We start from the raw sequence: 57,671 nt of genomic DNA, 5'->3' as shown, positions 1-57,671 counted from the left end.
ATATGCCATAAAAAAGGGGATGAATAATAACGATATTGTCAATTCCCTGCGAAGTGGCAATATTCCCGTTAAAGTTGCTTTTAACAACCAGGAGAATTTCGCGGATCTGGCCGGTAGAATATCACTTCAGATAGAGGCGGATAGTACGGCTTTATTGAGTGTATTCAGGGAGCAAGAATTTTTAAGGGCCAACGGGTTTAACGACAAAACGGCACTTTCCATGTATATTCCCAACAGTTACGAGTTTTTCTGGAATACTTCGGCCGAGGGCTTTAGGGAAAGGATGTTAAAGGAGTACAAAAGGTTTTGGAACGAAGAACGCATTGCCAAATCCAAATCTTTGGGGCTTAACTCCTCGGAGGTAACCACCTTGGCATCCATAGTACATAAAGAAACGGCAAAAGTAGATGAAAGGCCAAGAGTGGCGGGTGTATACCTAAACCGACTGGCTAAGGGAATGCTGCTGCAGGCAGATCCTACGGTAATTTATGCCATTAAACGACATACAGGTAATTTTGATACCATTATAAAAAGGGTGTTGTATAAAGACCTGGAATTGGATTCGCCCTATAACACCTATAAATATGCAGGTTTGCCACCAGGACCAATTGCTATGCCCGATATTTCGGCCATAGATGCTGTTTTGAATTCCGAAAAACATGATTATTATTACTTCGTGGCCAATGTGGAAAACTTTGGTTATCACAAGTTTGCAAAGACTTTGGCGCAGCATAACCGTAATAAAGAGCAGTATGTCCGATGGATCAATAGTCAAAAGATAAACCGTTGAACCGATTACCCTACTTTAAGTGTCATTTGCCCAATATTTCTTACATTTTGTACAAAGTTGAGTTAAAATAGGTCTGTTTTTAAAAAACGGGCATATCTTTGTCATGTGAAATTTAAGCAAACCCTTTTTTGGTTGTAAGTCTTAAGAAAACCAAAATATGAGAAAGTGGACAAGTTACTTGTTCCCCGTTATCATGATTTTTATTCTTATAAGTTATGGGTTTAAGCCAGTTAAAATGGTAATTCCCGAGGCTTTTAGAGTAAACGGACCTACAGAAGTTTTGTTTCCCAAACACAGAACTGTTTTGAAATCGACTATGGCTGCGCCACCCTTTTTAGGAACTTCCTACAACGGGTTTAAAGAGGCTTTGGCCTTTAAGGAATCTCAAGGAAATTATTTTATCACCAATGCATTAGGTTATCTAGGAAAGTACCAATTTGGTATTGGTACCCTGGAGTTACTAGGGGTTTATAACGCAACCTTATTTCTTAACGATCCAATTTTACAGGAAAGGGTATTTCATACCAATCTTTCTAGAAATAAATGGATTCTTAGAAGGGATATTAAACGCTTTGTTGGGGTGGTTATTAATGGTCAGGAGATAACGGAATCGGGTATACTGGCGGCTGCACATTTAGCCGGAGCAGGGAATGTAAAAAAGTATTTAAGGTCGTATGGTAAATTAAATGTAGATGATGACTTTGGGTCGTCCGTATCCTACTATATTAGCAAATTCTCCGGATACGATATTTCCCATGTAACCCCTAAGAGAAATCCAAGAATATAAAGATTTTGTAATTATGAAAATGGAAAGGCCCTAACATATTGTTAGGGTTTTTTTATGCGTGGATTATAAAAATAGTTGGCCTCTTATGGAGGTCAACAGAAATTTTATGCCAGTCCATCACTTTTTTGGTAGCAATAAACTCCGTAGGCAATGTAATGTCGCAAGCAACGCAAACCAAGGTTTGGGGAGAAAGTGTTTTTATAAGTTCGGCCAACAGTTTATCGTTTCTATAGGGGGTTTCTATAAAAATCTGTGACTGGTCATGATCTCGGGAAAGTTTTTCAAATCTCTTGATACTTTTTTTTCTTTCCCCGGCTTCTATGGGCAAATAGCCGTTAAAGGCAAAACTTTGACCGTTTAATCCACTGGCCATTAATGCCAAAAGAATGGAGGAAGGGCCAACCAAGGGTACTACCTGTATCCCTTTTTGGTGGGCAATGCCAACAATATCGGCACCGGGATCCGCAATTCCTGGGCAACCAGCTTCCGATAGAATACCTACGTTGTAACCTTCAAAACAAGGATCCAAAAAGGTGGGAAGAATCTCTGGTTCTGTAAATTTGTTAAGTACATTGATATGTAAACTTGGTTGCGACTTTTTGGAACTTATCTTTTTTATAAAGTGTCTAGCCGTTTTTTCATTTTCTACGATGTAGTGATCAATTTGTTCAATGGTCCTTTTGATAGATATTGGTAAAACTTCCAAGGGTTCATTATCGCCCAAGGTGGTTGGGATTAAATACAATTTTCCAATGTTGCCCTTTGTTTGGTCCATAGGGTTAGATTATTTATGAATTATATCCTGCACAATAAGGTTGCATGCCGAATCAATTAAATGAAAAATTTCTTCAAATCCATCTTCTCCACCATAATATGGGTCTGGAACTTCTTGGTTGGCCAAATCTGCTCTATAAAGTAATAAATTGACTTTTGCTATCTCGCTTTTATTTTCGGCCAAGGCAATTATGTTTTCGTAATTACTTCTGTCCATAGCATAAATTAGGTCGAATTCGTCAAAATCCCTGGCCGTGAACTGTCGGCAACGCTGCTGGCTAATGTCGATACCATATTTTTTCGCAATGGATATAGAGCGACTGTCCGGTTTTTTGCCAATATGATAACTGGCGGTACCCGCGGAGTCCACATGGATCATTTCCTGGTCCAATTTACTCTTTAGAATACCTTCGGCTAGGGGTGATCTACAAATATTTCCCAAACAGACCATAAGGATTTTGGTTCTCATGGTAATAGTGGTATTAGGAAAACTTCTTAGTTAAGTCGTCTATGTATTTTCGGAACTGCTTGTCGGTCTCGGCAAGGTTGTCTACGGTCTTACAGGCGTGTAGCACTGTAGCGTGGTCTCTTTTTCCGATTTGTGACCCAATACTTGCCAAGGAGGCTTTGGTGAATTTTTTGGCAAAGAACATTGCCAATTGTCTTGCTTGTACTATATGCCTTTTTCTTGTTTTGGATTGAAGGGTGGCCACATCCATTTCAAAATAGTCAGAAACTACTTTTTGGATATAATCAATGGACACTTCCCTTTTGGTATTTTTTACGAATTTCTCCACTACCAATTGAGCCAATTCTAAAGTGACTTCTTTTTTGTTAAAGGAAGATTGGGCTATCAAGGAAATTATGGCTCCTTCCAATTCCCTAATATTGGTTTTTATGTGTTTGGCTACATAATCTATTATATCTTCGGGCATTTCCACACCATCCCGATATAATTTGTTTTTTAAGATCGATATCCTTGTTTCGTAATCGGGTGTTTGAAGCTCCGCAGATAATCCCCATTTGAAACGGGACAACAAACGTTGTTCAATGTCCTGCATGTCTACCGGGGCTTTGTCCGATGTTAAAATGACCTGCTTGCCATTTTGGTGCAAATGATTGAAAATATGGAAGAAAACATCCTGTGTTCCGGATTTTCCTGATAAAAATTGTACGTCATCAATGATGAGCACATCTATCAGCTGGTAGAAATGAATAAAATCGTTTCTGGTGTTTTTCTTTACAGATTCAATATATTGTTGGGTAAATTTTTCCGCAGAGATATATAGTACTGTTCTTTCTGGGTATTTATCCTTGATTTCCACACCTATAGCATGGGCCAAATGTGTTTTCCCTAAACCTACACCTCCAAAAACCAATAAAGGATTAAAGGAAGTCCCGCCAGGCTTGTTGGCAACCGCCATACCAGCCGATCTTGCCAGTCTGTTGGAATCACCTTCCAAGAAATTGTCGAAATTGTAACTTGGATTTAATTGGGATTCAATTTTTATGTTTCTAATACCAGGAATTACAAATGGATTCTTTAATTCCGGATTTTTGGATTTAATGGCCACGTCCAATTCCTGTGGTTCCACATGGGATCTATTGGAGCTCGGTATTTTTTCTGTAAAAGGTTCCCGATTGCCATAGGTGTTTTCCATTTTTATGATATACACCAATTTAGCTGTTTCACCCAATTCTTTGGTAAGGGCTACTTTTAATAATTTAACATAGTGCTCTTCCAGCCATTCATAAAAAAATTTACTGGGAACTTGAATGCTCAAGGCATTATCGGCGAGCTTAATTGGTTTGATAGGTTCGAACCAAGTTTTGAATGCCTGCGGTTGGATATTGTCTTTTATAAAGTCCAAACAATGGTTCCATACGGACGTTGCAGTAACACTCATTTTTAAAATTTTCTTTTTTTGGTTAGTGTAAATTAAGGATGATATTCGGCCAGGTTCATTGGGACTATCAAGTGGGCAAATATGTGAACAAATATTCTAAAAAAAAAATCCAAAGTGGTTGAATTTTCTCTTTTTTTTTCTCATGTTGTACCACAAAATTTTATCACTTTTAAATATAAAGGTTTTACACGGAATAACATGGATTTTAATGAATTTTCTTTTAGGGTTAGGTATGGTGAAACGGATCAAATGGGTGTGGTTTATCACGGAAATTACCCGCAATATCTGGAGATGGGACGCGTGGAGTGGCTAAGGTCTATGGGTATTTCCTACAAAAAAATGGAGGAAAACGGAATAATGTTGCCGGTAATTTCTTTAAATATATTATATCGGAAATCGGCCGTATACGATGATCTTTTAACGGTAAGGACTTGTATTAAGAAACGGCCAATGGTAAGAATAGAATTTGACTATGAGATTCGGAATGAGGCCAATGAATTGTTGATAGAAGCCAATACCGTCCTGGCGTTTATCGATATGAAAACCAATAAGCCTATTAAGTGTCCAGATTATATTCTTGATAACCTAGACGTCTAGTTTTTTTATTTTCACGGGGTACATTGCTGCAAAAATATTTTCGGTATTAAGGGCATTGTTTTTCCTAACGGCAATTTCAATGGCGCAGTCCATTTCCATTTTTTGGGAGATGATTTCCATTTCGTGTTGCTTAATGGTTCGCATAACCTTATCCATTTCTGAATAATCAAAAAATAGCAGATAATGTTGCTGCAAAGTTTTTTCTATTATATCCGCGGATTCCAGAGCCATCTGGGCAGCTGTTCTATAGGCAGATATCAATCCACCCACCCCTAGTTTAGTGCCGCCAAAGATACGGGCCACTGCCACCAGTACATTGGTTACTCCAAAGGACTGTATTTGGCCGTAAATTGGCATTCCGGCAGAATTATTGGGCTCACCATCGTCATTGGCCCGGTAGTTCATATCCCCAAACCCCAACTGCCAGGCATAACAAACGTGGTTGGCGGTATGGTGTTGTTTTCTTAGTTCCTCAATAATGGGCTTTACTTCCTCCTCATGCTGTATGGGGAAGGCGTATCCAAAGAACTTGCTTTTCCGTTCTTTGAACAAAATTTCCTCCGAAGGTTTGTTTAAGGTTTTGTAGACGTCCGATTCCATATGGATTTATTAAAAAAAAGCTACTAGAAAGATGCTAATGATGGCAAGTGTAATCCCCATCCAGTTCTTGATGCTGATACGTTCCTTGAACAGAACAACTCCCAGAAGCGTAGAAAACATTACGATAGCAACATTATTTATGGTAAAAACAGATGCACTGTTAAGGCCCTCATGTTGAAGGGCGCGTAAAAGGTAAAATATAGAAAAATAATTTAGGATCCCTAGGGTAATTCCCCCCATTACAGTTGTTATATTGGGCGTCAACTGTTTTTTTAAGGATTTGATTGTAATAAAAATAATGCCCGTAAAGGCGGCGGAACCGAATACCACTGCCGAGAATAAGGGGAACTCTTCTTTAGGGACAAGGGTTTCCTCCAAATACTTAATGCTGGTATCTATTATCCCGGAACCAATAAAAACTAGGGCAGGCAGAATAATAATATTCCTCTTTAGCGGGATATCCTTTTCCTTTACCGAAGCAAAGTAAACAGCAGCCAAAGCCAACAGAATACCGACGGATTTTATGGCTCCTAGTTTTTCATTATATACCAGTAGACCAAATATGACGGGTATAACCAAAGACATTTTTGTAGCCACTGAAGCTACGGACACACCACTTTTTTGTGAGGTGGCCGCCATAAGGTTAAATACGAGTATAAACAATATGCCCAAAACCAAAGTTCCTAGGAACCATGGTTTCCCGGGAATTTCCAACAGCGCAATTTTTTTTTCGTAAAGAATTATTCCTACCGAACAGGCTACTAAATAGTTGACTATAATGGCGTAAAGGGTTTGAATCTTATAAGTGTCAAACAATTTAAAAACTACAAAAATTAAGCTGGAAAACAGTATACTCAATCCAAGATCCAACATGCTATAACCTATCCTTTAAATGAACCACATCTTCCTTGCCTACCAAAAGGTTCCAAGTTTTTATCCCCAGTTTATTGGCGGCATCCGTATTTTCCTTGGTGTCATCAATAAAAAGTGTATGCTCTGGATTTAAATTATTTTGTTCCAGAACAAACTGAAATACTTCATGGGTGGGTTTCCTTAAATGAATTTCGTGTGACAAATAAAACTGCTCAAAAGCGTTTTTGAACCTCCCATAATTTTCTGTCCCCATTACCTTGGTTACGTGGGGTATATGTAAGGCATTGGTGTTGCTTAAAAGGAAAAGCCTAAATCTATTCTCCCCAGCCAAGTTTTCCAAAAAGTTGAGGCGATATTCTGGAAAATCCAATAACATAGAATTCCAAATATCGATGATTGACTGTGGCTTTAGGTGTGGAAAATCAGGTTGTAGTCTTTCCACAAATTCCTGAGGGCTGATTTTACCAACTTCAAATTCCTCATTGATAATATGGTATTTAGGTAAAAATTCTTGAATGCCATTATCTTGAAGTGCTCTAAAAACTACCTGTTTGTCCAAGTTGATGAAGATGTCCCCAAAATCGAATATGATGTTTTTAATCATGTCTTAAGAGTGTTAGTGTGTCTGATTCTATTTGCGTTTCACTTTGAAGAATACCTTGTATCCTAGGAGATTCCAAGCCCTCCCCAAATCGACTCTTTCCCTTAAAGATTCTAGCCTCGTCCCATAATTCGGAGTCTATAAAACTTTGTAGTGTTTTTGCGCCTCCTTCAATGATAACACTAATTATTTCATGCTTATGTAGGATGGTACAAATTTGGGTTGCCAAATTATTTTCAAAATCGACAACCTCATATAAAATTTCCTGCTGTGGATTTTTAGGACGTTGGGCGGTTATAATGATGGTTTTTACGCTTCCATCCAAAACATGATGTTTATTGCCTATTTTCAACTCCCTGTCCAAAACAATTCTAATAGGATTCCTTCCCTTCCAATGACGAACGTTTAACTTGGGATTATCGACCAATACTGTGTTGGTGCCTACCAAAATGGCCTGTTCCTGACTGCGCCATTGGTGTACCAATTGTTGGGAGTAAGGATTGCTGATCCAGTAAGGTTCTGGATTGTTACTTCTCTTGTCTTGTTTGGGAGCTATGAAGCCATCGGCCGTTTCTGCCCATTTCAAAATAATATAGGGTCTTTTTTTGGTATGGGAGGTCAAAAACCGTTTATGGTGTTCCGTGCATTCTTTTTTCAGGACACCCACAGTGACATTGCAACCTACAGCTTTTAATTTTTCAATGCCCTTACCGGCCACTTTTTCATGTGGATCCAAAAGGCCTATAACAATATTCGGAATTTGATGCTTAACGATCAGGTCTGCACATGGAGGCGTTTTTCCATAATGGGAACATGGTTCCAAGGTAACATATAGGGTAGCTTTTTTTAAAAGCGCCATGTCCTTTACGGAATTTATGGCATTTACCTCGGCATGGGAGCCACCATAGGCACTGGTGTAGCCCTCTCCTATAATTTTACCTTCATGCACAATAACACTGCCCACCATGGGGTTGGGGAAGGTGGTTCCCAGTCCATTTTTGGCGAGCTGTATACATCTTGAAATATATTTTTCGTGTATCTTCACTTCGTAAAAATAGAACAATATAAGTAGATTATTGGTAATCACATGTCAGTCACTATTATAAGGGAAATTCAACCTAAAGACAATGAGAATGTTGCCGGGCTAATAAGAAAAGTTTTGGAGGACCTTGGTGTTCCTAAAGTGGGTACCGCCTATGCCGATAAAGCCTTGGATCAAATGTTTGAAAATTATGATGTACCAAAGGCCGACTATTTTGTGGCCGAGGAAAACGGTAGGATTATTGGATGTGCCGGAATTGCCCAGTTGGAGAATTGCGATGGCAACATCTGTGAATTGCAGAAGATGTATTTTCTGGAAGAGGCCAGGGGAAGGGGATTGGGAATTAAAATGATCAATAGATGCTTGGATAGAGCTAGCGAATATGGCTATGAACACTGTTATTTGGAAACCATGCCCTATATGGAAGACGCCCAGAAATTGTATCTAAAGTCCGGGTTTCACTATATCAGTGAGCCAATGGGTAATACCGGTCATTATTCATGTCCGGTTTGGATGCTTAAAAGTTTATAGACCCAATTACAGTCATTTAAAATCCTATTTAGGTACATGATGATTACGATGTTTGCCAAAAATTGAGAATGTTATTAAAAGAAATTAAAAATATTTACCATTTAGAGCTGGATCCCCTTTTCCCAAAAGAAGAGGTGGATAGTTTTTTTTATTTGGTAATAGATCATTATTTGGGTTTAGAGAGATTTGTTTTGGCCATGCAGCCTAATCTTGTAGTGTCCAAAGATGATGAGGATCCCTTGTTTTATGCTTTGAGCCAATTAAAACAAGAACAACCTATTCAGCATATTTTAGGGAAGGCCCATTTTTGTGAACTGGAGTTTTATGTAGATGAAAATGTTCTGATACCACGGCCAGAAACCGAGGAATTGGTTTATTGGATATTGGATGAGGTTCAAAAACGGGATTCTTCTGATGAAGTGAAAATATTGGATATTGGTACAGGAAGTGGATGTATTGCCGTTTCCTTGGCCAAAAACCTTCCGTATACAAAAGTATATGCCTTGGACGTTTCAAAAAAAGCAATTCAGATAGCAGAGCGGAACGCTGAGGAAAATGAAGTGGATATAAGCTTTATAGAAGCTGATATTTTACTTATGGAAAGTTTCAAAGGTAAATTTGATATTATAGTATCCAACCCTCCCTATGTCAGGGAATTGGAAAAATTGGAAATGAAAAATAATGTAGTGGGACACGAACCGGGATTGGCTCTTTTTGTTTCCGATCAAGATCCTTTGGTGTTCTATAAAAAAATTACACATTTCGCCTTGGGTCATCTAGAGAAAAATGGAGTCTTGTTTTTTGAGATTAATCAATATCTTGGAAAGGAAACGAAACAACTATTGGAAGAGGAGAATTTTTTGGAAATTGAACTCAGAAAAGATATGTTTGGAAATGATAGAATGTTAAAAGGGCAGCTTGATTCCAACTGAATAAGTTGAAATAGTAGACTTGGCCATGGTCCCTTAAGGCCCAGAGAATAAAAAAAAGACATAGATCACCAATATTTTCCTAAGTGGAAAGTTCGATAAAATGGAAAGCATAGTTGTATTTTGTGGAAGCAGTGTGGGCAATGACCCTGAAATAGCGAATTGCGCCTATGAGTTAGGGGGCATTTTTGCAAAAGAGGATATAACCTTGGTCTATGGTGCCGCGAAAATAGGTGTTATGGGTAGATTGGCCCAGGGAGCCCTGGACCATAAAGGCGAGGTTATAGGAGTTATCCCCGATTTTTTAAAATTAAAGGAAGTATTTCATACTGGACTTTCCAAACTTATTATTACCGAAAATATGCATCAACGGAAATTGAAGATGCATGAACTCTCCGACGGAATCATTACACTTCCAGGAGGGTATGGTACTTTAGAAGAGTTGTTCGAGATGACTACCTGGGCCCAACTTGGGCTGCATCAAAAACCAATTGGTCTTTTAAATATCAATGGGTTTTATGATGAATTGCTCGCCATGTTGCGTACCATGGTGAATAAAGGATTTTTAAAGCAGGAATATTACGATATATTGTTGGTAGATAATTCTATTGACGGACTTTTGGATAAAATGAAAAATTACCAACCCTTGCCATTGCCAATATGGATTAAAAAGGATCAACTATAAATGGAAATCAAACAAAAAATAGAAAACCTAAGAACAGAGCTTCGGGAGCATAATTATAATTATTATGTATTGGACAATGCAACTATTTCTGACTTTGAGTTTGACATGAAACTAAAGGAGTTACAGGCTCTTGAGGCAAAACATCCAGAATTTTATGATGCCAGTTCCCCAACCTTAAGGGTGGGAGGAACAATTACCAAAAGTTTTGAAACTGTGGTCCACGAGCATCGCATGTATTCCTTGGACAATTCATACTCGAAAGAAGACTTGGAAGATTGGGAGAAACGCATTCAAAGAATATTGGGCGATGCCCCGGTTGAATTTACCTGTGAACTCAAATATGATGGTGCCTCCATTAGTTTGACCTACGAAAATGGCCAGTTGGTAAAAGGGGTGACCCGTGGTGATGGATTTCAGGGAGATGATGTAACCAGTAATATAAAGACCATTAGATCGGTGCCCTTACAGTTAAAAGGGGGTTATCCCCCTAAGTTTGATATTCGCGGGGAGATTGTTTTGCCTTTTGAAGGCTTTGCCAAAATGAACCAAGAAAGGATAGAGAATGGAGAGGATCCCTATATGAATCCAAGAAACACGGCCTCTGGCAGTTTAAAATTGCAGGACAGTGCCCTGGTCGCCGAACGACCATTGGATTGTCTGTTGTACAGTATTGTTGGGGTAAATTTAAAATTGGAATCCCAATCACAAATGTTGGAGAAAGCTAGGGATTGGGGATTCAAGGTTCCAAAAGCGGCCAAATTATGTAAAACCACGGAGGAGGTGCTGGAGTTTATAGATCACTGGGACAAACATAGGCACGAATTGCCCTATGAGACGGACGGGGTGGTCATTAAAGTGAATAGTATTCAACACCAGGAGGAATTGGGGTACACTTCCAAGTCTCCACGCTGGGCCATGGCCTACAAATTCAAGGCGGAGCAGGTCTCTACCGTGTTAAATGAAATTACTTACCAAGTTGGGCGTACCGGGGCCATAACCCCCGTTGCCAATTTGGAGCCGGTACTTTTGGCGGGTACTACTGTAAAAAGGGCATCCTTGCACAATGCCGACCAAATAGAAAAGCTCGATATTAGGGAAGGTGATACCGTCTTTGTTGAAAAAGGAGGGGAAATAATCCCGAAAATAGTGGGGGTAGATTTTACCAAAAGACCGATAAGTTCCCAGCCTACCCAATATATAGATCATTGTCCGGAGTGCAATACCCCCTTGGAACGTACCGAGGGAGATGCCAAGCATTATTGCCCCAACGAGTACGGATGTCCTCCCCAGATTACCGGCCGTATACAACATTATATTTCGCGCAAGGCGATGGACATCGAGGGGCTCGGAGGGGAAACCGTTGAACTTCTCTTTAAGGAGGGGCTTATTGAGAATTACGCGGACCTTTATTTGCTTACCAAAGAGCAATTGATACCCTTGGAACGAATGGCTGAAAAGTCGGCCGAAAATCTGGTGAAAGGCGTTGCCGAATCGGTAAAAATACCGTTCGAAAGGGTGCTTTTTGCCTTAGGAATCAGGTTTGTTGGGGAAACTGTGGCCAAGAAACTGGCCAAGGCCTATAAAAATATAGATTCCCTTATGATGGCTACGGTAGAGGAATTAATGACGGTGGATGAAATTGGCCAACGAATTGCAGAAAGTGTGGTGTCATTTTTTAGTAATTGGATCAATATGGAAATTATTTCCAGACTAAAGGGTTACGGAGTGCAGTTTGAAGTGTCTGCCGATAAACTGGAGAATCAGACCGATCTTTTAAAGGGGCAAACTTTTGTTGTTTCAGGTGTTTTTGAAACTTTGAGTAGGGATGAACTTAAAAAATTGATCGAGGATAACGGAGGAAAGGTAGGCTCTAGTATTTCTTCAAAAACTTCTTATCTTGTGGCAGGGGATAAGATGGGGCCTAGCAAAAGGACTAAGGCCGAAGGTCTGGGAGTTCCTATTATTTCAGAGACAGATTTCATGAATATGCTATAATTGTCAAGTCCACGGGAATAGGAAATGAATAGAGTTGGAAGCAAAAAAATAAAGGTTTATGAGGGTAAAGGATATTTGTTCTAAATTGTAATTATGTATACCATACTACTACTTCTGCTATGCATTGTATTTATAATTGTGGCCTCGACCCGTTTTAAGCTTCACCCATTTTTGGCGTTGCTTGCCGCCAGTTTGTTATTCGGTATTTTTTCGGGACTCCCATTGGATGAGCTTATTAAAACCATTAATGATGGCTTTGGAAGCACCATTGGGGGCATTGGCATTATCATTATAGCAGGATTAATTATAGGGACTTTTCTGGAAAAATCGGGCGGGGCCTATACCTTGGCCAACCTTGTCCTAAAGATTATTGGTCCCAAGCGCGTTCATATGGCGATGGGTTTTATTGGTTATTTTGTATCCATACCGGTATTTGCCGATAGCGGTTTTATTATCGTCTCCCCATTGAATAGGGCACTTACAAAAAAGGCAAAATTGTCCTTGGCAGGAACTGCAGTGGCATTGTCACTAGGTTTAATGGCTTCCCACACCATGGTACCCCCAACTCCCGGACCCATTGCTGCTGCGGGAATCTTAGGTGCCGATTTGGGTCAGGTTATCCTCTTCGGACTAATGACCAGTATTCCGGCCCTGTTGGTCTGTATAATGTTTGCCAAAAAAATAGGTTCCAAAATTTTTATCGATCCAGCACCCAAAGTCACTGAGGAGCAGATTAATGCACAGTTGGAAAATGCTCCCTCCGTTTTTAAATCTTTTATTCCAATAGTGGTTCCTATCATCCTTATTGTTTTGAGGTCGTTCGCCGAGTACCCGACACTACCATTTGGGGACGGAAATTTTAAGTTCGTAATTGGGTTCGTTGGTAACCCTGTGGTGGCCTTGTTGATCGGGATGGTATTGTCTTTTACCTTGCCCAAGAAATTGGATAAGGAAATGTTGGGCACCTCTGGTTGGATAGGGGAGGCGCTGACTTCAGCAGCTATTATTATATTAATAACCGGGGCCGGTGGTGCTTTTGGAAAAGTTTTACAGACATCGGACATAAGTTCTTTATTGGAATCGAATGTTGCCACTGGAAACTTGGGAATATGGCTGCCCTTCCTTATTGCGGCCGGCATTAAGACTGCTCAAGGCTCCTCTACAGTGGCCATTATTACAACAGCCTCCATTATTGCCCCTTTGATGCCCGCCATGGGTTTTGATACTGAAACTTCAAAGGCTTTGGCAGTAATTGCAATTGGTGCTGGTGCTTCCGTGGTTTCCCATGCCAATGATAGCTTTTTTTGGGTAGTAACCCAATTAAGTGATATGAAGGTAAATCAGGGATATAGGACACATAGTTTGGGAACTGCCATTTTGGGGTTTTCTGCGATGATCGTTTTAACCATAATTAGTTTGTTAATATAATATAAAAAAGATGAAAGTTTTTAAGACCAACCAAGGTGCTTTAATTGAGAATGACAATAAATTATATCTGACCGATAAAGATTGGGATACGTTTATTGCCGATGATGATGTTTACGACAATACCCTAAGCCTAATTTCCCAACTTGAGCCTATTCAAAATAGTGAAGCACTATTGAATGGCAGTATATTGCCACCTGTGGGGCGCCAGGAAATTTGGGCATCCGGAGTAACTTACTATAAGAGTAGGGAGGCCCGTATTGAAGAATCCAAGGATGCTGGTGGGGGGGATTTTTATGACCGTGTCTACAATGCGGAAAGGCCAGAATTGTTTTTTAAAAGTACCGCTAGTCGTGCCGTGGGGCATAAGCAGAATGTTAGGATCAGAAAGGATTCCAAATGGAATGTCCCAGAACCGGAATTGACCTTAGTGGTAACCCCTAATGCCAAAATAATAGGCTATACTATAGGCAATGATATGAGTTCTAGGGATATAGAAGGCGAAAATCCATTGTATCTTCCGCAGGCCAAAAGTTATGATGGCGCAGCAGCGATCGGTCCTTGTATTTGGCTATCCAAAGAACCTATTTCTTTGGAAGCCAAAATAAAAATTGAAATTCTTCGTAAAGGTAATACGGTTTTCGAAGGGGAGACCGAAGTGGGGCAAATGAAGAGAAAGCTTACGGACCTTGTTCACTATCTTTATCGTGAAATGTCCTTTCCTTATGGGAGTCTTTTAATGACCGGGACAGGAGTGGTACCTCCCGATTCATTTACTTTGGATCACGGAGATGTGGTCAACATTACCATAGATGCAATAGGAACCTTGTCCAATACGGTGGCGTAGACCATCAAATTAAATTTTTTAAGATGTCCATTCCAAAAAGTTTTAAGGAGTTTGAACAATCCCTTTCCCTGCAAGCCCCGCCGCCTGACTGGAACGAAACCATACAGGCCATGTGGTTTGATGCCAAGGGGGATTGGGAGTCATCCCATAACATTGCGCAGGACATGCACGACACCAATGGCAGCTGGATCCATGCCTATCTGCACCGAAAAGAAGGAGATAAGTTCAATGCCGGATATTGGTACAGAATGGCCGGAAAAAATTTTCCTGTTATAAGTTTGGAAGAAGAACAACAGCAATTGGTGGAGTATTTTTTAGCCCAATAGCAGTAATGTTGCTTGTTTGCGTCAAAGCCTGATTGGAATAATACAAAAAAGCGGTCATGATAAATTTTCATGACCGCTTTTTTTTGTGCAATTAATGTTCATTGTTCCGAGGGGCATTTGCCAAAAAGGGAAAAAGACCCTGGCTTACGATCAATAATCGGAATATTCCGTTGGGTAAAAGAAACGGGTAACGTTTTTGGAAACGTTGTTTTGGTAATTGGGATCCGATTTTAGTTTGTTCCAGACTGGCGAGTCGGAAAAGGATTTCCAATGGGCATCCCTACTGGCTTGATTTTCAAATGTCGTCATGTACATAAGGTTTGGCATTGTGGCCCCGGACAATACCTCGCCATAGAATACGGCATTAAAGCCCAAATTGTCAAAAAGGGTCACTTCCCCTCCTTTGTTGAACATATCTACTTTGTTGATATACTTGGCCTCTGTTGCAGATTCATAACTTCTTAATTCGTATATACGGTCTTTTCGAGGCCCAGTTAAGGGAGACGCCTTCATCTTCGGCATATCCACAAAAGCCTTTAGAATAATTGATTCCTTCCGGCTATAAGGAGGGTTTTTAAAAGGGGCATCCAAAAAGCCCTTTGCTGCCGCCATATATACCTTATCCTTTTGTAGTTTGGAATTTAAGGTTTCCAGGTCGGCTATAGCCTTCATTGGGATCAGCACCTTAATACTTCGTGGATTTAAAGAGTCGATTGTCCTGGGCTTAAAGACACCAACATTCTTAATATTTAATCTTTTTAAGGCAGGCAATAAGGCTTCACTTAGGTATTTGTCCGTTTTTTGTTCTTGTTCTTCGCTATCCAAAAGGTAGGTTTTAAGTTGGTAATATTCACGTTGGCTGGCTTGGCCCCAAGTATTTAAAGTGAATAAAACTAGAAGAAACGGGAGATATACTTTTTTAAACATTATATAAGGATTAGAATAAATAGAAAATTTGTTTTATATGATCGGTAAGGTAATGTTTTTGAAAATAAAGTCATAGTTTTTTTAAAAAACAAACACTATTGGCAATTGCTTTGTATTGTCCGTAGTTGGGGATAGACAAATAACCGTTCTTTTTATAGAGTGCTATGGCTTCTGGCTGCCTGAGTCCCGTTTCCAGTATACAGGAACTGTAATTCTGTTCCAAGGCCCACTTTTCAAGCTCCTTTAAAATCTTTGATGCAATTCCTTTTCCGCGTTCATTTGGTGCAACATACATTCTTTTTACTTCCATAGTAGTGGCATTATATGTCTTAATGGCACCACAACCTATGGGTGTATTGTCCAAATAGGCCAATATAACATGGGGTAGATTTTCTATACCATTGAATTGGGCATAGAAGTCGTGGTCATCTCCATCCCTGATTTTTAAATCAGCATCCAGTAATTGAACCAGCTTGATAAAATCCGAATTCTCTGAATTGCTTCTTTTTATGGTCACCATATCAATTTGATTTAATGCAACTGTTGATCCCAGTGCCAGATTTCTTTTTAGGGTTCACTTTTTTTGATTTTTATAACGACCGATTTGGAAGTGGGAGTATTGCTCTGATCCGCGGTGCTGTTTAAGGGAACCAAAACATTGGCTTCCGGAAAGTAAGTGGCGCAACATTTTTCCGGGATATCGTAAGTTAAAGCAATGAAATTTGGGGCAAGCCTTTCTTTGTCATCGTGATAATTATAAAGGTCTACCAAATCCCTTTCCATAAGTTGATGATTTTCCATATCCCTGGCATTCATCAATATGACCCTTCGTTCATTAAAAATACCTCTATAACGATCATTAAGGCCGTAAATAGTGGTGTTAAATTGATCATGGCTTCTTATGGTCATCATTAATAGTTCATCCTGCTCTAAAACAACAGCGTCACTCTTGGAAATACTGAAATTGGCCTTTCCACTTGCGGTATTGTAAGAGTTGTCCCTTGCCCCGTTGGGTAAATAAAAGCCGGAAGGCTGTCGCACCTTTTGGTTAAAGTTTTCAAATCCGGGAACACATTCTTCAATACTGTCCCTAATGTGATCGTAATGTTGCAGATATTTTTTCCAATCTACTTTGGAGTTTTTCAATGTGGCCATAGCCATTTGGCAAACTATAGTTGGTTCGCTTAGCATTAGGGAGGATATGGGTTTTAGGCTTCCTTTGGAGCTATGCACAACGCCCATGGAATTTTCAACACTTACAAATTGCAATTCCCCATTAATAAAATCTTTATCCGTTCTTCCCAAACAAGGTAGGATCAGCGCCTCCTTGCCATGGATGAGATGACTTCGGTTAAGTTTGGTGGATACCTGAACGGTCAGGTCGCATTTTTGTAGCGCTTCGGCCGTAAACATCGTATCCGGTGTTGCGGATAGGAAATTACCGCCCATGGCAAAAAATACTCTCGCCTTGCCGGCATGCATGGCTTTAATGCTTTCTACCGTATCAAAGCCATGTTTTCGCGGTGGACTGAAACGAAATACCCTCTCCAGGCGTTCCAAAAATGCTTGGGAAGGCTTTTCGTAAATTCCCATGGTTCGGTCCCCCTGCACATTACTGTGACCACGGACAGGGCAGGTACCGGCCCCAGATTTTCCTATGCTTCCCTTTAATAATAATAGGTTAACGACCTCTTTTATGGTATTCACCGAATTTTTGTGCTGGGTAAGACCCATGGCCCAACAAGTAATAATTTTATTTTTGTCGCATAGTATCTTGGCTACGCCCTGTAGCGTTTGAAGCGGAATTCCACATTCTGCTATTAATTTATTTAGATCAAGTGATCTAATGTGGGACAAGTAGTCTATAAACCCTTTGGTTTTATCACGGATAAAATCTAAATCAAAAACAGCCCCAGGATGTTTGTCCTCCTCAAGCAGCATTAGTTTTACCAAGGCCTGAAGGAGGGCCATGTCGCCGTTTATTTTTACTTGAAGGTATAAGTCCGTTAATTTAGACCTTATTCCCAATGCCCCTTTTATTTCTTGGGGATTGTTGAAATTCAATAGTCCGGTTTCAATGATCGGATTTATTGAGATTATAGTAGCTCCATTTTCTTTTGCCTTTTTAAGGGCGCTCAGCATTCTTGGGTGATTGGTGCCCGGATTTTGGCCTAAGATCAGAATGACCTCTGTCTCATAAAAATCTTCCAGTTTTACGGATCCCTTGCCTATGCCCAAGGTATCCGTAAGGGCAACGCCACTGCTTTCATGGCACATATTGCTACAGTCGGGCATATTATTGGTGCCGTACTCCCTAACAAAAAGTTGGTAAAGAAAAGCGGCCTCGTTACTTGTTCTTCCCGAGGTGTAGAATATAGCGTCATCGGGACTTTTTAATCCGTTTAGATGTTCTGCTATTTTAGAGAAAGCTCCTTCCCACGATATTTCCTTATAATGGTCGGAGCCTTCGGGCAAGTACATGGGCTGTGCCAACCTACCTTTTTTTCCTATTTCATAATCTGAAAGCATGGAAAGTTTGGAAACACTGTTCTCTTGGAAAAAGGCAGTGTCCAGTTTTTTGGTCGTTGCTTCTTCGGCAATGGCTTTGGCGCCATTTTCGCAATATTCGGCTATTGAGCTTCGATCATCATCTGGATCTGGCCAAGCACAGCCAGGACAATCAATTCCACCTTTTTGGTTAAGGTTGGCAAGTGCTTTTAAACCTCTTCCCAAACCCATTTCACTTAATACGTGTTTTGCAGAGGAAATAACCGCAGGCATACCTGCAGCTACCTTTTTAGGTTCAGAGGTTTTAAGACCGGTCAATTTTTCCGGTCCCGTAGGACTAGGGTTTACTTTTTTAGGGTTGTTGGCCATTATTTTTGGGTTATTGCGGCAGGGTTGGGGTAATTATCCGATTGGTCCTCAATGCGGTCATCCAAACAAACAAAATCTTTTTCCAATAATAAGTTTAGCTCCTGACCGTCGTTTAAGACCATCTTGTTTTCATAGCCTACCCGTTCACTGTCTGGCCATTTTACACTTTCTTCCTTTGGTAAAAATAGGGTGATGGTGTCTCCATTAAACTCTGCTTGCAGCTTGGTAATGTTCTCCTTGGCAGCTACCGCATAGGTAAATTTTTTTCCATTAAATGCGGTCTGTTCCTTATGGTAACCGTCTTTCTTCAATATAGCAACTTCTGACCGTGTAAGTCTATAACGAACGGAGTTTCCTTGTATCCTAATTTTCATTGCAACTAAATTTAAACCTTATTCTATAAAGTTAGGTATTAGACTATCAGTCTCAAAGCTTAGGTTCCTAAATTTTAATCCGATTGGAGCCAGTGTAGATATTATATCGGGTTTTGTTAAGAAAGCCTATCAGGGTTATATCATGTTCCAAGGCCATTTCCACGGCCAAACTGGATGGGGCTCCCACGGCCATAATGAAGTGAATCCCTGCCATGGCCGCTTTTTGTACAAGTTCAAAACTTGCACGACCACTTAGAAACAATAGATGTTGGTCCAAGGGCAATAGATCTTCAGTAAGTACTTGGCCAATTATCTTGTCCAAAGCGTTGTGCCTTCCAACATCCTCGCGCATTGCAATTAGTTCTCCTTGAATATTAAATAGTGCCGCTGCGTGTATTCCTCCAGTATTGTTGAAAATATTCTGCTCCTGCTGAAGTATGCTAGGAAAAGATTTAATGAGATTTTTTTCGATCTGAAAAATCGGAGAGGAAAGAGGTATGCGACACACTGTTTTTATGGCTTCAATACTGGCTTTGCCACAAACACCACAACTACTACTAGTATAGACATGTCTTTCCAGTTTACTAAGATCTAGGTTTTCCGAATCGTTTAATTGTACATTCACACTATTTTCATCCAGGATAACCCTTTTAATTTGATGGGAAGCCATAATAATGCCCTCGGTAAACAGAAATCCAATGGCAAGGTCCCGGTCATGTCCCGGGGTTCTCATAGTAATGGAGATATCTTTGTTGTTGATGGGGGAACCCACTTTTAAAACGCCAATGCTAATTTGTAAAGGCTCCTCAACGGCTATATCATCCGTATGTTCCACAAAATCATCTCCCAGAATCTTAATTATTTTTTTTGAAACTATAGGTTTTCCTTTTTCCTGAATCATAATATGTGGTTATACCTTTATAGACACTCCCTCGGAAGTGTTTTGTTTGCCATCATCAAAATAATAGTCGATTCGGCCTAAATTAATACCGAAACAGCCTACCTGGTTTACTAATATTTCATGGTTTTTTCTATTGTTTACAATGGTGGGCCTATCCAAAAATGTATGTGTATGGCCGCCAATAATCAAATCGATGTGCTCTGTGCTGGCCGCTAATTTTAGGTCGTCGGGTTTTTGAAGGTTTTGATATTGGTATCCCAAATGGGATAGACAAATTACCAAATCACATTTTTGTTCCCCTTTTAAAGTGCGGCTTATGTCTTGGGCAATTTCTATGGGATCGAGGTAAACGGTTTCTTGGTACAATTTTTTGGTGACCAGTCCGGCAAGCTCTATCCCCAATCCAAAGACCCCAATCTTTATTTCGTCTACAGTATAAATTTTATAGGGCTGCACATGACCCTCCATGAGGGTATTTGTAAAGTCATAATTGGCAGATAAAAAATCGAAGGAAGCATAAGGCAGTTGGGCATAAAGGCCGTTTAGGCCGTTGTCAAAATCGTGATTGCCAATGGTAGCGGCATCGTATTTTAACATGCTCATTAATTTGAATTCCAATTCGCCCCCATAAAAATTAAAGTAGGGTGTTCCCTGAAAAATGTCGCCAGCATCAAACAATAGTGTATTAGGGTTTTCTTTTCTTATTTGATCTACCAAAGTTGCCCTTCTGGCCAAGCCGCCTAGGTTGGGATATATAGAATGGTTGCTTGGAAAGGGGTCAATATGGCTGTGCACATCGTTCGTGTGCAAAATAGTAATGTGCTTTTTCGCAGAATTTTGACAAGAATTCATAGATAGTCCTCCCATGCCAATAAAAGCGGTGGAAGCTGCTGTTCCAGAAATAAATTTTCTACGTTCCATAATTATTTGATTTGCATAAATCGGTCATCCGTAGCTGCAGTTAGGGTATCTATTTTCTTAAAATAATCTACTAAGGTATTTCTAATCAGATAATCGGAATCGGTCAAGGAAATATATTCTTTTAAAAAGTCCATTTTATCACCACCGGTTACCAAATAATCTGAAGTGGCAACATAATACGTCTTGTTTTCGTCAAATGGTATTCCTTGTATGTTTACCGCTTGCAAACTTTTATTTTTATCCACGATTATTTGTATCCCAGCAATAGGATGTGCAACGCTTGACTTTATTAGGAATGATACCATTGCTCTGATAGCTTTACCGTCCAGTTCGACAATGACCACCGAGTTTTCAAAGGGCATAACCTCATAGGCTGTGCGCTCGGTAATGTTGCCTTTAGAAATGACGGATCTAATACTGCCAAAGTTAAGAAGTACAAAGTCTATTTTCTTGCCGGTTCTGGCACTAAACACCGGGTTTACTTCCTGCATTACGATGTCGGCCATTAAATTGCCTGCAGGAGTGTTAAGGGTGCCATCTGTTTTAGATATGGCCATCGGGGCGTAGGCCAAAACACTATCCAATATCTGGTTGATCCTCCTGCGATAGGGAGCAATGACGTTTTCTATTGAATCTTTTGGATTGGAAGTGTAATTAATCTGAATCCTCTGTCCCTCAATGCCTCTCAATTTGGGAATGGATTCCTTGCACCCCATCAAGCATACAATTGTTGCAATTATAACAAAATGTTTGTTTTTTAAAATCATATACTTCTTACCTTCGTATAAATGTTGAGGTGATATTATTTACATTTACATTCTTGAAAATGTAAAAATACATGTTTTTAAAAGCGCTTAAGGAAAAAATTAAATTTAGGGCCGGTAAAAAGTTTTTACAGCAGGGGTTGAATGCTCCGTCAGAAGCTGTGAACAGGGATAAAGGCATAAGTTCTGTGGGTTGTATTGTGGATTTGGACGAGTTTGAAAATGCAAATGCTTTTTATGAGTTTGTGGATGAATTTTCGTTACGGCCCAATTCTGTGAAAATAATTGGATACAAGAAATTTTACGACAAAAATTCTCCATATTCCACACCAGTTTTTTCCGACAAGGATTTGGGATGGAAGGCGAACATAGAAAACAGTTATGCCCTTGAGTTTTTAAATAGGGAATATGATCTTTTGGTTAATTATTATACGGATGAAAAATTATTATTGCAATTAATGACTTTAAAGACCAAGGCCAGATTAAAGGTTGGTTTTGGAAATGTGGATAAAAATTTAAATGATTTGATATTGAATACTCCCATCAAGGATTTCCAAACGTTCAAAAAGGAGTTGAGGAAATACTTAAGGGTTTTAAATGAGATTAAATAATGGAACAGTTAGTTGGTACGGGTGTTGCCCTGGTGACTCCTTTTAAGGAGGATTTTTCTATAGATACGATAGCTTTGGCAAAAATCGTAAACTATTGTGTAAATGGTGGAATAGATTATTTGGTTGTTTTAGGGACCACAGGGGAGTCCGTGGTATTGTCCAAAAAAGAAAAACAACTGGTTATAGACACCATTGTAGATGCCAATGCAGGAAGGCTTCCATTGGTTTTGGGAATAGGCGGCAATAACACTGCAGCCGTGGTGGAAGAACTTCAAGAAACCAATTTAGAGGATTTTGTAGCTGTTTTATCGGTTTCCCCTTATTACAATAGGCCTACCCAGGAGGGTATATATCAACATTTTAAAGCCGTTTCCCTAGCTTCGTCCAAGCCCATCATTTTATACAATGTACCCGGTAGGACTGGTAGCAATATGCTGCCCGAAACGGTTTTGAGACTGGCCAATGACTTTAACAATATTGTGGGCATTAAGGAGGCTTGCGGTGATATGGTCCAAATAATGCGTACCATAAAGGACAAACCTGCAGATTTCATGGTAATTTCCGGAGATGATTTTACGGCGCTTTCTACGGTATTGGCCGGTGGCTCTGGGGTAATATCTGTTTTGGGCCAGGGACTGCCTTCAGAATTTTCCCAAATGATACGTTTCGGATTGGCCGGTAAGGTCAAGGAAGCCTTTGCCTTACATTATGCTCTTCAGGACGGTATGGATTTAATTTTTAAAGAAGGCAATCCTGCAGGGATCAAGGCCTTGTTTGAAGCTGTAGGCCTTGGAACCGCAGTTGTTAGGTTGCCATTGGTAGAAGCCACCGCAACCCTGAAAAAGACCATTAAAAGTTTTTTGAATACCTTGCTAAAGACGGCTGTATAGTAAAATACAACCATCTCATAAAGGATTTTATACCTACAAAGTTAAAACTTGCACAAAAATGTTGCGGTTGGTAAAGCGGCGGGCTATTTTAGCACTATAAAAATGTTTTTTATATCCGTTTAGAATCCTTAATTTTGCAAAATGTTTTTAAAAATGAAGCGTCTATTTTCCTTTTTATTATTGGTTGCCATCCTTAGCTCTTGTAGTGAGTACCAAAAGGTACTTAAAAATGAAGATGTTAAGGCCAAATATGATTTGGCAGAAAATTTTTATGATGCTGGCGATTTTAAAAGGGCAAACCGCTTATTGGAACAAATTGCCCCAAAGTATATAGGTAAGCCACAAGGTGAACGTGTTATGTTCTTTCTTGCTAATTCTTATTTCCAGACTAGGGACTACAATATGGCGGGCTACCAGTTTGAAAGGTTCTTAAAGTCTTACCCCAAGAGCGATAAAGTAGCTGAGGCGGGATTTTATGGTGCGAAAAGTTATTATGAACTCTCCCCTAAATATTCTTTAGATCAAACCGATACGGATAAGGCGCTAATTAAATTGCAAAATTTTATTAATACATATCCGGAATCCGAATTTTTGGTAGAAGCCAATATTATGGCTAGGGAGTTGACTACGAAGAAGGAGCGAAAATCCTATGAGATAGCAAAACAGTTCAATACCATTGGCGAATTTGATTATACCTTCCTGACCCCTGCGGTTGCTGCCTTTGATAACTTTATTTCGGATAACCCAGGTTCAGTTTATCGGGAAGATGCCCTTTATTACAAGTTTGACGCCTCTACCAATCTAGCACTGAACAGTTTTGATTATCTTAAAAAAGAAAGATTGGACAATGCCAAGGCAGCATATGTGGCTTTCAAAAAATACTTTCCGGAGTCCAAGTATCTAAAGGATGCGAATAAGACGATGGCAAAAGTTGAAAAAGAATTAGAAATTTATTCCAAATAAAAATACCATTTGATATGAATATGAACGATTTAAAAAACTCGAAAGCTCCTGTTTCTACGGTAACGATCAACAAGAATGATTTCGATGCCAAAACCGGAAATATCTATGAGGCCATTTCCATAGCGGCTAAAAGAGCTGTTCAGATAAATTCTGAAATTAAGAAAGAGCTTTTGGAGAAGTTGGAGGAGTTTGCAACTTATAGTGACAGTTTGGAAGAAGTTTTTGAAAACAAAGAGCAGATAGAGGTGTCTAAATTTTACGAAAAATTACCTAAGCCACATGCATTGGCGGTGAAGGAATGGTTGGACGATAAAATTTATCATAGGAATACAGAGAAAGACGCTTAAAGGATGTTGGGCGGTAAGAATATACTTTTGGGCATTACTGGGGGTATAGCTGCTTATAAAACCACCTTTTTAGTTCGTTTACTTATAAAAGCTGGCGCTAACGTTAAAGTTGTTTTAACGGAAAGCGCCAGCTCTTTTGTTACCCCCTTAACCTTAGCAACCCTGTCCAAGAATGCAGTGCTTACTTCATTTATAGATGAGGAAAACGGAACTGTATCCTGGAACAATCATGTGGAATTGGGGCTTTGGGCAGATATTGTTCTTATTGCTCCGGCTACGGCAAATACTATGTCAAAAATGGCAAATGGTACTTGCGATAATCTGTTGATGGCTACCTATCTATCGGCGAAATGCCCTGTTTACTTTGCGCCAGCCATGGATTTGGATATGTATAAACATCCGTCCACTACGGCTACTTTTAAAAAGTTATTATCTTTTGGGAATATTATGATTCCGGCCACATCGGGAGAGTTGGCCAGTGGATTGATAGGGGAGGGCCGTATGGCCGAACCCGAAGATATCGTGGACTTTCTTAATGATCACCTTGGCAAGGGGCTGCCGCTAAGCGGTAAAAAAGTATTGATAACGGCAGGGCCGACTTATGAGGCTATTGATCCGGTCCGATTTATAGGAAATCACTCAACAGGTCTAATGGGCTACGAATTGGCAAAAAATGCTGCCAAGCTTGGGGCTAAGGTGTATTTAGTTTCCGGGCCGTCCCATTTAAGCGTGCCACATACCCTTGTGGAAGTTGTTAGGGTGACATCGGCCGATGAAATGTTTAAAGAAACTGTTGCTTTATATCCGGATATGGATATTGTTATTTGTGCTGCGGCGGTAGCCGATTACAAACCAAAATTAGTGGCAGAACAGAAAATTAAGAAAACTTCAGAGGAATTTACCATTACCTTGGTTAAGAATAAGGACATCTTGTTTGCGTTGGGTGAAATGAAGAAGAATCAGTTTTTGGTCGGTTTTGCATTGGAAACCGAAAATGAGGTAGAAAACGCCATTGGAAAATTAAAACGAAAAAATTTGGACGCCATTGTCTTAAATTCCCTGAACGATACCGGTGCTGGTTTTGGAAAATCGACCAATAAAATATCGGTCATAGATAAGAATTTGGATATTAAAACGTTTGAGTTAAAAACCAAGGCGGAGGTGGCCTTGGATATTTTAAATGAAATCAAGAACAGCATCCATGCGTAATCTATTTGTAGCCATAATTTGTTTTATAACTTCCATAAGCTTGGGAGCACAGGAATTAAATTGTGTGGTTACCATAAACTCGGATCAGGTAGGGCAGACCAATCAGCAAATTTTTAAGACACTTGAACGTTCCTTAAACGATTTTGTAAATAAGAACAGATGGTCCAATAGGGTCTATAAGGAAAATGAAAGGGTGAACGCCCAAATGTTCATAACCATTACGGAGTATGAATCCAGTAGGTTTAAGGGCAATATTCAGATTCAATCCTCAAGACCGGTTTTTAATACCTCCTATGAAAGTCCTATTCTTAATTATAAGGACAATCAACTCAGTTTTGATTATATAGAGTTTCAACCATTGATTTTAAATGAAAACAACATAACTTCCAATTTGGTAGGGGTTGTATCTTTCTACACCTATATGATTCTGGGGTTGGATGCGGATACTTTTTCCTTGGAGGGAGGAAGCGACTTTTATAAGAAGGCACAACAGATTGTTACCTTGGCCCAAAGTGCCGGTTTTTCAGGGTGGGCGCAAACATCTGGGGAAAGAAGTAGGTTTGAGTTGGTGGACAACCTTCTATCCAACTCTTACAGGGAGTATAGGATAGCCATGTACAATTACCACAGAAAAGGATTGGATGTGTTGGCGGATAACAATAGTACCGGAAAACAAGTGGTCGCAGGTACCATGCGTTTGCTGGAGACCATGTCCGGAAGGCATCCCAACGCTTTTTTAATTCAAACTTTTTTCGATGCAAAGTCCGAAGAAATTCAAAATGTATTTTCTGATGGTCCAAAAGTTGATATTGTACAACTTAAGCAAACCTTGAACAAAATAGCCCCTCTTTATTCGTCCACTTGGAACGAAATAAAATTTTAACCCAAACATTCTCTAGTGGCTTTGCCCAGGGGATAATCGTTTCAGGAATTTAATTATTTTCGAAAAATGTCTTCTTCAAATCCTGTTCTAGAATGTAATTCGGTAATTCATTGGGATGCGACACTAAGAAATTTTTAACTACACATTTTTTTCCAAAGCAATATAAATTATCTTTACGGCAATCTTAGAGAATAAACATTGCTGACAAATCTTTCCATAAAGAATTACGCATTAATAGACCATTTAAACGTTACGTTTACCAATGGCTTTACGGTAATAACTGGTGAAACCGGTGCCGGTAAATCCATTTTATTGGGTGGACTATCCTTGGTATTGGGTAAAAGAGCCGATCTTTCCTCATTAAGGGAGAAGGAGGATAAATGTATTGTTGAGGCAGAATTTGAAATATCCAAATATGGTCTGGAATCATTTTTTTTAGAAAATGACCTTGATTATGAGGCAAAGACCATCATTAGAAGGGAGATTTTGCCCAGTGGAAAATCCAGAGCCTTTATCAATGACTCTCCGGTAACCTTGGATATTTTATCCCAACTGGGGGATCAATTGATAGATGTGCACTCTCAGCATCAAACGTTGCGACTTGCGGACAATGATTTTCAGCTGAAGGTTATAGATGCCCTGGCCGATAATGGAAAAGTGTTGAAGGAGTATTCTTCTAAGTTGTTCTTATATCAGTCTACACAAAGGGAATTACAAAAACTGGTGGATTTTCAGGATAGTGCTACCAAAGAACACGAGTACAACAGTTTTTTGTTGCAGGAATTAATTGCTGCTCCTTTGAAAGACGGAATATTGGAAGAATTGGAGGAGCAGTACGAGCAGCTTAACAATGTGGAAATTATTCTGGAACAATTGTCCCATGGGCAACAGTTGTTGAACGACGAGCAGGTCGGGCTGGTAAACCTGCTTACAGAACTGAAACAGGTATCCAATAAATTGGCCAGTTTTGGTCACCAATATTCGGATATAAATGAGCGTGTAAAATCGGTTTTTATAGAGTTGGATGATATCTCCAATGAGCTTAATATTCTAAATGAAAAAGTAGAGGCGGATCCACAAATGTTGGAACAGGTAAATACCAAATTACAATTGTTGTACGATCTTTTAAAGAAGCATAAGGTTCAGGGTATTCCAGAGTTGTTGGAAATTAGGGATGAGCTTGATGAAAAGGTTAGTGCCACAGAAAATGTTGGTGCGGATATAGACCGTAAAAAGAAGCAATTACTACTATTGGAAGCCGATTTGAATACCGAAGCGGCCAATATAAGTAAGAAAAGAAAGTCGGTCATTCCCAATTTGAAAAAACAACTGGAAGACACTCTGGTCGATCTGGGGATGGCCAGTGCTACCTTCAAAATTGAAATTACCCCATCCAAGGAATTTAAACTTTCAGGGAAGGATGAACTAACCTTTTTGTTTTCAGCCAATAAGGGATCTGCCTATGGTGATCTCAAAAAAGTGGCCTCAGGTGGAGAACTGTCCCGTATTATGTTGACCATAAAGGCTATTTTGGCCAGATACGAACAGCTGCCTACCATGATGTTCGATGAGATCGATACTGGTGTTTCCGGGGAGATTTCCAATAAGATGGGAGATATTATGCAAGCCATGAGCAATACTATGCAGATATTTTCTATTACCCACTTACCGCAGGTAGCAGCCAAAGGAGTGCACCACTTTAAGGTGTATAAGGAGGAGGAGCTTATGGGGACCAATACCAAAATGAAAAGACTTTCCTCGGAAGAAAGGGTGGTGGAATTGGCCGAAATGTTGGGTGGAAAAACCTTGTCCGAATCGGCTTTGGCACACGCCAGGCAGTTATTGGATTGACCTTTTTTTATCGGCAGGAAAAAGCCGTATTTCAATGATTGGATTGGATGGTACTTGGAGAAGGATTGATCGTCATATAAAAATAATTTTTTTATCCCCAGGGACAGAACAGCTGGATCTGTTGGCAATAGTTTCATTAACTTTTCTATATAAGGCTTTCTGCGGTCTACCCGTTAATTTTTAATATCTTTGACGATCTACAATTCACAAAGAAAATAGACTATGTCGTTTAATTTATTAAAAGGAAAGAAGGGGATTATATTTGGGGCACTAGATGCCAATTCAATAGCCTGGAAAACTGCGGAAACCATACATGCTGAAGGTGGCACTTTTGTCCTGACCAATGCACCCATAGCAATGCGCATGGGACAGATAGACGAACTTGCGAAGAAGACAGGTTCTAAGATTATTCCTGCCGATGCCACGAGCGAAGAGGACTTGGATAATTTGGTAACGCAATCAATGGAAATCCTTGGAGGGAAAATAGACTTTGTCCTACACGCCATCGGAATGTCGGTCAACGTTCGCAAAGGCAGGGCCTATACGGATGAAAAATACGATTTTACTACCAAGGGTTGGGATGTATCCGCACTTTCTTTTCACAAGGTAATGCAAAGTCTTTACAAGGCCGATGCCATGCAGGAATGGGGTAGCATCGTAGCTTTGACTTATATGGCTGCCCAGCGTACCTTTCCCGATTATAATGATATGGCCGACAATAAAGCGTATTTGGAATCGGTAGCCCGCAGTTTTGGATACTTTTTTGGCAAGGAAAAGAAGGTAAGGGTGAACACCATATCCCAATCCCCCACACCTACAACAGCAGGACAAGGGGTTAAAGGTTTTGATAGTTTTATCTCCTATGCCGATAAGATGTCACCTTTGGGAAATGCAACGGCTCAAGATTGTGCAGATTATACCGTTACCTTGTTCTCTGATTTGACAAAAAAGGTTACTATGCAAAATTTGTTTCACGACGGAGGCTTTTCCAATACTGGTGTTAGTCAGGAAGTAATTGACAGGTTTTCGGAATAGGACCTGGGCTAATTCGGCCAGATGACTTAGTATTGTCCTTGGAATATAGGCAAAACACCATGGCTATATATTTAGATTGGCCCGAGGCAATTGTGGCAAAGGAATAGGCAAGCCATACTTTTGTTCACCTCTTTAATTTTCATCAAACCCCAATGGATTTATTCTTTTCTTTTATAGTGCCGGTTTACAACAGACCCAACGAGATTAATGAATTGCTGGAAAGCCTTTCATTACAGGACTACGATAAATCTTTTGAGGTGGTTGTAGTGGAAGATGGTTCTTCGGAAAGTTCGGAGGAAATCGTGGAAAAGTATAAAGATAAATTGTCCATAACCTATATAAAGAAGAAGAATTCTGGTCCTGGTGATTCTCGAAATTATGGAATGAATCGCGCAAAGGGCAATTATTTTATTGTGCTGGATTCCGATTGCATTATTCCCAGTCAGTATTTATCGGTGGTGGATAATTTTTTGGCAAATGACTATGTGGACTGTTATGGGGGTCCCGATGCCGCGCACCCTACGTTCACCAATGTGCAGAAGGCCATTAATTACGCCATGACCTCCATGTTTACGACTGGGGGAATACGGGGCAATAAGATGTCTATAGGAAAATTTCAACCCAGGAGCTTTAATATGGGGATATCAAAAGCCGCTTTTGAAAGAACCCAGGGATATGGGAATATTCACCCTGGTGAAGATCCTGACCTTACCTTCAGGATATGGGAAGCAGGGTTTGAAACAAAATTGATCCAGGAAGCCTATGTATATCATAAACGCAGGATAGATTGGAATAAATTTTATATCCAGGTCAAAAAATTTGGAATGGTAAGGCCTATTTTAAATCATTGGCATCCCGGTACGGCCAAAATCACTTATTGGTTCCCCACTTTGTTCTGTTTCGGATTGATTGGGGCCATTCTCTTTGCGATTTTTGGGATTTTGTGGCCAATTATTATTTATGCCCTCTATTTTGGTTTACTTTTTGTACATTCTTTGGTGTGTAACAAAAATTTTATGGTGGCATTATTGTCATTATTTGCGGTGGTCATTCAATTTGTGGGATATGGTTTTGGATTCTTTAAAAATTCGGTTCAAATAGCGTTAAGCAATAAGAAACCGGAGGAGTTATTTCCGAAGCTTTTCTTTAAAACTCTGTAATAGGTTGATAGATAAAATAAAAAAAGGACTCAATAAAAGAAAGGTTAAACTGTTTCTAGTCTTTTTGCTATGCTCTAGTCTGGCTTGGTTTATTAGCAATTTGGGAGAACAATATACCGACAATACCACCTTTGATATTTATTACGGTAGCACACCTGACAGCTTGTTGCTGAACAGTGTTTCCAAAAGAAATATAAAAGTTAGGCTAAGGGCAAGTGGGTTTCAATTTTTGATGTTCGGTTTTAAGAACAAAACAGTAGTGGTGGACTTATCTGAACTTGAAAAAAAAGGGTCGAAGTATTTCGTTTCTCCAACAACCTATAGAAGTCAAATAGAAAGTCAACTTTCAAAGTTTATAACGGTTGAGGAAATGGATAGGGATACTTTGTTTTTTGATTTTCAAAGGCTTTTCAAAAAAAAGGTTCCGGTACTTCCTAAAGTGACCATCGATTTGGAACAAAATTACCTAATGGATAAAAGTTATACTTTGTTGCCCGATTCCATTACGGTACTGGGACCTAAAAAGGAAATAGACACCTTGACTGGTATTGCTACCCAAACTTTGGTCTTGCCACGTTCGACAAGTGATATTTCCAAAGAGTTAAAACTGAATCTTCCAACCAGTCTAAAAAATACTAAATACTCGGATTACAGTGTAACCCTATCGGCCAAAATATTTAAATTTTCAGAAAGGGTATTTGAGGTTCCGGTAGAGGTGATCAATGTACCTGAAGGGGTCGGGATAAGAACGTTTCCAGAAAAAGTTTCTGTTTTAAGCAGGGGGCGATTAAGTACCGTTAAGGAATTGGGGGTGTCGGATTTTGTGGTTACTGCCGACTATGCCAATCTAAAGGATAAGGACGAAAATGTTTTGGAGTTGAAATTGACCAAAAGGCCCGATAGTGTTGCCGTAGTGCAGTTAAGGGAGAATAAAGTGGAATTTATACTTAAACGGCAATGATGATCGTAGGTTTGACCGGAGGTATTGGTAGTGGGAAATCTACTGTAGGGGCAATGTTCCAAAAATTGGGAGTTCCTATTTATAATTCCGATCTTGAGGCAAAGAATTTAATGTCCCGATCAAAGAAGATTAGACAGGACATTGAGGCCTTATTGGGAAAGGGGAGTTATTTGGATGGGGAACTCAATAAAGAGTATATCTCCAGAATAGTTTTTAAGGATAAGAAATTACTGCAAGGCCTTAATAACATAGTCCATCCAGCCGTAAGAAACCATTTTAAAAGCTGGTGCAGACGGCAGAATGCACCTTATGTAATTCAAGAAGCTGCCATTATATTTGAAAATGGGACCAATGAATTCTATGATAAGATCATATTGGTGACCGCACCAAAGAACATCAGAATCCAAAGGGTTGTTGATAGGGACGGAATGGAATCGGAGGCAGTAATGGAACGCATAAATAATCAATGGCCAGATAGTGAAAAAGAGAAGCTTTCGGATTTCGTTATTGAAAATATTGACATAGAAGCCACCGAAAATGAAGTTTCCCAGATTCACCATAAACTACTTAAAATAAGGGCTTAAGCACGAAATTTTAACATTTTTGTTAAGGTTAGGTTAAACGTGCAATTCGCTAAATGTTAAATTTATAATTTTGTTAATAAATGAATAAGAGGTTATTTGGTCTTTTGGTAGTCTTAATGAGCCTTTCCTTAATAGGGATCATCTTTGTTCAGAGCTATTGGATCAATAAATCCGTAGCGGACAAGGAGGAACAATTTTCTAATACGATCAACCAAATATTGAGTAGGGTTGTAGAGAATATTGAAAAAAGGGAAGTACAGGATTATCTTAACGAGTTTTACAAGCTAAAGGATAGTATAGGAAAGCCAAAGGCTACCCATCTTAAGAATTTTTTCTTTTTTGATCGTGATATCAATTCCAATGAAATACGGTTTTATACCCATGGTATTTTGGAGGAAGATTACAATATGGCATCTACGTTCTTTGATATAGGCTTGGACACAACAACCTTTAGAAATATTACTAGCAGCAGGACAACGGAAATCTATAAAGAGGATTTTGGTCTGGACGGTAGACAATATTCCTTGACACCCGTCCAAAAGCTCGAGAAAATCGGTGGACTTTCTTCTGTTGATAAGGCAGCATTGGATGATGTTTTTAGGGAGCAGGCCAAATCCAGGTCTATCCATAAGCGCGTATCCAAACAGGAAATAGAATTGTTTCTTAGTAGGGAACTTAATAATAGGGGTATAGATATAGACTACGAATACGGGGTTTATAGCAAAGGCCTGCCTACTAAGGTTAAATCCAAAAAATTCAAGTTTTCCGAGACTACACTTTATAAGGCTCCTCTATTTAAGGATAGTGAAGGGAATACAAATTTTTCGCTCTTACTTACCTTTCCCAAAAAGAAAAGGTTCCTTATACAGTCCATTCTTGGAATGGCTATTTTGTCCTTAACCTTTACTTTGGTTATCGTTGTGGCCTATTCAAGTGCCATCTATCAGTTGATTAAGCAAAAACAGATTTCCGAGATTAAATCGGACTTTATCAATAATATGACGCATGAGTTTAAAACTCCAATTGCTACCATAAATTTGGCGGTTGAAGCAATAAAAAATCCTAAGATTATTGATGATAAGGATAAAGTGCTGCGGTATTTACAAATGATAAGGGATGAGAATAAAAGGATGCATGCGCAGGTGGAAAATGTATTGAGGATATCCAAGTTGGAAAAAAACCAGTTGGATATTAGTAAGGATAGGGCAGATATACACGACATAATAGAAGATGCTATTACCCATGTAGAACTTATCGTTGCAGATAGGGGAGGATATATTAAATCTCACTTAAAGGCGGATCGCTCGGAGGTATTGGCCAATGAAATGCATTTTACCAATGTAATTGTGAATATATTGGATAATGCTGTTAAGTATTCACCGGAAGTGCCCAAGATCGATGTTTTTACCGAAGTGGTCGGTAATTATATCATTATAAAAATACAGGATCAAGGAGCTGGGATGAGCAAGGCGGTGCTTAAAAAGGTTTTTGAAAAGTTCTATAGGGAACATACAGGAGATATACACAATGTAAAAGGGCATGGATTAGGGCTCGCTTACGTAAAAAAAATAGTTGATGATCATCAAGGTGAGGTTTATGCAGAAAGTGAAAAAGGAAAAGGAAGTACTTTTTATATAAAACTACCTTTAATTTAAAACAATAATGGAAACAGTAGATAAGAAAATATTACTCGTAGAGGACGATCCCAATTTTGGAATTGTACTTAAAGATTACTTGGCAATGAACGATTTCGACGTTACGTTGGCAAAAAACGGAATGGAGGGATTTGAAAAATTCAAGAAAGATAATTTTGATGTCTGTATCTTGGATGTAATGATGCCATATAAGGATGGCTTTACCCTAGCCAAGGAAATTCGTGAAAAGAACGAGAACGTACCTATCGTTTTTCTTACGGCCAAGACTATGAAAGAAGATGTTCTTAAAGGATATAAAGCTGGTGCGGATGATTATTTGAATAAGCCTTTTGATTCGGAAGTCTTATTGATGAAACTTAAAGCTATAATTCAAAGAAAGTCTTCCAGTTCTTTGGCGGACAGCAAACAATTTGAATTTACTATTGGTGGTTTCCAATTGAACTCCAAGCTTAGATTTTTGAAATACAAAGATGAAGATGCTATCAAATTATCTCCTAAGGAAAATGAGTTGCTTAGGCTGTTGGCCTTGCACGAGAACGATTTGATGCCCAGGGAATTGGCCTTGACCAAAATCTGGAGGGATGATAACTACTTTACTTCCCGAAGTATGGACGTTTATATTGCAAAATTGCGTAAATATCTTAAGAAAGATGAAAACGTAGAGATATTAAATATCCACGGAGAAGGGTTTAGATTGGTAGTTAAAACAGAGTAAGCACCACGTAACTAAGATTTTTGAAGCACCAGGTTTTTTCTTGGTGCTTTTTATTTTTATAAACTCTGTTTAACGGGAGTTTCAAATTGTATTTAATAGTTAATGAGTTATTTATGATGATTTTGTCCGTTCCAGCCTGTCTACAGCGGGCAGGCGCATCCCGATGTTTATCGGGAGAGACCTCAATTTAAAGATATAACTGTCGAAAACAAAAAAACTCTGGACTCCGCTCGAGGGGACAATAGTATTTTTAATTTACACGAAATCAATGTCTTGCAATTAGTTTTATGTCGAAGTTATTTAAAAGGCGCAGGCTTTTGCAAACACAATAGTTGAACTAACCCTGCCAACAAGGCGGGGTTTTTGGTACTATACCATTTCCCTTGGGTCCGGTTGACTAAAGTACCCAATAGTGCTTTATCCCCTAATATAATTAGTTCTGGTATTCCCTTAATATTTGGTCCACAATTTCTTGGGGACTCGGCTCTATCGATATTTTTATGCCCTTGCTTGGAGGTTCAAAAGTGTCCAGTTGGGATCGTAATAGTTCTGCGGGCATAAAATGTCCCTTTCGTTTTTTTAGGCGCTCCAACAACAACTCAAAAGAGCTTTCCAGGGAAATCCAGACTACTTTTTCTTCAATTTTATTGGCAAGTAGTTTCCTGTAGGATTCTTTTAATGCAGAGCAGACAATGACCGCCCCTGATTCTTGGTTGCTCACGGCCAATTTATTTAGGGTTACCAGCCACTCATAGCGATCCTCATCGGTTAAGGGGATTTTATTGGACATTTTTTCTATGTTGGCTTCCGAGTGAAAATCGTCCCCATCAAAAAATGGTAGGTTCAGTTCTTCTGACAACAACTTCGCAATGGTAGATTTACCCGTACCGGAAACCCCAATTACAAATAGAATGTTTTTATTGTTTAAAGTCATTATCCATTGCGTTTTTGTTCTATCTTCTCCAGAATTTCGTTGAAGTTGTATTCATAATCCACCCAAAGGATATCCTCCTTTTTTCGTAACCACGTCAATTGCCGTTTTGCAAATCTTCGGGTATTTTTCTTTATTTCTGCAATAGCAGTATCCAGATCAAAGTCGCCCTTAAAATAACTAAATAATTCCCTATATCCTACCGTTTGCAGGGCATTCAGGGCCTGATTTTCTTCTAGTGAGGCAACCTCTTCCAATAATCCCTGTTCCAGCATCATATCCACTCTTTGGTTTATTCGGTCGTAAATAATCTTCCTCTCTGCCGTTATACCTACGGTAATGGTATTAAAACCGCGTTTGGGTTTTTTTTGTTTCAAGAAGGAGGTGTAGGGGAGTCCTGAACCAATGCACACCTCCAGAGCCCTAATAAGCCTATGTGGGTTGTTTAGATCTACTTGGTTGTAATAATCCCGGTCCAAAATTTTGAGTCTTTCCTGTAGGCTTAAAATGCCTTCGGTTTTTAAAGTATTGTTCAACGTCTCCCGAACTACGGGGTCGATAGGGGGAAAATTATCGAGTCCGTTTTTAATGGCGTCAACGTATAGGCCACTACCGCCTACCATGACCACAATGTCCTTGTCTTGAAAAAGTGATTCCAATTTTTTTATAGCTTCCCGTTCAAAGTCCCCTACGGTGTATTCTTCAAAAATACTTTTGTGCTGAATAAAATGATGGGGCACACTGGCTAATTCTTCTGAAGATGGTACAGCAGTCCCAACGGCCATTTCTTTGTAAAACTGCCGGGAATCGGCTGAAATGATCTCTGTATGGTAATGTTTGGCAACGGCAATGGCCAGGGTGGTCTTCCCTATTGCAGTTGGTCCAACAATGGAAATAAGATTTTTTTTACACATTAATCCTCGCTTAATCTGTGTCCACATTGCCTGCAGTAATGGGCATCCAAACGCATAATCTCGGTACCGCAATCCGGGCAGGTCCTTTTAGTGTCGATATTTTTTTTACTCGTCTTCCCGGCAACATACTCGGCCGATACGATCCCGGTAGGCACGGCAATTACGCCATAACCAATAATCATGATTACCGTGGCAATAAACTGACCCAAGGGAGTTTCTGGGGAGATGTCTCCATAGCCAACGGTGGTAAGGGTAACAATGGTCCAATAGACACTGTGGGGAATGCTGGTAAAGCCGTGTGTGGGTCCTTCAACAATGTACATTACCGTTCCCAATAGAACGGATATAATGATGATAAAAAAAACAAAAACGAATATTTTGGTTCTGCTGGCATGCAGGGACCTGACCAGATTGTTGGATTCCCCTACAAAGCGTACCAACTTCAATATTCTAAAGACCCTCAACAATCTCAAGATCCTAAAGGCGGTAAGGTATTGGGAGCCCACTAGGAATAGTGAAAAGTATTTGGGGATGGTGGAAAGCAAATCTACTACTCCAAAAAAGCTAAAAATATACTTTTTGGGCCGATTGATGGAAATAATACGCAATATGTATTCAATAGAAAAAAGTATAGTCACTGTCCATTCGGAAATATTTAAAAATTTATGGTACCTTTCGTCGAAGGAAGGGATGCTTTCCAGCATTACAATGATTACACTATAGACGATAATTACAAGTAAAATGATATCAAAAAGTCTTCCGGCCGGGGTATGGGTCCCGTAGATTACCTCATGAATCTTATGTTTCCAACTTTTTTTAATTTTCAAAGTTTAGTGTTTTAGTTCTAGAATTTTCAGGACCTTTTTTTTTCTGAGATAGGAAGAAATAATATGGGTCGTGTTGTCATTTCCTTCCATGGGGGTTATTATGGATTCCAAGATATGAATATTATTGATCTGATGGTTTAGATTAAAATATCCAAGGCCTTTAAAAATACCATCTTTGATTTCAATCCCGCAACGCTCGCCAATTTCCCTACCCTTGTCCATAATCAAAATACTCTTTTTTGAAATACTGTACTTATCAATAGCTTGTCTTACCCGCTCATTATATGTTTCAGCCGGTTCTTCTTTTATACAGCCTCCCAGGCAGCTATTTTCGCTATAGTGGGAGCAATGCATCTTTGCTTGGGATAGGCCGTTTATTTTATTGCACAATTTAAATTCCTCCCTGATACCATACAAGAAATTCTCCGCACCTTGAAGGCTGTTAAAGGTAGCTACTGCCCTTTTTTTAGGGTTTATTGGCGCTGCGGTCAATGAAATATAGCCATCAGGGTTGGTGGACAGATAAACTCCATGAGAAAACAGCCTTTTCTTATAATGGGCATTGTATTTAGGTTTGTTCCTTAATAATTCGGCGTTTTCCTTTAATAACGCAGCCAGTTCATTGCCTGTTTTTTCATAGGATACCCGTTTGGTTTCTTTTTGAATTCTTCTGGCCTTAGGGCTGTTATTGGTAAAATGCTGGTTGACCCTTTTTTTAATGTTGCTGCTTTTCCCCAAAAAAATAATATCACCGTCCTTATTGTGTAAATAATAGACCCCTGTTTCTGAAGGTAACCCATCCACCATGTCCAGCTGTCTTGGAGATAGTTCCCCTTGGGTTTCACTTCGTAAAACGCTTTTAAAAATGGTTTTGTCCAGATCCTTTGATAGCAATAATTTAAAAAGTTGTAGGGTGGCAAGAGCATCCCCATTGGCTCTATGGCGGTCGCTTACAGGAATACCCAGGGAACGCACCAATTTGCCCAGACTGTAGGATTCCGCATCCGGTAATAATTGTTTTGCCAATTCAACCGTACAGAGGGTCTTGCGTTCAAAATTAAACCCCAATCGTCTAAATTCGGTTCTCAATATTCGATAGTCGAACTGTGCATTATGGGCTACAATTACGGCATCTTCCGTAATTTCGACAATACGTTTGGCCACTTCATAGAATTTTGGAGCTGTGCGCAGCATGTTGTTGTTGATACCTGTAAGATTTACAACAAAGGGTTGGATTTCTTTTTCAGGGTTCACCAGGCTTATAAACTGATCCACCACCTTATGCCCGTCAAATCTATGGATAGCTATTTCCGTAACCCCCTCTTCATTGTATTTTCCTCCTGTGGTTTCAATATCTAATATGACGTACATGTATTATTTCAAATTCAGATTGGTAAACAAAGATACATATTCTCTCGGCAAGGAATAAGCGCGGTTCAATGCTAATTTCTGGCTCCAAAAATGCTGCTTCCCACTCGTATCATGGTGCTGCCTTCCTCTATTGCGATCTCATAATCGCCGCTCATTCCCATAGACAATTCCGAAAGGTCGGGGAGCGACATTCTGGTTTTTTCAAATAAGCCTTTAAGTTGCTTGAATTCCTTCTTAATTTGCTGGCTGTTGTTCGTAAAGGTAGCCATCCCCATTAGTCCAACTATCTTTATGTTAGTCAGTTGATGCATGTCATCTGAAGCGATCAATTCGTTCAGGTCATTCTCGTCGAAACCAAATTTGGTGTCTTCCTCGGCAATATGGATTTGTAGTAGGCAGGGTATCACCCTGTTATGTTTTTTAGCTTGTTTATTTATTTCTTTTAAAAGTTTTAGGGAATCCACGCCATGGATCAGCGACACATATTCTGCCATATACTTTACCTTATTTCGCTGTATATGTCCTATCATATGCCATTGAATATCCTTCGGGAGCACCCCGTACTTTTCGGTCATTTCCTGAATCTTATTTTCTCCAAAAAGCCTTTGTCCGGCCTCGTAGGCTTCCATAATGTCTTCCTTTGGTTTGGTTTTGGAAACGGCTACGAGTTTAACATGGGGGGGAAGCGATTCCTTGATTTGCTTTAGGTTATCCTTAATGGGCATTTACATTCTTTTTTATCATTAATCTTTTAGAGGAGTATGTGTGGCTTAATTTATACTTGAAATATCATCACACAACTGCTACTAATTAAACTGTTTGGAAACTGTATCGGCTTTTCGGGATTCCGAATAATCATAAAATCCCTCCCCTGATTTAATACCCAATTTTCCCGCGGTTACCATGTTCACCAATAAGGGGCAGGGAGCATATTTGGGGTTTTTAAATCCGTCGTACATAACATTTAGGATAGACAGGCAGACATCCAAGCCAATAAAATCTGCGAGCTGCAATGGACCCATGGGGTGGGCCATTCCCAATTTCATAACCGTATCTATCTCAGTCACCCCTGCAACCTTGTTGTACAAGGTCTCTATGGCCTCATTGATCATGGGCATTAGAATTCTGTTGGCAACAAAGCCAGGGTAATCATTGACTTCCGTCGGTGTTTTTCCAAGTTTTGTGGAGAGATCCATAATGGTCCTTGTAACTTCATTGGAGGTGTTGTAACCCCTTATTATCTCTACCAATTGCATTATAGGTACTGGGTTCATAAAATGCATCCCGATTACCTTATCCGCTCTTTTGGTGGCAGCAGCAATCTGTGTAATGGAAATAGAAGAGGTGTTGGTCGCCAAAATCGTACTGGGTTCACAGATGGCATCCAGTTCCCCAAATATCTTCAGCTTAAGGGCCGTGTTCTCTGTTGCTGCCTCTATTACTAAATCCACCTTCTTAACCCCATCTGCAAGTTCTGTGTAGGGCGTGATGTTTTTCAAAGTGGATTGCTTATCGTTTTCTGTGATAAGCTCTTTGGCTACCATCCTGTCAAGATTTTTGCCAATGGTAAGCAAGCCCTTATCCAGCGCGTCCTGTGAAATATCTATAAGGTGGGTTTTATAACCATTTTGAGCAATTACATGGGCAATGCCATTGCCCATTGTTCCGGCTCCTATGACTGCTATGTTTCTCATATGAATGCGATTTTCTTAGATTTTTTTTCTGACCTACCAGGATTCTTTTCTATGCTTACTAAAATCCAGGATCTATTTCTTTTGGAAAGATGCAATTACTTCCAGCGCAACCCTTAAGGCCCGGGTTCCTTGTTCCAAGGTGACCACGGGAATTGTGTCCTGGTTTATGGCATCTGCAAAAGTCTCCAACTCGTCCATAATAGCATTATTTGAGGCTATATCGGGATTTTCAAAATAGATCTGTTTTTTAACGCCTTCGGCATTTTGTAGGATCATATCAAAATCCCCAGGTTTTTCCGGAGCATCCTTCATTTTAACCACTTCCACTTTTTTCTCCAGAAAATCCACAGCGATGTAGGCATCTTTTTGGAAAAAGCGGGACTTGCGCATGTTTTTTAAGGAAATTCTACTGGCCGTTAAGTTGGCAACGCAGCCGTTCACGAACTCTATTCTGGCATTGGCAATATCTGGGGAGTTGCTAATAACTGAAACTCCACTGGCATTTATTTGTTTAACTTCGGATTGCACAACGCTAAGTATGGCGTCAATATCATGGATCATTAGATCCAAAACCACAGGTACATCCGTCCCCCTTGGATTAAATTCCGCCAACCTATGGGTTTCAATGAACATGGGGTTGTTAATATTTTCCTTTACGGCCATAAATGCTGGATTGAATCTTTCCACATGGCCTACTTGCCCCTTTACCTGATATTTTTTTTCCAATAGCAACAATTCTTCAGCTTCTTGAAGGGTGTTGGTGATGGGTTTTTCAATAAAAACATGTTTTCCTTTTTCCATTGCCTTTTTGGCACAATCGAAGTGGGAAAGGGTAGGGGTAACTATGTCTATTACATCAGCGGCATCTATTAGTTTGTTCATATTATCGAAGAAAGTGTAGCCAAATTCCGCTTCTACCTTTTTTCCGTTAATGACATCGGGATCGTAAAACCCGACCAAATTATATTTTTTGGACTCATTCAGTAATCTAAGGTGAATTTTTCCTAAATGTCCTGCTCCAAGGACGCCAACATTAAGCATATGTGTTTATTTTCTTCAAAAATAAGGATAGTTTGTAAGTTTAAGGGCTTAAAAAATAAAAGTTAGGTTTAATATCCCATCTTTTTTGTCAACAACACTAGGTGGGGAAATATGATAATAATTATATGATAGATAAGTGAACCGTGGCCTTCGTTATTAAAGAAATCTAGCCTAAATTCACCTTCGGATAAAAGAAAGGCTTAGATTGCATTATGTAAATTTTCTGATTTCTTCATTTTAAGTTTTTCATTTTTTAACTTTGCCCACCAAAACCAATTAATTGAAAGATACATTAAAACATAAGGGAATGCGCAACAAATTGGCCGACATTCTTTTGGAGAAGGGAATTGTTGACAATTCGGTTCTTGAGGCTATCCGGGCGGTACCTAGACACTTATTTCTAGATAGTAGTTTTGAAGATCATGCTTACCAGGATAAGGCATTTCCAATTGGCGCTGACCAAACCATTTCCCAGCCTTATACAGTCGCCTTTCAGTCCGAACTTCTACAGGTGCAACCCAATCATAAGATCTTGGAAATTGGAACAGGAAGTGGGTATCAAACTGCAGTGTTGTTAAAATTAAAAGCCAGGGTATATACTATTGAGCGGCAATTGGAACTCTTTAAAAAGACCAATCTCTTTTTTAAAAAGATGGGGTATAGGCCCAAAAAAGTAATATTTGGGGACGGGTATAAAGGATTGCCGGAAGAGGCGCCATTTGATAGTATTATAGTAACCGCTGGAGCCCCATTTGTGCCAAACCCATTACTTGCCCAGCTTAAGGTCGGTGGTAGGTTGGTAATACCCGTAGGGTTGGATGAGCAGATTATGACGCTATATGTTCGCAAATCTGCCAAGGAATTTGAAAAAAAGGAATTGGGGTCCTTTAGATTTGTACCTTTGTTGGAGGACAAAAATTAAGGGAAGTTCTAATTGTTGAAGCTTTTCTTGATCCGGTCCAGGTTTTTCTTGTTGTCACGATCTTTAATAGTCTCACGCTTGTCATATAGTTTTTTACCTCTTGCCAATGCGATGTTCATCTTGGCCAAGCCCCTGTCATTCAGAAATAGATTTAAGGGGATAATGGTAAGACCTGAATTCTTTACTTCTTTTTCCAGTTTTTTCAGTTCACCACGGTTGAGTAAAAGTTTTCGCTCTGCTTTGGGTTTGTGGTTGTAATGCGTTCCGTGGGAATATTCATCTACCTGCATGTTAATAACAAACAATTCTCCCAGATCATTAAATTCACAAAAGCTCTCCGAGATGGAAGCCTTGCTTTCCCGAATTGATTTGATTTCGGTACCGGACAATACAATACCGGCTGTATAGGTATCCAATAACTCGTAATCGAATCGGGCCCTTTTGTTCTTTATGTTTATTTTTTTCTGCATATGTTTGACAAAAATAGAAACAATTATCCGATTGGCAATTAAGGCATGGATATAGATCTTAATTATAATTTTTGAGTATAATTTTATTTTTTTTGTAATGTTTGTAGCAACATTGCGATTAATGTGAAAAGTAAAAGAATGAAAATAATATCCCCTTTGATTGTTGTTTTTTTGATTATTTCCTGCAAGGACAGATCTGCAAGCGCTATTTCTGTTCAAGAAATAGTAGACAAGTCCATTATGGTGAGTGGAGGAGAGAAGTATAGAAACAACGATATATTCTACAAATTCAGGGATTTTCAATATGCCTCTGAATGGAAAGACGGTGTTAGAATTTTAAAGCGTATAAGAACAACAGACTCCACAAAGGTGGTAGATGTAAAAGGTATTCATAATTTTGAACGATTTGTTAACGATAGTTTGGTGCCTTTAAAAGATTCGATTGCCAATTTATATGCAAATTCTGTGAACTCCGTGCATTACTTTGCCCATTTGCCATACGGGTTAAATGATCCTGCAGTCAATAAGGAGCTTTTGGGGGAGGTCACTGTAAAGGACAAAGAGTATTTTAAGGTAAAAGTGACTTTTGATCAAAAAGGGGGAGGAAAGGATTACGAAGATATTTATCTGTACTGGTTTAATAAGGAGACCTTTAAGCCCGACTACCTAGGGTATAAGTTTTATGTGGATGGGGGTGGAATTCGCTTTAGGGCCGCATATAATGAGCGCTACCTGGGAGGTATCCGATTTGTTGATTATGAAAATTATGAGGCTTCCATAGAGGACTCCTCAATCTATGAGGTAGATAGACTTTACGAAAAAAACGAATTGAAATTATTGTCAAAAATAGAGTTGGAAGATATTTCAGTGAAGCCTTCCAATTAGTCCATTTTTAATCTAATATCGGTGGCTTTTCCATTTATGATCCGTACAATAAATAGACTACTATTGTCGTAATCGTCCATATGTTCATATTTCTCCTCGCCCAACAGGAGGTTTACAAACTCTGGAGTGGTATTGCTATGGCCAACAACAAGAACGTTTTTGCCGAGATTTTCCATTTTAAATTCCTCAAGAATCATAGCCTTTGGGTCGTAATATTGGGGGGTAATTTCTTTTTTAACGGATGTAGGTGCGGCAGTCATTGCAGTTCTTTCAAAATCGGTGATGTAAATGGCGTCAAGCGCTACGGGGTCAAAAACCTCGGCCCAACGTATGGCCCGTCCCAATCCGTCTTGATTTAATTCAGGATCTACGTTTTCCGGGTCGCTGCGATCTTTCTCGGCATGCCTAATAAAATAAAAGGTAGAAATAGAATCTTCTGCATTTTCCATGGGCAACTTCGGATCGTCCTTACAGGACATTGCTCCGATAGTCAAGGAAAGAATAAATAGCAGTTTTAAATGTTTCATGGTGAATTCTATTTTTGGTATTTGGTTCTTCTGGTAAAGTAACTAAAATTACATCAAAAAAGTATGTAGTGCCCGCAGTTTTTTGTTCTTTTGTATATGGATAAAAAGTACGCTATTTATGCTGTTTTGTTTGCGATAATGTTTTCGCATGCCCAGGAAGTTGCGCTTCCGACCGATTTAAGACAGCATAATATAACCGAATTCAATTCCAGTTTGTTCAATCCGGTTTTTTCTTTGGACAGGAACAATCCAGAATCCATTGCCTGGTGGTCCAGGTACCAGTGGCAGACTATAGATGGTGATCCAACCTCTATGTTCTTAAATTATTCCAGAAAAATAAACACTCAATCCTCCATAGGCGTTGGGTTTATCCAGAATAACACGGGGGTGTTTTTAAATACCGGCGGAGTGTTGAACTATGCCTACGCTTTCGATTTGGGCAATAATATGCAATTGTCCGTGGGGTTGAATGTTTTTGGATTTAATAGTGAAATTGCAGATGATCGCTATAATCCAAATCCTGAAATTTCAATACCCCAATTGGAATTGTCCAAGAATGCCTTTATTATGCAATTTGCACCGGGAGTTCGATTTTCCGTAGATGGTTTCAGTGTTGGTTTTAATGCAGAAAATCTCTTTGATTATAACTTTTCTACCAATAAAAGCGCTTCGGAATCCGATGAAAAGATTTACATAGGTATGGTAGATTATCGATTGCCCGTAACCCTTTTCAGTGGGGTGGACAATGCGTATCTGCTTCCTATGCTGTATGTGAAATCTGTGCCGTATGGGGATACTCAGGTGGGACTTAATGCATTATTATCATCCAATAAATTTTGGGTACAAGGTGGTTATAACAGTTTCTACGGAATTTCGGGTGGATTGGGTGGTAGATTTTTCAAGCATTTATCATTGGGAGTCTTGATAGAGGCTGGCTTGGATGCTGAAGTTAAGGATCAGGATCCTTCTTTTGAGGTAATTGCAGCCTATACTTTGGGTAGTCCTGACGCTCGTAAGAAGGTAATTGGCTTTGATGTGGATGAGGTTCCAGTAGAATTGGGGGAACCAGCGGTGGATATTCAAATGGAAGAGGAGGCACAGATAGCGGAAGAAGATAAAATAAAGAAAGACCTCAGTAAAGCGGAGGCTTTGGCGGCGAAAAATGCTCAAAAAAAATCCAGAAAACAAAAACGCGTTAGAGGAAAGAAAAAAAGAGCTCTTGAGGAAGAATTGAGAATAGCCGAGGAATTGGCCGAGGCAAAAAGGTTGAAGGAGCAACAGGAGGCCGAGGCTTTGGCAAGGGCCATTCAAATGAAGGAGCAAAAAAGATTGGATTCCATAAAAGCTATAGAATTGGCATTGGCTAAGAAAATCCAGGATGACCTAGATATGATTGCAGCCAGGAAGAAGGCTGGCAAAGCTGTAACACAGGGCCATTACGAGGAAGTAGAAAAACTGCAAGGCCAGAAAGCAGGATTTTATCTTATAGGTAATGTTTATGGGACTTCTAGATACCGTGATATTTTTGTGGAAAGCCTTAAGAAGAAAGGTATTGACGCTAAGTTCTTCTATTTGGAAAGTACCAAGTGGGACTATGTATATTTGGAAAGGTTTGATACCCTAAGTGAAGCCGAAAAGGCAAGGGATAATGACTATAATGGAATGTATTCGGAAAAAACGTGGATTTTCAGAATAATTGGCGAGTAGTGCTAAATTACTTTTTTATTTCACGGACGATTAATTGGTCCAAATAGGCCACTGTGTTCAACAAGTATTTTCTATCACCGGTTATAGTGGCCATGGCAACTGCTCCTTGGATCATTGTAAATAGTTGTTTTGAAAATTGAAGGGGTGTTACCGGAAGCTTAAGCTCATTGTTGTTAAGGCCGTTTTCTAGGACCAGGGCAATTTTCCCCTCAATCGTTTTTATGGTTTCCCTAGTTGCTGCCAGCAATTGGGAGTTGTTGTGATTGGCATCGATCCCAATATTCAAAATTGGGCAACCTCCCAATTCCTCAATAAAGGTGTCGTAATGACGATAGAAATTAGTAAGTACTAAAAGTTTTTCCAGGGAAGTTCCAGTCGAATTTAACTTTTCATCTATTTTGACCAATAATTTTTTGCTGTTGTATTCAAAGGCAGCAAGTGCCAGGGAATCCTTATTTTCAAAATTCCCGTATATGGCCCCTTTGGTCAAACCTGTAGCCTCTGTAAGATCACTCATGCTAGTTCCTACATATCCAAGCTTGTTAAAAATTGGCGCAACGGTTTCAATGATATAGGCGGTTGTTCTCTCAGCTTTTGTAGACATGTCCTTACAGTTTTATGCTAATATAAAAAATCTTATACTGTATGGTATATATTGTTAATAAAAAAGGGCATCCAATGTATGGTTGGATGCCCTCGTATTGAAAACTATAACTTTATTTTGCCAATTCACTCTCGTTTCTGAACACCAGTTGATCGTTAAAAGAGTCTATTAGAATAGTTCCACCTGGGTGGATTTTTCCACTTAGCAATTCCTTGGAAATATTGTTCAATACTTCTTTTTGAATAACTCTTTTTATGGGCCTTGCACCATATTGTGGGTCATACCCCTTGTCGGCCAAGTAATCAATTGCCTCCTCGGTTGCATCTATGCTAATTTGCTGTTTGGCAACCAATTTTTTCAACTGATCCAGTTGTAGGACCACTATCTTTTTAATGTCCATTTTACTTAATGGGGTAAACATGATAATGTCGTCTATCCGGTTCAGGAACTCTGGTCGTATCGTTTTACGCAATAGCCCGAGCACTTCTACCCTTGCAGCTTCAGTGGCGCTGTAGATATCTTTGTTGTCCTCAAACTTTTCCTGAATAATATGGCTTCCCATATTACTGGTCATAATGATTATGGTGTTCTTAAAATCTGCAACACGACCCTTGTTGTCCGTTAACCTACCTTCATCCAATACCTGTAATAGGACATTAAAGGTGTCAGGGTGCGCTTTTTCAATTTCATCCAATAATACTACTGAATAAGGTCTTCTTCGCACTGCCTCGGTCAATTGTCCACCTTCGTCATAACCAACATATCCTGGAGGTGCTCCTACCAATCTACTTACCGAATGCCGCTCTTGGTATTCACTCATATCAATTCGGGTCATGGCGTTTTCATCGTCAAATAGGTAGGCTGCCAGGGTCTTTGCCAATTCTGTTTTACCTACACCGGTAGTTCCAAGGAATAGGAAGGAACCAATGGGTCTCTTGCTGTCCTGCAATCCTGCCCTACTTCTTCGTATGGCATCGGAAACCGCCTGTATGGCCTCCTCTTGTCCTACTACTCGTTTGTGGAGTACATCTTCCAACTTCAGCAGTTTTTCCCTTTCGCTTTGAAGCATTTTGGTTACGGGGATCCCTGTCCATTTGGCAACCACTTCGGCTATATCCTCGTTGGTGACCTCTTCTTTGATCAGAGTTTCCCCAAGTTGTTGTTCTTCCAGTTCGCTTTCCAGTTTTTCCAATCGTTCCTGGGCTTCCTTTATTTTACCGTACCTTATTTCGGCAACTTTTCCATAATCTCCATTGCGTTCGGCCCTTTCTGCTTCCAACTTAAAGTTTTCGATATCATTCTTTGTTTTTTGGATGTCGTCCACAACCGTTTTTTCACTTTCCCATTTGGCAAAGATCTCATTTCGGTCCTCTTTTAAATTGGCCAGGTCCACGTTCAAAGCCTTAAGTTTTGAGGTGTCGTTCTCTCGCTTGATAGCTTCTATTTCTATCTCCAATTGCATTATTTTACGGTCCAGAACGTCTAGTTCCTCAGGTTTGGAATTTATTTCCATTCTAAGCTTGGAAGCGGCTTCATCCATGAGGTCGATTGCCTTGTCCGGCAAAAATCTATTGGTAATATAGCGTTGTGACAATTCAACGGCGGCAATTACGGCCTCATCTTTAATTCTAACCTTGTGGTGCGCCTCGTACTTTTCTTTAATGCCCCTAAGAATGGATATTGCGCTTTCGGTATCGGGTTCATCCACTATAACTTTCTGGAACCTTCGTTCAAGGGCTTTATCCTTCTCAAAATATTTTTGATATTCATCAAGCGTAGTGGCGCCAATGGCACGCAGTTCTCCACGGGCCAGGGCGGGTTTTAGTATATTGGCGGCATCCATAGCGCCCTGTCCACCTCCGGCTCCAACAAGGGTGTGTATTTCATCAATAAAGAGGACTATGTTTCCGTCAGAAGAGGTTACTTCTTTTATAACTGCTTTTAGGCGCTCTTCAAATTCCCCTTTGTATTTGGCGCCAGCAATAAGGGCACCCATATCCAAAGAAAAGATTATTTTATCCTTAAGGTTTTCAGGGATGTCGCCCTGTACAATTCTATGGGCCAGACCTTCGGCAATAGCTGTTTTACCTACGCCAGGTTCCCCTACCAGCATTGGGTTGTTCTTTGTTCTACGTGACAAGATCTGTAAAACCCTTCTAATTTCTTCGTCCCGTCCTATAACCGGATCCAGTTTTCCGCTGTCGGCCAGTTCATTTAGGTTTCGTGCATATTTGTTCAAGGAGTTATAGGTATCCTCGGCACTTTGTGAAGTTACTTTTCCTCCCTTTCTCAATTCATTGATAGCTGCCTTAAGGTCTTTTTCGGTAACCCCTTGGTCTTTAAGTATTTGGGCTATTTTGCTCTTTGATTTGAAAATCGCTAATAACAAATGTTCAATGGAAACATATTCATCTTCCATTTTCTTTGCTATAATACTGGCTTCCGTCACCGTTTTATTGGCTTCCCTTGAAAGCATAATCTCTCCGCCCGATACTTTGGGAAAACTTTCCAATTCCTTTTGCAAAATCTGGTCCAATAAGGTGGTGTTTACGTTCAATTTTTTAAGGATAAACGGAAGTACATTTTCCTCGACCTCGGAAATTGCCTTAAATATATGCTCGTTCTCTATTTGTTGGTGGCCCAAACCTTGCGCCATCTGTTGCGCATGCTGTATGGCTTCCTGTGACTTTATGGTGAAGTTATTAAAATTCATATAGTTGTTTTTTTTGAGTTAATGATTACTTTTGAACATTTAAAAGCAACAACCTTACCACTGTTTTTAACAGGACATAATGTCGCTTATTTTTGAATTTAGAGCGACAATTCGGCAGCTTGTAAGGTTTAGCGCATTTATTGGACTTAATACTAAAATTACGAAATGGGAATATTTAATCGGCTTTTTGGAAAGGATAATAATAGCGAAAATGGGAAAAAGGAAGCCAAGGTGGCGCCATGGGTTCCCTTGGCGTCCGTAGACCAACTAGAGGCTATTAAAGAAAAGTCCAATGCCAAACCTCAGGTAATATTTAAGCACTCCACGACCTGTGGCATTAGCAGAATGGTTATGAACCGCTTTAACGAGGGGTATGATATATCTAAAAATAGTTTAGATCTTCATTACCTTGATCTGCACCAATATCGTTCTGTTTCCAATGAAACTAGTAGTGTTTTTGGTGTTGTACATGAATCGCCACAGTTGCTGGTCATAAAAAACGGAGTGGTCGTGGCGCATGAATCCCATGGAGCTATTACACGCCTGGATTTAAAAAAATACATATAGTTTTAAGGGAGATCTTCCTTAAAACTATATGTATTTCTAATGGGAACTAAATAAAAGCTAAGACCTGTAATGCTTTAATTAAACCTATGTCTAGTAACTATGCCTTTCAATTTAGCTTTTAAATCCTCTCCTGCGTCATAGACCATTTGTTCATTGCTAGGGAAAGGAACGGCAGATAGTTGCAACAAAGGAACCATATCTTCTTCAAGAGCACTTGTGTCCCCATTGTGTTTAGCATAAACGTGGTTAAAGATAAACTGGCTGGCCAAAGGGTAAGAATTGATCTGCTGTTGATTGTTTAAATCCAAAAAGCTCACGTTTCCAACTACTTCGACCGACTTCAGCTGGGTAAATTGATAAAAGTTACATTTTACGGTTTTAAATTTATCGACCTTTATTTTATTGCCCAAACTGTCTTTTAAAACCTCCCCATTGGAGTTCATGGCGTATTTGAACCCGTCCTTGATCTGTTTTTCCTTGGAGATCTGTTTTTCGGTAATCTGCTCTGGACTAATATTTATATCCCTAAAAGCTACTTGCATTTCATAATCGTACTTAATATTTTCCAGGGCGTTGGTGTGGTACACGGTCCAGAGGTCGTTTAATCCGTAAGTATTAAAATTTAGCAGTTCCTGTTCTAGACGATTGGGAACTATTTGTTCAGAGTCATTGATCATTACTACTTGAACATAATCCATCCCTTTGTTATGGGCCTCATCCAATTTAAGCTCGGTATCCTTGTAATTGGGATTTATCTCGTTTAAATATGTAAATTGATCAAAGGCCTTTCTAAAATCTTCCTTGTATCGACCTGTATTTAATAGGGCGGTGGCATTATTGTACAGGTAATCCGACAATTCACGTTTGGACTTTATTATTTCCTCGTCATAATTTTTAAAAGTAAAATGGGCGTTCCTATTTTCCTCATATAGTTGCAAAGGCAATAAAGGTTTTATACGCTCTTGGATAGCTTTTAAGTTTTGATATCCATTAAAAATTATTTCATGGTTGGCCGGATTGTTATCCTTCTTTAAAAAGGCGATCTGCTGAAGCTCACGGTCGGTATTTTTCTTGAAAGCCTCCTCCAACAATTGAATGTAGGGTTGATTGGATTTTTTGGTTTTGTTTTCTGCTATGTTTTTCAAGGCGGTGTTTATGGCATTGCCATAATTACCCGTATTTAGGGCTTCCTGTGTTCTTTTGACCCCTCCACAAGAGATTAAAAAAAACATCATTAAAGAGGTGAGTAATATTTGTTTCATAACGTTTGGTTTAAAAATATTATGGGCATAGTTCAATAGCTATGCCAAAATAGTCTTATACCTCAACGTTAAACAATTCGGTATCGTACAAACAGCTGTAATTTTTTTGGGCCTTATTTCTTCTTCTGCTGAAAAACAGGTAGCAATTTTGTGGTGACTTCCCCAAAACCAATACGCACATTACCCTTTTTACAATATCCGGTTATGGTTACGGTATCGTAATCTTCAATGAACTTTCTTGTGGATCCATCTTGAAGGGTAAGGGGTTTTTCCCCACGCCAAGTAAGCTCCAACATTGAACCATAAGTTTCAGGGGTTGGACCGGAAATTGTCCCGCTGCCCATCATGTCGCCACTATTCACTTTGCAGCCATTTATGGTATGGTGGGCCAGTTGTTGTGCCATGGTCCAGTACATATATTTAAAGTTCGATCGGGTTACTGTGGTTGCGGGGCCGCCTTCGGGCTTTATGGAAACTTCTAAATTAATATCGAACCCTTTTTTTCCCGTTTGTTGTAAATAGGGCAGGGGGGTGGGCGTTTGTTCCGGACTGGCTACCCTAAAAGGTTCCAAGGCATCCAGGGTAACTATCCAAGGCGAAATGGATGATGCAAAATTTTTGGCCAAGAAAGGACCTAAAGGCACGTATTCCCATTTTTGGATATCCCTAGCGCTCCAATCATTAAAAAGTACCATGCCAAATATGTAATTCTCTGCTTCCTCCACAGGAATTGGTTCACCCAAAACATTGGCATCTGTGGTAATGAACGCCATTTCCAATTCAAAATCCACCAATTTGGAAGGACCAAAAATAGGTTGCTCCTCTCCCGCGGGAAGGGTTTGTCCCATGGGCCTTCTAACAGAGGTGCCGCTGGGTACAATAGAAGAACTTCTTCCATGATATCCTACCGGTATGTGCAACCAATTGGGAAGAAGTGCATTTTCTGGATCTCTAAACATTTTGCCCACATTGGTCGCATGTTCCTTGCTGGAGTAAAAATCCGTATAATCCCCTATTTGTACAGGAAGCTGCATTTCTATTTCGTCCATGGTAAAAAGAACAATATTCTTATGTTCTTCGTTATTCTTCAGGTCGTTGTTATTGATATCGAAGATTTCACTGATCCTATTTCGGACCAAACGCCATGTTTTTTTTCCGTCTGATATAAAATCGTTCAGCGTATCCTGTAAAAAAATATCATCGGTCAAGGGTATGTCCTTAAAGTAACCCAATTGATGCAATGCCCCCAAATCTATGGCGTAATCACCAATTCTTGAGCCTATGGTTATGATATCGTCCCTGGTCAGGAAAACTCCAAAAGGAATATTCTGAATGGGGAAATCAGAATTAACGGCTACAGGTAACCATGTTTTTTTTTCTGGATGATTAGTTTTTAACGGCATCTTGGAATTGTTAACTGGTGTTTAATAAATATCTTATCAAATATATTATTTTCTAGCAATTAACGGTCTGCAATTTGTATTTTTGCACATTATTTAATAGAAAATTACTGTATGCAACGTGACGATCAAATTTTTGAACTAATAGAGGCGGAGAAAGAACGCCAAATGGATGGAATTGAACTAATTGCTTCCGAGAATTTCACCAGTCCCCAAGTTATGGAGGCTGCGGGATCGGTATTGACCAATAAATATGCGGAAGGGTATCCTGGCAAGCGCTATTATGGAGGTTGCGAAGTAGTGGATGAAATAGAGCAATTGGCCATAGATAGGGCCAAGCAATTATTTGGAGCCGCCTATGCGAATGTTCAGCCACACTCCGGATCACAAGCAAATGCCTCTGTATACCATGCATGTCTAAAGCCGGGCGATACCATCCTTGGATTTGATCTGTCGCATGGTGGCCATTTAACGCATGGTTCTCCCGTTAATTTCTCAGGTAGATTGTACAATCCTGTATTTTATGGGGTTGATGAGGAGACAGGTGTATTAAATTACGATAAAATACAGGCAATAGCCACCAAAGAACAACCTAAGCTTATAATTGCCGGGGCTTCTGCCTATTCCAGAGATATGGATTTTAAGAAGTTCAGGGAAATTGCAGATAGTGTAGGGGCAATACTTTTGGCCGATATATCGCATCCTGCGGGTCTTATAGCAAAAGGAATTTTAAATGATCCAATCCCCCATTGCCATATTGTTACCACAACGACCCATAAGACTTTGCGCGGTCCAAGAGGAGGGCTTATTTTGATGGGTGAGGATTTCGACAATCCTTTTGGGGTAAAGTTGAAGAATGGTACTTTGAGAAAAATGTCGGCCTTATTGGATTTGGCAGTTTTTCCAGGTAATCAAGGTGGTCCATTGGAGCACATCATTGCGGCAAAGGCCATTGCCTTTGGAGAAGCTTTGACCGATGAATTCTTGCATTACATGCTACAGGTTAAGAAAAATGCCGCGGCCATGGCAAGCGCCTTTGTGGATAAAGGATATAAAATTATTTCTGGCGGTACGGATAACCATATGATGTTGATAGACCTTAGGAATAAGAATATTACGGGAAAAGATGCTGAAAAAGCCTTGGTAAAAGCGGATATTACAGCCAATAAGAATATGGTTCCTTTTGATGATAAATCTCCTTTTGTAACCAGCGGTATTCGTTTTGGTACGGCTGCGATTACCACAAGAGGTTTAAAGGAAGACCAAATGAAGGTTATTGTAGATTTTATCGATCAGGTGATAATGAATCCTGAAGATGAGAAGATCATCGATGCTGTCAAGGAAAAAGTAAATGCCTTGATGCATTCCAAATCTTTGTTCAACGTATAGTTAAATTATAAAACTGTCCATAAAACACAAAGGCCTTTATAGTCAAGAGCTTTTTTAGGTTTTATGGACAGTTTGTATTAAAGATATTCGGGCTTATTCACTTAGGATCTGAATATCTCCGTGGATAATGGTTTTGGTGTTTAGGTCATATATAGCCGCTTCTTCGGTTTGGTCATAATACATGCCCCAAAATCCGAAATAGTCATTGGTATTATTATTGTCGGAAACAATATTCTTTAATTTGGCATCACTTTCCAGGGTATCCTCTTCAAAAACAGGGATAAAAATCTCAAATGGAGTCTCGTTCAGTCCTTTTGTATAGTATACGTTGTGGTTAATGAGCTCTGATAAAATATTTTCTGCCTGGTCGGTAATACTTTGATCGTAAATTTTACTGATTAGAATTGTGGTATCGTTCAAGGATATGGTCAACTCACTTATATCTATGGTTATATCGTTCAGTTTCTTAAGTTCGGAATATGCCAAAAGAAACAGAAGGGTCTTTTTTGGGCTGGATTTATTGGGTCGTCCTTGGGTGGGTGTTACCTTGTTTAAATAAAACAATGATTCGGCAAGACTTAAATTGCATTTAATGTCTATGATCAAATTAGCGGACTCTTTCTTTAATGCGTAGTTGCCAATATTAACTTCTGCAAAAAAATTCTTTTCCAAACTTTTTCTAAAAGACTCCAAACCAATAATATGGTCGGTGTTTTTAAGCCCAATTTTTGGGTTATTGAAAAAATCGTTTCCTAATCTAGACATCTTGAAATTAATTTATTGAAAAACTAATATCAAAATTAGCGTAATGCTTTGTCCTTAATTCGATAAAAACCTTAGAAAAAATAAGGTTTTCATTCAAAAGAGGTGCATTCATCGAAAAAGTACACGATAAATGGTAAGCAGGTACTTTATGATTGGAAAATAAGTGGAATAAAGCTATTTGTCGGTATTATTCAGAAATTACAAACCATGTCCTAGAACATAGGTTTTGGACATGGGAGCGGACAGATAATCAATTACAGAAAGCCTCTATTCCGAGCTTCATTTACCAAAGCCAGATCATTTTGCTTTTCTACGCCGAAAATTACCTTAAGTTGTCTTTTTCTATTTTCTATTCCTGCGAGGGATAGGTTTATAAAATCTACCATATCCTTTGTTCTTGTTCCAATTGAAACATGATATAGTATTTTTTTGTCGTTATCGTCCAATAACAAATCATTGGATACTTTTTTTCTAATCGCTACCAGTGCTTTTTGACTATAGTAGGGGGGCGAGGTAATGACACCTTTTACCATGGCGATCAGGGATTTTTCGTCTACTTCCGATTTTACCATATATCCATCGGGATTCACATTTTTTAGAATGCTGTTTATTCTATAATTATCACTAAAAGAGGACATGAAGACAATTTTGGTATCCGGAATTATCTTTCTTGCGAAAACCCCAAGGTCTTCGCCTGAATATGGCTCTTCCAAATGCGTTTCCGTTAACTGTACATCCAATAATAAGAGATCGTATTTAAACGATCTAGCTGAATCCTCTATTTTTTGCTTTCCGGTTTCAAAAGTATTGGCCGTTTCAACTTTTACCTGAAATTCTTCAAATTCGGCAGCCTCCAAAAGATATTTATATCCGGTAGTGATCATTTCATGGTCATCTACCGTTAAGACTCTTAAAGTTCTCATTCTATTGTTAATTATAATCCATTACGCAGATTGGGGTTCCGCTTGTTCTTCCATAATACAAGGAATGGTAACAATAACCTTTGTCCCTTGTCCTATTTTACTTTGGATGTCATAAGTTCCGTTTAACTTGTCCAATCTCGAATTAATGTTTTTAAGTCCTATTCCTCTTTTTCCTTTCTTTTGATCAAATCCAACTCCGTTGTCCACTACTATAATCCTTACGTGATCATCCTCGGATTCAAACAACAAGTCTACTTTAGTGGCCTTGGCATGCTTTATACAATTCTGCAAACTTTCTTGCACTATCCTATAAATATTTATTTTAATATCTCCCTTTAATTGGTCCCAATCTATTTTGTGGTCATACTCAAAATGACATTTCATTTTCGAGGAGTCCTGAATTGTTTTGACCAATTCTTCAATGGATACAATAAAGTTATGAATTTTTTCTTGCGATGCCCTGCTCAGTTCATGTGATATTGTACGGATTTCCTCCTCCAAACCTTGTAATTTTTTAAGTAGGTCACTGCGCTTTAGAACGGAATCAGAATCGGTTTTATTGTTAAGTCCGGAAAGAATTAAACGTATTCCCAACATTTGCCCTAAAATACCGTCATGTAATTCTTCCGATATTCGCTTCTTCTCCAATTGTTTACCTTCCTCTACCTTTTTATTCTGGGCCAATAAAAGATTAAAAATTTCTTGATTGGTTTTTTGTTGAGCCTGTTCAAATCTCAATTTTTGATTTTTTCGGCGTTGGTCTATGGTAATCAATATAAATGCAGCAAGGACAAATAGGGCAATGGCTATCCCGATCCATAATTGGCGCTGCCTGGTCAACAATTCATTTTGCTCAATAAACTCATCGGTCTCGAACCGTATCCTGGTAAATTTGTTTCTAGTTGTGCGTTCTTCCCGAACCAAACTATCGTTTAATTTTATGTATTCTTGGGTGTATTTGGATGAGTTTTCTGGATCCACTTTTGCCATAAGCTCCAAGGATTCCAAAAGCCTTCTATTGTTACTGGTCTGTTCGGAAATTCGTTTAGCAGTTTGGGCATATTTTAAAGCTTTGGCAGTGTCTTTTCGGTCATGGTAATACTCCGCGATCTCATAATTGGTCAGTGCCAACCCTCTGTTGTCATTAATGCTATCCTTTATTTTTAAAGATTTTTCAAATGAGGCCAACACGCCAGTGGTATCACCAAGCTTGTTTTTGCTGTATGCGTAATTGGAAAGTGCTTGGGCATACAATTCTGTGTCTTTATAATAAATGCTATCTGCTTGAATAACCTTCTCAAAGTTTTCTTGAGCTTTTTTGTTTTCACCTTTTGTTTGGAAAACCATACCTATATTGTTAAAGGCTTTGTTTCTCAACCTATTGGACTTGTCTATTTTCGATTTGTCCAAATAAAAAAGAGCCTTGTCGTAGTATTCCAATGCTTTATCATACTCCAATAGGGCATTGGTTACTGACCCCAAATTATTATAACACAAAAACAGGTTGTAATATTTGTCCAGGGGCTTAAATAATTCAATGGCCTCAATGGTGGTGACTTCACTGGCGGTGTAATCCTTTATATCAGATTGTACTTTGGCCAAACTATATAGCACTCGAGCGGTGGAATAGTCGTTCTTTAAAGATCTAAAAATTTTTTCGGCCTGGGCATAATGATAGTAGGCACTGTCCTCAACTGAATGATCCTCTAAGAAAAAAGCCAGGTCCCAATGATTATTGGCCAAGGCGTTGGAATCTCTTATTTTTTCGGATAGAGATAGGGCGATGTTGTTAGATCGCCTAAATTGGAGGGAATCCCCTATTAGTGAATAGTAATAGGATATTCTGGAAAAGTGTTTGGATTTAAGGGAATCGTTTTTTTCCTGCAAGGCTAAATCATATGCCTTGGAGAGATTTGCACTATATTCTTCCCTGGAACTGCTATTCTCTTCGGCCAACCAGTAGGTGATGCTGTCGTTGGAGGGTGATGGGTTTGAATCTTTTGTGCCAAAGGAAGTATCCTTACAGCTACTATTCAACAGATGTAGGAAAATTACGAAATAAAATGAAAATTTGTATTTGATATTTTTTTCCATAAAGGTGGAAAGATAAAAAAAAAGCCCTAAACAAATTTGCTTAGGGCTCTATATTTTGTAAAAGTAATTTAAACCTTTCGGTTCTTAAAATTTTTCATGTTATTTACGCCATCGCGTTGTTAACTTTTTGAAAATCAAGCGATGCCTTGGGAGGATCCCGTCTTTCTCTTGGAATGTTGTCTCCGTCAGTGGCGACGGCATTGTCCTGGTACTTAAATTCTATAGTTGATTTTGGAGGATCCCTTCTTTCCCTTGGAATGTTGTCGCCATCTGTAGCCACGGCATTGTCATTGTACTGGAAATCTGTGGTTGCCTTGGGAGGATCCCT

At 39.4% G+C, this 57,671-nt stretch carries 59 protein-coding genes (1 of these 59 running past the window's edge); 28 read left to right on the top strand and 31 right to left on the bottom strand.

Annotated elements, in window-relative coordinates; translation table 11 throughout:
• Both mltG and MWU84_RS17840 read left to right on the top strand, forming a co-directional pair.
• A protein-coding gene (gene mltG / locus MWU84_RS17845) for an endolytic transglycosylase MltG (protein WP_246904251.1) crosses the window boundary here: on the top strand, window positions 1-790 show its 3' portion. The gene continues 254 nt to the left of window position 1, outside the view; only the last 790 of its 1,044 coding nucleotides appear in the window; its start codon lies off the left edge, out of view; the stop codon is at window positions 788-790.
• A 157-nt stretch (window positions 791-947) separates the two neighbouring features.
• A complete protein-coding gene (locus tag MWU84_RS17840) occupies window positions 948-1,577 on the top strand; it encodes a hypothetical protein (protein ID WP_246904249.1) in 630 nt (209 codons plus the stop codon).
• 52 nt (window positions 1,578-1,629) lie between these two features.
• Here the strand turns inward: MWU84_RS17840 and MWU84_RS17835 are convergent, their stop codons facing one another.
• The 3 genes from MWU84_RS17835 to dnaA are packed head-to-tail and all read right to left on the bottom strand — an operon-like array spanning window position 1,630 to window position 4,258.
• Window positions 1,630-2,352, bottom strand: coding sequence for an SAM-dependent methyltransferase (locus MWU84_RS17835; protein ID WP_246904247.1), 723 nt, complete (start codon window positions 2,350-2,352; stop codon window positions 1,630-1,632).
• A 9-nt stretch (window positions 2,353-2,361) separates the two neighbouring features.
• Window positions 2,362-2,820 (bottom strand): low molecular weight protein-tyrosine-phosphatase, encoded by a 459-nt coding sequence (locus tag MWU84_RS17830; RefSeq protein ID WP_246904245.1) that lies wholly within the window; start codon window positions 2,818-2,820, stop codon window positions 2,362-2,364.
• Between the two features lie 13 nt (window positions 2,821-2,833).
• Window positions 2,834-4,258: a chromosomal replication initiator protein DnaA gene (dnaA, locus tag MWU84_RS17825; RefSeq protein WP_246904243.1), complete on the bottom strand. Its 1,425-nt coding sequence runs from the start codon at window positions 4,256-4,258 to the stop codon at window positions 2,834-2,836.
• A 198-nt stretch (window positions 4,259-4,456) separates the two neighbouring features.
• On the opposite strand from dnaA, the gene MWU84_RS17820 reads away from it, so the two are divergent.
• On the top strand, window positions 4,457-4,855 hold the full coding sequence (locus MWU84_RS17820; protein ID WP_246904241.1) for a thioesterase family protein: 399 nt from the start codon (window positions 4,457-4,459) through the stop codon (window positions 4,853-4,855).
• Here MWU84_RS17820 and MWU84_RS17815 read toward each other — a convergent pair.
• From MWU84_RS17815 to ribD, 4 genes are read right to left on the bottom strand one after another with little or no spacing between them, the layout of a single operon-like run.
• A complete protein-coding gene (locus MWU84_RS17815; protein WP_246904239.1) occupies window positions 4,844-5,455 on the bottom strand; it encodes a YigZ family protein in 612 nt (203 codons plus the stop codon). The two genes, MWU84_RS17820 and MWU84_RS17815, sit on opposite strands and share 12 nt — an antisense overlap.
• A 9-nt stretch (window positions 5,456-5,464) precedes the next feature.
• Window positions 5,465-6,328: a DMT family transporter gene (locus tag MWU84_RS17810; RefSeq protein WP_246904238.1), complete on the bottom strand. Its 864-nt coding sequence runs from the start codon at window positions 6,326-6,328 to the stop codon at window positions 5,465-5,467.
• Window position 6,329: 1 nt separating this feature from the next.
• A complete protein-coding gene (locus MWU84_RS17805; protein WP_246904237.1) occupies window positions 6,330-6,932 on the bottom strand; it encodes an HAD-IA family hydrolase in 603 nt (200 codons plus the stop codon).
• Window positions 6,925-7,974: a bifunctional diaminohydroxyphosphoribosylaminopyrimidine deaminase/5-amino-6-(5-phosphoribosylamino)uracil reductase RibD gene (gene ribD, locus MWU84_RS17800; RefSeq protein WP_246904236.1), complete on the bottom strand. Its 1,050-nt coding sequence runs from the start codon at window positions 7,972-7,974 to the stop codon at window positions 6,925-6,927. Before ribD ends, MWU84_RS17805 begins: the two co-directional genes overlap by 8 nt.
• Before the next feature lie 42 nt (window positions 7,975-8,016).
• On the opposite strand from ribD, the gene MWU84_RS17795 reads away from it, so the two are divergent.
• The 7 genes from MWU84_RS17795 (at window position 8,017) to MWU84_RS17765 (ending at window position 14,709) form a co-directional block, all read left to right on the top strand.
• Window positions 8,017-8,502: a GNAT family N-acetyltransferase gene (locus MWU84_RS17795; RefSeq protein ID WP_246904235.1), complete on the top strand. Its 486-nt coding sequence runs from the start codon at window positions 8,017-8,019 to the stop codon at window positions 8,500-8,502.
• A gap of 68 nt (window positions 8,503-8,570) precedes the next feature.
• A complete protein-coding gene (prmC, locus tag MWU84_RS17790) occupies window positions 8,571-9,434 on the top strand; it encodes a peptide chain release factor N(5)-glutamine methyltransferase (RefSeq protein ID WP_246904234.1) in 864 nt (287 codons plus the stop codon).
• A 100-nt stretch (window positions 9,435-9,534) separates the two neighbouring features.
• Window positions 9,535-10,116, top strand: coding sequence for a TIGR00730 family Rossman fold protein (locus tag MWU84_RS17785; protein ID WP_246904233.1), 582 nt, complete (start codon window positions 9,535-9,537; stop codon window positions 10,114-10,116).
• On the top strand, window positions 10,117-12,111 hold the full coding sequence (ligA, locus tag MWU84_RS17780; RefSeq protein WP_246904232.1) for an NAD-dependent DNA ligase LigA: 1,995 nt from the start codon (window positions 10,117-10,119) through the stop codon (window positions 12,109-12,111).
• Between the two features lie 93 nt (window positions 12,112-12,204).
• Window positions 12,205-13,539, top strand: coding sequence for an SLC13 family permease (locus tag MWU84_RS17775; protein ID WP_246904230.1), 1,335 nt, complete (start codon window positions 12,205-12,207; stop codon window positions 13,537-13,539).
• A 10-nt stretch (window positions 13,540-13,549) separates the two neighbouring features.
• Window positions 13,550-14,383, top strand: a complete 834-nt coding sequence (locus MWU84_RS17770; protein WP_246904228.1) for a fumarylacetoacetate hydrolase family protein — start codon at window positions 13,550-13,552, stop codon at window positions 14,381-14,383.
• A 23-nt stretch (window positions 14,384-14,406) separates the two neighbouring features.
• Window positions 14,407-14,709 carry a hypothetical protein gene (locus tag MWU84_RS17765; RefSeq protein ID WP_246904225.1) on the top strand — a complete coding sequence of 101 codons (303 nt, stop codon included), beginning with the start codon at window positions 14,407-14,409 and terminating at the stop codon, window positions 14,707-14,709.
• 150 nt (window positions 14,710-14,859) lie between these two features.
• Here MWU84_RS17765 and MWU84_RS17760 read toward each other — a convergent pair whose 3' ends face one another.
• The 7 genes from MWU84_RS17760 to MWU84_RS17730 all read right to left on the bottom strand — a co-directional run bounded on the left by MWU84_RS17760 (window position 14,860) and on the right by MWU84_RS17730 (window position 21,425).
• Window positions 14,860-15,636 (bottom strand): NIPSNAP family protein, encoded by a 777-nt coding sequence (locus MWU84_RS17760; RefSeq protein WP_246904223.1) that lies wholly within the window; start codon window positions 15,634-15,636, stop codon window positions 14,860-14,862.
• Window positions 15,637-15,706: 70 nt separating this feature from the next.
• Window positions 15,707-16,156, bottom strand: a complete 450-nt coding sequence (locus tag MWU84_RS17755; protein ID WP_246904222.1) for a GNAT family N-acetyltransferase — start codon at window positions 16,154-16,156, stop codon at window positions 15,707-15,709.
• A 47-nt stretch (window positions 16,157-16,203) separates the two neighbouring features.
• The gene (locus MWU84_RS17750; RefSeq protein ID WP_246904221.1) at window positions 16,204-18,513 is read right to left on the bottom strand and encodes an FdhF/YdeP family oxidoreductase; all 2,310 of its coding nucleotides are present in this window, start codon (window positions 18,511-18,513) and stop codon (window positions 16,204-16,206) included.
• Window positions 18,513-18,887, bottom strand: a complete 375-nt coding sequence (locus tag MWU84_RS17745) for a hypothetical protein (RefSeq protein WP_246904220.1) — start codon at window positions 18,885-18,887, stop codon at window positions 18,513-18,515. Before MWU84_RS17745 ends, MWU84_RS17750 begins: the two co-directional genes overlap by 1 nt.
• A 67-nt stretch (window positions 18,888-18,954) precedes the next feature.
• The gene (gene fdhD / locus MWU84_RS17740; RefSeq protein WP_246904219.1) at window positions 18,955-19,788 is read right to left on the bottom strand and encodes a formate dehydrogenase accessory sulfurtransferase FdhD; all 834 of its coding nucleotides are present in this window, start codon (window positions 19,786-19,788) and stop codon (window positions 18,955-18,957) included.
• Between the two features lie 9 nt (window positions 19,789-19,797).
• Window positions 19,798-20,709 (bottom strand): metallophosphatase, encoded by a 912-nt coding sequence (locus MWU84_RS17735; RefSeq protein WP_246904218.1) that lies wholly within the window; start codon window positions 20,707-20,709, stop codon window positions 19,798-19,800.
• A 2-nt stretch (window positions 20,710-20,711) separates the two neighbouring features.
• A complete protein-coding gene (locus MWU84_RS17730) occupies window positions 20,712-21,425 on the bottom strand; it encodes a 5'-nucleotidase (protein WP_246904217.1) in 714 nt (237 codons plus the stop codon).
• Window positions 21,426-21,547: 122 nt separating this feature from the next.
• On the opposite strand from MWU84_RS17730, the gene MWU84_RS17725 reads away from it, so the two are divergent.
• The 13 genes from MWU84_RS17725 to MWU84_RS17665 all read left to right on the top strand — a co-directional run bounded on the left by MWU84_RS17725 (window position 21,548) and on the right by MWU84_RS17665 (window position 34,337).
• Window positions 21,548-22,084 (top strand): hypothetical protein, encoded by a 537-nt coding sequence (locus tag MWU84_RS17725; protein WP_246904216.1) that lies wholly within the window; start codon window positions 21,548-21,550, stop codon window positions 22,082-22,084.
• Window positions 22,084-22,974: a 4-hydroxy-tetrahydrodipicolinate synthase gene (gene dapA, locus MWU84_RS17720; protein ID WP_246904215.1), complete on the top strand. Its 891-nt coding sequence runs from the start codon at window positions 22,084-22,086 to the stop codon at window positions 22,972-22,974. The genes MWU84_RS17725 and dapA overlap by 1 nt, the downstream gene beginning before the upstream one ends.
• A gap of 153 nt (window positions 22,975-23,127) precedes the next feature.
• On the top strand, window positions 23,128-23,937 hold the full coding sequence (gene bamD, locus MWU84_RS17715; RefSeq protein ID WP_246904213.1) for an outer membrane protein assembly factor BamD: 810 nt from the start codon (window positions 23,128-23,130) through the stop codon (window positions 23,935-23,937).
• A 14-nt stretch (window positions 23,938-23,951) separates the two neighbouring features.
• Window positions 23,952-24,284, top strand: a complete 333-nt coding sequence (locus MWU84_RS17710; protein ID WP_031444521.1) for a DNA-directed RNA polymerase subunit omega — start codon at window positions 23,952-23,954, stop codon at window positions 24,282-24,284.
• Between the two features lie 3 nt (window positions 24,285-24,287).
• Window positions 24,288-25,493: a bifunctional phosphopantothenoylcysteine decarboxylase/phosphopantothenate--cysteine ligase CoaBC gene (gene coaBC, locus MWU84_RS17705; RefSeq protein WP_246904212.1), complete on the top strand. Its 1,206-nt coding sequence runs from the start codon at window positions 24,288-24,290 to the stop codon at window positions 25,491-25,493.
• The gene (locus tag MWU84_RS17700) at window positions 25,486-26,376 is read left to right on the top strand and encodes a DUF4835 family protein (protein ID WP_246904285.1); all 891 of its coding nucleotides are present in this window, start codon (window positions 25,486-25,488) and stop codon (window positions 26,374-26,376) included. Before coaBC ends, MWU84_RS17700 begins: the two co-directional genes overlap by 8 nt.
• 198 nt (window positions 26,377-26,574) lie before the next feature.
• Entirely contained in the window at window positions 26,575-28,227 is a 1,653-nt protein-coding gene (gene recN, locus MWU84_RS17695; RefSeq protein ID WP_246904211.1) for a DNA repair protein RecN, read from the top strand.
• Between the two features lie 222 nt (window positions 28,228-28,449).
• Window positions 28,450-29,262 (top strand): SDR family oxidoreductase, encoded by an 813-nt coding sequence (locus tag MWU84_RS17690; RefSeq protein ID WP_246904210.1) that lies wholly within the window; start codon window positions 28,450-28,452, stop codon window positions 29,260-29,262.
• Between the two features lie 152 nt (window positions 29,263-29,414).
• Window positions 29,415-30,422 (top strand): glycosyltransferase, encoded by a 1,008-nt coding sequence (locus tag MWU84_RS17685; protein WP_246904209.1) that lies wholly within the window; start codon window positions 29,415-29,417, stop codon window positions 30,420-30,422.
• A 4-nt stretch (window positions 30,423-30,426) separates the two neighbouring features.
• Window positions 30,427-31,383 (top strand): hypothetical protein, encoded by a 957-nt coding sequence (locus MWU84_RS17680; protein WP_246904208.1) that lies wholly within the window; start codon window positions 30,427-30,429, stop codon window positions 31,381-31,383.
• Window positions 31,380-31,967 carry a dephospho-CoA kinase gene (coaE, locus tag MWU84_RS17675; protein WP_246904207.1) on the top strand — a complete coding sequence of 196 codons (588 nt, stop codon included), beginning with the start codon at window positions 31,380-31,382 and terminating at the stop codon, window positions 31,965-31,967. Before MWU84_RS17680 ends, coaE begins: the two co-directional genes overlap by 4 nt.
• A gap of 80 nt (window positions 31,968-32,047) precedes the next feature.
• Window positions 32,048-33,622: a HAMP domain-containing sensor histidine kinase gene (locus MWU84_RS17670; RefSeq protein ID WP_246904205.1), complete on the top strand. Its 1,575-nt coding sequence runs from the start codon at window positions 32,048-32,050 to the stop codon at window positions 33,620-33,622.
• 7 nt (window positions 33,623-33,629) lie between these two features.
• Window positions 33,630-34,337, top strand: a complete 708-nt coding sequence (locus MWU84_RS17665; protein WP_031444512.1) for a response regulator transcription factor — start codon at window positions 33,630-33,632, stop codon at window positions 34,335-34,337.
• 433 nt (window positions 34,338-34,770) lie between these two features.
• On the opposite strand, the gene MWU84_RS17660 is transcribed toward MWU84_RS17665, so the two are convergent.
• The 7 genes from MWU84_RS17660 to MWU84_RS17630 all read right to left on the bottom strand — a co-directional run bounded on the left by MWU84_RS17660 (window position 34,771) and on the right by MWU84_RS17630 (window position 41,115).
• Window positions 34,771-35,271 carry a gluconokinase gene (locus MWU84_RS17660; protein ID WP_246904203.1) on the bottom strand — a complete coding sequence of 167 codons (501 nt, stop codon included), beginning with the start codon at window positions 35,269-35,271 and terminating at the stop codon, window positions 34,771-34,773.
• Complete coding sequence (gene miaA / locus MWU84_RS17655; protein WP_246904201.1) at window positions 35,271-36,182, bottom strand: tRNA (adenosine(37)-N6)-dimethylallyltransferase MiaA; 912 nt, start codon at window positions 36,180-36,182, stop codon at window positions 35,271-35,273. Before miaA ends, MWU84_RS17660 begins: the two co-directional genes overlap by 1 nt.
• Window positions 36,182-37,009: an ion transporter gene (locus MWU84_RS17650; protein ID WP_246904199.1), complete on the bottom strand. Its 828-nt coding sequence runs from the start codon at window positions 37,007-37,009 to the stop codon at window positions 36,182-36,184. Before MWU84_RS17650 ends, miaA begins: the two co-directional genes overlap by 1 nt.
• Window positions 37,010-37,012: 3 nt before the next feature.
• A complete protein-coding gene (locus tag MWU84_RS17645) occupies window positions 37,013-38,380 on the bottom strand; it encodes an exonuclease domain-containing protein (protein ID WP_246904197.1) in 1,368 nt (455 codons plus the stop codon).
• A gap of 71 nt (window positions 38,381-38,451) precedes the next feature.
• The gene (locus MWU84_RS17640) at window positions 38,452-39,105 is read right to left on the bottom strand and encodes a YggS family pyridoxal phosphate-dependent enzyme (RefSeq protein WP_246904195.1); all 654 of its coding nucleotides are present in this window, start codon (window positions 39,103-39,105) and stop codon (window positions 38,452-38,454) included.
• A gap of 81 nt (window positions 39,106-39,186) precedes the next feature.
• Window positions 39,187-40,074 carry a 3-hydroxybutyryl-CoA dehydrogenase gene (locus MWU84_RS17635; protein ID WP_246904193.1) on the bottom strand — a complete coding sequence of 296 codons (888 nt, stop codon included), beginning with the start codon at window positions 40,072-40,074 and terminating at the stop codon, window positions 39,187-39,189.
• A gap of 72 nt (window positions 40,075-40,146) precedes the next feature.
• Window positions 40,147-41,115, bottom strand: a complete 969-nt coding sequence (locus MWU84_RS17630; RefSeq protein ID WP_246904191.1) for a Gfo/Idh/MocA family oxidoreductase — start codon at window positions 41,113-41,115, stop codon at window positions 40,147-40,149.
• Between the two features lie 280 nt (window positions 41,116-41,395).
• Between MWU84_RS17630 and MWU84_RS17625 the strand changes: the two genes are divergently transcribed.
• Entirely contained in the window at window positions 41,396-42,037 is a 642-nt protein-coding gene (locus tag MWU84_RS17625; protein ID WP_246904189.1) for a protein-L-isoaspartate(D-aspartate) O-methyltransferase, read from the top strand.
• Between the two features lie 8 nt (window positions 42,038-42,045).
• Here the strand turns inward: MWU84_RS17625 and smpB are convergent, their stop codons facing one another.
• Window positions 42,046-42,507, bottom strand: coding sequence for an SsrA-binding protein SmpB (gene smpB, locus MWU84_RS17620; protein ID WP_215946226.1), 462 nt, complete (start codon window positions 42,505-42,507; stop codon window positions 42,046-42,048).
• Window positions 42,508-42,645: 138 nt separating this feature from the next.
• Here smpB and MWU84_RS17615 point away from each other — a divergent pair, with 138 nt between their 5' ends.
• Window positions 42,646-43,392 carry a DUF6503 family protein gene (locus MWU84_RS17615; RefSeq protein ID WP_246904187.1) on the top strand — a complete coding sequence of 249 codons (747 nt, stop codon included), beginning with the start codon at window positions 42,646-42,648 and terminating at the stop codon, window positions 43,390-43,392.
• Here MWU84_RS17615 and MWU84_RS17610 read toward each other — a convergent pair.
• A complete protein-coding gene (locus MWU84_RS17610; RefSeq protein WP_246904185.1) occupies window positions 43,389-43,919 on the bottom strand; it encodes a phosphoglycerate mutase family protein in 531 nt (176 codons plus the stop codon). The two genes, MWU84_RS17615 and MWU84_RS17610, sit on opposite strands and share 4 nt — an antisense overlap.
• A 96-nt stretch (window positions 43,920-44,015) precedes the next feature.
• On the opposite strand from MWU84_RS17610, the gene MWU84_RS17605 reads away from it, so the two are divergent.
• Window positions 44,016-45,626 carry a PorP/SprF family type IX secretion system membrane protein gene (locus MWU84_RS17605; RefSeq protein WP_246904183.1) on the top strand — a complete coding sequence of 537 codons (1,611 nt, stop codon included), beginning with the start codon at window positions 44,016-44,018 and terminating at the stop codon, window positions 45,624-45,626.
• A gap of 7 nt (window positions 45,627-45,633) precedes the next feature.
• Here MWU84_RS17605 and MWU84_RS17600 read toward each other — a convergent pair whose 3' ends face one another.
• Window positions 45,634-46,230, bottom strand: coding sequence for a TetR/AcrR family transcriptional regulator (locus MWU84_RS17600; RefSeq protein ID WP_246904180.1), 597 nt, complete (start codon window positions 46,228-46,230; stop codon window positions 45,634-45,636).
• A 112-nt stretch (window positions 46,231-46,342) separates the two neighbouring features.
• Entirely contained in the window at window positions 46,343-48,943 is a 2,601-nt protein-coding gene (gene clpB / locus MWU84_RS17595; protein ID WP_246904178.1) for an ATP-dependent chaperone ClpB, read from the bottom strand.
• Between the two features lie 165 nt (window positions 48,944-49,108).
• Between clpB and ytxJ the strand changes: the two genes are divergently transcribed.
• Entirely contained in the window at window positions 49,109-49,510 is a 402-nt protein-coding gene (gene ytxJ, locus MWU84_RS17590; protein ID WP_246904176.1) for a bacillithiol system redox-active protein YtxJ, read from the top strand.
• A gap of 74 nt (window positions 49,511-49,584) precedes the next feature.
• Here the strand turns inward: ytxJ and MWU84_RS17585 are convergent, their stop codons facing one another.
• On the bottom strand, window positions 49,585-50,772 hold the full coding sequence (locus tag MWU84_RS17585; protein WP_246904174.1) for a hypothetical protein: 1,188 nt from the start codon (window positions 50,770-50,772) through the stop codon (window positions 49,585-49,587).
• 113 nt (window positions 50,773-50,885) lie between these two features.
• Window positions 50,886-52,175 carry a fumarylacetoacetase gene (gene fahA, locus MWU84_RS17580; protein WP_246904172.1) on the bottom strand — a complete coding sequence of 430 codons (1,290 nt, stop codon included), beginning with the start codon at window positions 52,173-52,175 and terminating at the stop codon, window positions 50,886-50,888.
• Window positions 52,176-52,286: 111 nt separating this feature from the next.
• Between fahA and glyA the strand changes: the two genes are divergently transcribed.
• Window positions 52,287-53,561 (top strand): serine hydroxymethyltransferase, encoded by a 1,275-nt coding sequence (gene glyA, locus MWU84_RS17575; protein WP_246904170.1) that lies wholly within the window; start codon window positions 52,287-52,289, stop codon window positions 53,559-53,561.
• Window positions 53,562-53,654: 93 nt separating this feature from the next.
• Here the strand turns inward: glyA and MWU84_RS17570 are convergent, their stop codons facing one another.
• The 4 genes from MWU84_RS17570 to MWU84_RS17555 all read right to left on the bottom strand — a co-directional run.
• Window positions 53,655-54,326 carry a hypothetical protein gene (locus MWU84_RS17570; protein ID WP_246904168.1) on the bottom strand — a complete coding sequence of 224 codons (672 nt, stop codon included), beginning with the start codon at window positions 54,324-54,326 and terminating at the stop codon, window positions 53,655-53,657.
• A gap of 254 nt (window positions 54,327-54,580) precedes the next feature.
• Window positions 54,581-55,249: a histidine kinase gene (locus MWU84_RS17565; protein ID WP_246904166.1), complete on the bottom strand. Its 669-nt coding sequence runs from the start codon at window positions 55,247-55,249 to the stop codon at window positions 54,581-54,583.
• Window positions 55,250-55,270: 21 nt separating this feature from the next.
• Entirely contained in the window at window positions 55,271-57,343 is a 2,073-nt protein-coding gene (locus tag MWU84_RS17560) for an ATP-binding protein (protein ID WP_246904164.1), read from the bottom strand.
• Window positions 57,344-57,446: 103 nt separating this feature from the next.
• On the bottom strand, window positions 57,447-57,671 hold a 225-nt coding region (locus MWU84_RS17555), incomplete at its 5' end, for a hypothetical protein (protein WP_246904162.1).

It is taken from the genome of Arenibacter sp. F20364 (assembly GCF_023015905.1).
Lineage (GTDB): Bacteria > Bacteroidota > Bacteroidia > Flavobacteriales > Flavobacteriaceae > Arenibacter.
The sequence above is the reverse complement of the archived record's forward strand: the minus strand, read 5'-3'. Positions and strand labels throughout refer to the sequence as shown.

Bases quoted from the DNA above. Each gene is read 5' to 3' on its own strand.
- ligA (WP_246904232.1), top strand. From the start codon at position 10,117: ATGGAAATCAAACAAAAAATAGAAAACCTAAGAACAGAGCTTCGGGAG.
- MWU84_RS17630 (WP_246904191.1), bottom strand. From the start codon at position 41,115: ATGCTTAATGTTGGCGTCCTTGGAGCAGGACATTTAGGAAAAATTCAC.
- MWU84_RS17640 (WP_246904195.1), bottom strand. From the start codon at position 39,105: ATGCCCATTAAGGATAACCTAAAGCAAATCAAGGAATCGCTTCCCCCC.
- fahA (WP_246904172.1), bottom strand. From the start codon at position 52,175: ATGCCGTTAAAAACTAATCATCCAGAAAAAAAAACATGGTTACCTGTA.
- MWU84_RS17795 (WP_246904235.1), top strand. From the start codon at position 8,017: ATGTCAGTCACTATTATAAGGGAAATTCAACCTAAAGACAATGAGAAT.
- dnaA (WP_246904243.1), bottom strand. From the start codon at position 4,258: ATGAGTGTTACTGCAACGTCCGTATGGAACCATTGTTTGGACTTTATA.
- MWU84_RS17605 (WP_246904183.1), top strand. From the start codon at position 44,016: ATGGATAAAAAGTACGCTATTTATGCTGTTTTGTTTGCGATAATGTTT.
- coaBC (WP_246904212.1), top strand. From the start codon at position 24,288: ATGTTGGGCGGTAAGAATATACTTTTGGGCATTACTGGGGGTATAGCT.
- MWU84_RS17660 (WP_246904203.1), bottom strand. From the start codon at position 35,271: ATGACTTTAAACAATAAAAACATTCTATTTGTAATTGGGGTTTCCGGT.
- MWU84_RS17775 (WP_246904230.1), top strand. From the start codon at position 12,205: ATGTATACCATACTACTACTTCTGCTATGCATTGTATTTATAATTGTG.
- MWU84_RS17805 (WP_246904237.1), bottom strand. From the start codon at position 6,932: ATGATTAAAAACATCATATTCGATTTTGGGGACATCTTCATCAACTTG.
- MWU84_RS17710 (WP_031444521.1), top strand. From the start codon at position 23,952: ATGAATATGAACGATTTAAAAAACTCGAAAGCTCCTGTTTCTACGGTA.
- MWU84_RS17645 (WP_246904197.1), bottom strand. From the start codon at position 38,380: ATGTACGTCATATTAGATATTGAAACCACAGGAGGAAAATACAATGAA.
- MWU84_RS17600 (WP_246904180.1), bottom strand. From the start codon at position 46,230: ATGTCTACAAAAGCTGAGAGAACAACCGCCTATATCATTGAAACCGTT.
- clpB (WP_246904178.1), bottom strand. From the start codon at position 48,943: ATGAATTTTAATAACTTCACCATAAAGTCACAGGAAGCCATACAGCAT.
- MWU84_RS17725 (WP_246904216.1), top strand. From the start codon at position 21,548: ATGTTTTTAAAAGCGCTTAAGGAAAAAATTAAATTTAGGGCCGGTAAA.
- fdhD (WP_246904219.1), bottom strand. From the start codon at position 19,788: ATGATTCAGGAAAAAGGAAAACCTATAGTTTCAAAAAAAATAATTAAG.
- MWU84_RS17820 (WP_246904241.1), top strand. From the start codon at position 4,457: ATGGATTTTAATGAATTTTCTTTTAGGGTTAGGTATGGTGAAACGGAT.
- MWU84_RS17840 (WP_246904249.1), top strand. From the start codon at position 948: ATGAGAAAGTGGACAAGTTACTTGTTCCCCGTTATCATGATTTTTATT.
- MWU84_RS17700 (WP_246904285.1), top strand. From the start codon at position 25,486: ATGCGTAATCTATTTGTAGCCATAATTTGTTTTATAACTTCCATAAGC.
- dapA (WP_246904215.1), top strand. From the start codon at position 22,084: ATGGAACAGTTAGTTGGTACGGGTGTTGCCCTGGTGACTCCTTTTAAG.
- smpB (WP_215946226.1), bottom strand. From the start codon at position 42,507: ATGCAGAAAAAAATAAACATAAAGAACAAAAGGGCCCGATTCGATTAC.
- MWU84_RS17745 (WP_246904220.1), bottom strand. From the start codon at position 18,887: ATGAAAATTAGGATACAAGGAAACTCCGTTCGTTATAGACTTACACGG.
- MWU84_RS17610 (WP_246904185.1), bottom strand. From the start codon at position 43,919: ATGAAACATTTAAAACTGCTATTTATTCTTTCCTTGACTATCGGAGCA.
- MWU84_RS17755 (WP_246904222.1), bottom strand. From the start codon at position 16,156: ATGGTGACCATAAAAAGAAGCAATTCAGAGAATTCGGATTTTATCAAG.
- MWU84_RS17730 (WP_246904217.1), bottom strand. From the start codon at position 21,425: ATGGGGTGCAAGGAATCCATTCCCAAATTGAGAGGCATTGAGGGACAG.
- miaA (WP_246904201.1), bottom strand. From the start codon at position 36,182: ATGTGTAAAAAAAATCTTATTTCCATTGTTGGACCAACTGCAATAGGG.
- MWU84_RS17810 (WP_246904238.1), bottom strand. From the start codon at position 6,328: ATGTTGGATCTTGGATTGAGTATACTGTTTTCCAGCTTAATTTTTGTA.
- MWU84_RS17735 (WP_246904218.1), bottom strand. From the start codon at position 20,709: ATGGAACGTAGAAAATTTATTTCTGGAACAGCAGCTTCCACCGCTTTT.
- MWU84_RS17665 (WP_031444512.1), top strand. From the start codon at position 33,630: ATGGAAACAGTAGATAAGAAAATATTACTCGTAGAGGACGATCCCAAT.
- MWU84_RS17690 (WP_246904210.1), top strand. From the start codon at position 28,450: ATGTCGTTTAATTTATTAAAAGGAAAGAAGGGGATTATATTTGGGGCA.
- prmC (WP_246904234.1), top strand. From the start codon at position 8,571: ATGTTATTAAAAGAAATTAAAAATATTTACCATTTAGAGCTGGATCCC.
- MWU84_RS17815 (WP_246904239.1), bottom strand. From the start codon at position 5,455: ATGGAATCGGACGTCTACAAAACCTTAAACAAACCTTCGGAGGAAATT.
- MWU84_RS17835 (WP_246904247.1), bottom strand. From the start codon at position 2,352: ATGGACCAAACAAAGGGCAACATTGGAAAATTGTATTTAATCCCAACC.
- MWU84_RS17585 (WP_246904174.1), bottom strand. From the start codon at position 50,772: ATGAAACAAATATTACTCACCTCTTTAATGATGTTTTTTTTAATCTCT.
- ytxJ (WP_246904176.1), top strand. From the start codon at position 49,109: ATGGGAATATTTAATCGGCTTTTTGGAAAGGATAATAATAGCGAAAAT.
- MWU84_RS17685 (WP_246904209.1), top strand. From the start codon at position 29,415: ATGGATTTATTCTTTTCTTTTATAGTGCCGGTTTACAACAGACCCAAC.
- MWU84_RS17570 (WP_246904168.1), bottom strand. From the start codon at position 54,326: ATGTCTAGATTAGGAAACGATTTTTTCAATAACCCAAAAATTGGGCTT.
- MWU84_RS17670 (WP_246904205.1), top strand. From the start codon at position 32,048: ATGAATAAGAGGTTATTTGGTCTTTTGGTAGTCTTAATGAGCCTTTCC.
- glyA (WP_246904170.1), top strand. From the start codon at position 52,287: ATGCAACGTGACGATCAAATTTTTGAACTAATAGAGGCGGAGAAAGAA.
- MWU84_RS17635 (WP_246904193.1), bottom strand. From the start codon at position 40,074: ATGAGAAACATAGCAGTCATAGGAGCCGGAACAATGGGCAATGGCATT.
- MWU84_RS17760 (WP_246904223.1), bottom strand. From the start codon at position 15,636: ATGTTTAAAAAAGTATATCTCCCGTTTCTTCTAGTTTTATTCACTTTA.
- MWU84_RS17770 (WP_246904228.1), top strand. From the start codon at position 13,550: ATGAAAGTTTTTAAGACCAACCAAGGTGCTTTAATTGAGAATGACAAT.
- MWU84_RS17785 (WP_246904233.1), top strand. From the start codon at position 9,535: ATGGAAAGCATAGTTGTATTTTGTGGAAGCAGTGTGGGCAATGACCCT.
- bamD (WP_246904213.1), top strand. From the start codon at position 23,128: ATGAAGCGTCTATTTTCCTTTTTATTATTGGTTGCCATCCTTAGCTCT.
- MWU84_RS17565 (WP_246904166.1), bottom strand. From the start codon at position 55,249: ATGAGAACTTTAAGAGTCTTAACGGTAGATGACCATGAAATGATCACT.
- MWU84_RS17615 (WP_246904187.1), top strand. From the start codon at position 42,646: ATGAAAATAATATCCCCTTTGATTGTTGTTTTTTTGATTATTTCCTGC.
- MWU84_RS17560 (WP_246904164.1), bottom strand. From the start codon at position 57,343: ATGGAAAAAAATATCAAATACAAATTTTCATTTTATTTCGTAATTTTC.
- coaE (WP_246904207.1), top strand. From the start codon at position 31,380: ATGATGATCGTAGGTTTGACCGGAGGTATTGGTAGTGGGAAATCTACT.
- MWU84_RS17830 (WP_246904245.1), bottom strand. From the start codon at position 2,820: ATGAGAACCAAAATCCTTATGGTCTGTTTGGGAAATATTTGTAGATCA.
- MWU84_RS17765 (WP_246904225.1), top strand. From the start codon at position 14,407: ATGTCCATTCCAAAAAGTTTTAAGGAGTTTGAACAATCCCTTTCCCTG.
- MWU84_RS17750 (WP_246904221.1), bottom strand. From the start codon at position 18,513: ATGGCCAACAACCCTAAAAAAGTAAACCCTAGTCCTACGGGACCGGAA.